Genomic DNA, 57,671 nt, shown 5'->3' with positions numbered 1-57,671 from the left:
TTACTGTTTCCCCAATGGGGCCTGCGAGGTTCAGGGCATGATCGGGGCGGTTAATGCAGCCTGCTATGATATCAGCGCGGCCTGCACCGGATTTGTATTTGCACTGAATACCGCCCATGCATTTATCAGCAGCGGCCTTTCTAAAACAGCGCTGGTGATTGGATCGGATGTACTCAGCAAACTGACCGACTGGACAGACAGGAACACATGCGTGCTGTTTGGAGATGGCGCAGGAGCTGTGGTGGTAAAGGCAGACAGCACCGGGATACTGGGAATGAATATGCATTCAGACGGTACCAAGGGCGGAGTGCTCACCTGTGGATCCAGGACCAACGGAAATTTCCTTATGGGAAAAAAGCCGGAGCTGGGATATATGACCATGGACGGCCAGGAAGTATTTAAGTTTGCTGTAAAGAAAGTACCGGAGTGCATCAGGCAGGTGCTGGATGACAGCGGTGTGGCAGCGGAACAGGTGAAATATTTTGTGATCCATCAGGCCAACTACCGGATCATAGAGTCCATTGCCAAGCGCTTAAAAGTCAGCGTGGACCGTTTCCCTGTGAATATGGAGCACTACGGCAACACCTCGGGCGCATCCGTACCCCTTCTTTTGGATGAGATAAACAGGAAGGGCATGCTGGAGGCCGGGGATAAGATCGTATTCTCAGGCTTTGGAGCAGGTCTTACCTGGGGAGCTACACTTTTAGAGTGGTAGGGTACTAGTGTTAGCAAAAAATGGTAAAAATATAATAATAAAATATAAAAATATGAAAATGTAAAAGGAGAACAACAACCATGTTAGAGAAAATGAAAGAGATCATTGCAGAACAGTTGAGCGTGGAGGCAGAAACTGTAACAGAGGCATCTTCCTTTAAAGAGGACTTAGGAGCCGACTCCCTTGACCTGTTTGAGCTTGTTATGGCCTTGGAGGATGAGTATTCTGTAGAGATCCCTGCTGAGGACTTAGAGCAGCTGACAACAGTGGGCGAGGTTATGAACTACTTAAAGGCTAAAGGCGTAGAGGCATAAAAACAGATAGATATGAAAGAAGACAACGGCGTGTGGATACTACTGAAGCACGCTGTTTCATTCATAATGGAAGCTCAGGAATGTAGAACTGGAGGTAGAACAATGAAGACGAGAATTACAGAAATGTTAGGAGTTGAATATCCTATTATTCAGGGCGGCATGGCCTGGGTAGCAGAACATAATCTGGCGGCAGCTGTATCGGAAGCAGGCGGTTTTGGGCTGATCGGCGGAGCCAATGCACCGGGAGAGGTGGTTCGTGATGAGATCCGCAAGGCAAGGGAACTGACCAAAAAGCCATTTGGGGTCAATGTAATGCTCTTAAGCCCTCATGCGGATGATGTGGCAAGGGTTGTTGTGGAGGAAGGCATCAAGGTGGTTGTCACCGGAGCCGGAAATCCTGAAAAATATATGGAAATGTGGAAGGAAGCCGGGATCAAGGTGATCACCGTGGTCGCGTCCGTTGCCCAGGCACGCCGTATGGAGAAATACGGAGCAGTGGCAGTAGTTGCAGAGGGCATGGAATCCGGCGGACACATAGGTGAGCAGACCACCATGACCCTGGTCCCCCAAGTGGTGGACGCGGTATCTATTCCCGTGATTGCGGCAGGTGGAATTGGAGACGGAAGAGGGATCGCGGCAGCCTTTATGCTGGGCGCAGAGGCTGTGCAGATGGGCACCAGGTTTGTGGTTGCCAAGGAATCCATTGTACATGAGAATTACAAGCAGCGCATCATCAAGGCAAAGGACATTGACTCAACCGTTACGGGGCGCAGCCATGGACATCCTGTAAGGGGACTGAGAAACCAGATGACAAGGGAGTACATCAAGCTGGAGCAGGAAGGCAAGTCCTTTGAGGAGCTGGAGTACCTGACACTGGGCAAGCTTAGGGAGGCAGTACAGGAAGGTGACGTTATAAACGGAACCGTGATGGCAGGACAGATCGCGGGTATGATCTCCAAGGAGCAGACCTGCAAGGAAATGATCGATGAGATGATGGCGGAGGCAGCCAAGCTTCTGCAAAGGGATTAGTCAATAACAGCAGCGTTTACAATAAAGGAGTAAGAGGATGAGCAGAATCGCATTTATTTTCCCGGGACAGGGAGCACAGACCTGCGGCATGGGCAAGGATTTTTATGAGCAGACAGAGACTGGCAAAAGGGTGTTTGACAAAGCATCGGAGCTTCTGGGCTTTTCCATGCCGCAGCTGTGTTTTGAACAGAATGACAGACTGGATATCACGGAATATACCCAGGCGGCCATGGTTACCACCAGCATTGCCATGATGGAAGTGCTGGAGGAAAGAGGGATCAAGCCGGATGTTGCTGCCGGACTGAGCCTGGGAGAATATTGTGCGCTGGCCGCCTCCGGTGTGATGAGCGCGGAAGACGCCATCCGCACCGTGCGCCAGAGAGGGATCCTGATGCAGGAAGCCGTTCCCGTGGGGGAAGGCGCCATGGCAGCGATCCTGGCACTGGACGCGTCCGCCATTGAGGCGGTCACAGGAGCCATGGAGGGCGTGTGGATCGCCAATTACAACTGCCCGGGCCAGATCGTGATCTCCGGCAAAAAGGCAGCCGTGGAGGAGGCATGTGAAGAGCTGAAAGCAGCGGGAGCAAAGCGTGCCCTTATGCTGAATGTCAGCGGCCCCTTCCATTCGGGTATGCTGGCGGAGGCCGGCGGGAAGCTGGCTAAGGTACTGGAGGGAGTGGAGATCCATGCACCCCGGATCCCTTATGTAGCAAATGTAAACGCAGAGTTTGTGACAACGGCAGAGCCGGTAAAGGAACTGCTCACCAGGCAGGTATCATCCTCTGTCAGATGGCAGCAGAGCGTGGAAGCCATGATCGCTGACGGGGTGGATACATTTATCGAGATCGGACCGGGCAGAACGCTGGCCGGATTCATGAAAAAGATCAGCAGGGAAGTAAGAACCCTGAACGTGGAAAAGCTGGAAGATATAGACAAGGTAGTGGAAGCATTGCAATAAACGGAAGCTTTACAATAAGCGAAAGCATTACAATAAAAGGAGGACCAAGATGCTGGAAGGAAAGATTGCACTTGTAACAGGCGCCAGCCGCGGCATAGGACGCCAGGTAGCCCTGACCCTGGGAGCAAAGGGTGCTACGGTAATTGTAAATTATAATGGCTCTGCCGCAAAGGCGGAGGAAGTGGTAAAAGAGATTGAGGCCGCAGGAGGCAAGGCAGAGGCGCTGCAGTGTAATGTTTCCGACTTTGAGGCCTGCGGACAGATGCTGGCGGACATTGTGTCCAGGCACGGACGTCTGGATATCCTGGTAAACAATGCCGGGATCACCAGGGATAACCTGCTGATGAAGATGTCCGAGGAGGATTTTGACGCGGTCGTCAACACCAATTTAAAGGGTGTGTTCAACTGCATCAAGCATATTGCCCGCCAGATGCTAAAACAGAAGTCCGGAAGGATCATCAATATGTCTTCTGTTTCCGGTGTTCTGGGCAACGCGGGCCAGGCCAATTACTGTGCGGCCAAGGCAGGGGTGATCGGCATCACCAAATCCGCTGCAAGGGAGCTTGCAAGCAGGGGAATCACGGTGAATGCCGTGGCTCCCGGTTTTATCGTCACCGAGATGACGGATGTGTTAAGTGACAGTGTAAAGGAAGCAGCCACTGAGAAGATCCCCATGAAGAAATTTGGGGAGACACAGGATATTGCTAATGCAGTAGCATTCCTGGCTTCCGATGAGGCAAAGTATATAACCGGCCAGGTTCTCTGTGTAGACGGCGGCATGGCAATGTAGAGCAGAACAGGAGTGTGAGCGTATGAAAACAAGAGTAGTAGTTACCGGTATGGGCGCCATTACCCCCATTGGCAATGACGTGGAAAGTTTTTGGCAGGGACTGAAGGATAAGACCGTGGGAATTGCCCCTATCACATATTTTGACACAACCGATTATAAATGTAAGCTGGCGGCTGAAGTAAAGGGATTTAATGCCAAGGATTACATGGACGCCAAGGCCGCGCGCCGTATGGAGGCATTTTCCCAGTTTGCGGTGGCCGCTTCCAAGGAAGCCCTGGAGCATTCCGGAATTGATATGGAAAAGGAAGATCCATACCGCGTGGGCGTGTGTGTGGGTTCCGGGATCGGATCCCTCCAGGCCATGGAAAAGGATGTACAGAAGCTGCTGGAAAAGGGACCCAGCCGTGTGAACCCTCTTCTGGTGCCTCTTATGATCAGCAATATGGCGGCCGGCAATGTTGCCATCCAGTTTGGATTAAAGGGAAAGTGCTTTAACGTGGTCACAGCCTGTGCCACAGGCACCCATTCCATCGGCGAGGCATTCCGCTCCATCCAGTACGGCGAGGCCGATGTGATGGTGGCAGGCGGCGCCGAGGCCAGCATTACCCCCATTGGTATTGCCGGATTCACCTCTCTGACCGCTCTCAATACAACGGATGATCCAAAGCGCGCGTCCATCCCGTTTGACGAGGACCGCAACGGTTTTGTTATGGGCGAGGGCGCAGGTGTTGTGGTTCTGGAATCCTTAGACCACGCAAAGGCCCGGGGGGCCAATATCCTGGCCGAGGTAGTGGGTTACGGTGCAACCTGTGACGCATACCACATCACCTCCCCGGCAGAGGACGGAAGCGGTGCGGCCCGCGCCATGGAGAATGCCATTAAGGACGCAGGAATTCAGCCTGAAGATATTGACTATGTCAACGCCCATGGAACCAGCACTCATCACAATGACCTGTTTGAGACAAAGGCTATCAAGCTGGCACTGGGAGACCATGCCGGAAAAGTAAAGATAAACTCCACAAAATCCATGGTGGGCCATCTTCTGGGCGCAGCAGGCGGCGTGGAATTCATTACCTGCGTCAAGTCCATCGAGGACGGATACGTACATGCAACCGTTGGCCTGGAAAAACCGGGAGAAGGGTGCGACCTGGATTATACGGCGGGAGACGGCGTTGCCATGGATGTGGATGTTGCCATCAGCAATTCCCTGGGCTTTGGCGGACACAATGCCAGCCTGATCGTCAGGAAATTCAGCGAATAATAGGAGGAGAAATGCTATGAATATAGATGAAATCATTCAGCTGATCCAGGCGGTGTCTGAGAATAAGCTGACCAGCTTTGAGCTGGAAGAAGGCAATATGAAGCTTTCCCTGAAATGTAAAAAGGAGCAGCCGCAGATCCTTACGGTTTCTGCTCCCTCCATGGATCAGGCGTCAGTCCGGATGATCAACACGGCAATGGCAGCAGGAACCGGCGTTTGCCCGGTGCCGGCTCAGGAAGCGCCCGCCCTGGCGGCTGGGGTGGACATCGGCTCTGATAAGGTGATCACTTCTCCTCTTGTGGGAACCTTTTATGCCTCCTCCTCACCGGATGCGGACGCGTTTGTAAAAGTGGGCGATACGGTGAAGAAAGGCCAGGTTCTTGGTATTATAGAGGCCATGAAGCTGATGAACGAAATTGAAAGCGAGTATGACGGCGTGGTGGAAGCCATCCTTGCAAACAACGAGGAAGTGGTGGAGTACGGCCAGCCGCTGTTCAGGATTAAATGATCAGGAGGAAACAGTTATGTTAATGGGAGTAAAAGAAATCCAGGAGATCATACCTCACAGACATCCGTTTCTTTTGATCGACTGTATTGAGGAACTGGAACCGGGCGTACGCGCGGTTGGATATAAATGTGTGACCTATGACGAGTCATTTTTTAAGGGCCATTTTCCCCAGGAACCGGTCATGCCGGGGGTGCTGCTGGTGGAGGCCCTGGCTCAGACCGGCGCGGTGGCGATCCTGTCCCAGGAAGGATTTAAGGGAAAGGTGGCTTACTTTGGCGGCATTGACAAGGCCAAGTTTAAGCGCAAGGTGGTGCCTGGGGACAAGGTGAAGCTGGAGTGCGAGATCATTAAGCAGAAGGGTCCTGTAGGCATAGGAAAAGCCACTGCGACTGTGGACGGCAAGCTGGCTGTAAGCGCAGAACTTACCTTTATGGTTGGACAGTAAAGATTAAAAAGTTTGGGAATCGAGGGAGAATACCGATGTTTAATAAGATTTTGATCGCCAATAGAGGTGAGATCGCAGTGCGCATCATCCGGGCCTGCCGTGAGATGGGGATCCGGACCGTGGCGGTATATTCTGAGGCGGACAGGGACTGTCTCCATACATTGCTGGCAGATGAGGCCATCTGTATCGGACCGGCTGTCTCAGGCCAGAGCTATCTGAACATGGAGAGGATCCTGGCAGCAACCGTGGCCATGAAAGCGGATGCCATTCATCCGGGGTTTGGCTTTCTTTCGGAGAATGCCAGGTTTGCCAAGCTGTGCGCTGAGTGCAACATCACCTTTATCGGACCCTCGGCTGAAATCATAAGCAAGATGGGAAACAAGTCGGAAGCCCGTAAAACCATGATGGAGGCGGGGGTTCCGGTGGTGCCTGGCAGCAAAGAGCCGGTACACGCAGCAGAGGACGGCCTTGCCATGGCAAAGGACATCGGCTTCCCGGTTATGATCAAGGCATCCTCGGGCGGGGGTGGAAAAGGCATGCGTATTTCCCGCAGCGCAGAGGATTTCACAGAGCTTTTTAACGCGGCCCAGATGGAGTCTGTTAAGGGGTTTTCCGATGACACCATGTATATTGAGAAATACATTGAAAAGCCAAGGCATGTGGAGTTCCAGATCATGGCGGATAAACACGGCAATGTGGTCCATCTGGGAGAGCGTGACTGCTCCATCCAAAGGCGCCATCAGAAGGTGCTGGAGGAAGCTCCCTGCGATGTCATCTCAGCAGATCTGAGAGGCCGGATGGGGGAGACCGCTGTCCGCGCCGCCAAGGCGGTTGGATATGAAAATGCCGGCACCATTGAATTTCTCCTGGATAAGGACAGGAATTTTTATTTTATGGAAATGAACACCAGGATCCAGGTGGAGCATCCTGTGACTGAGATGGTCACAGGCATGGACCTGATCAAGGAGCAGATCCGTGTGGCGGCAGGTGAGCTCTTAAGTGTGAGCCAGAAGGATGTGACCATCACAGGCCATGCCATTGAGTGCCGTATCAATGCTGAGAATCCGTCTAAGAATTTTATGCCCTGTCCCGGCCTGATCACCAATGTCCATATACCGGGCGGTAACGGTGTCAGGGTGGATACCCATATCTACAGTGACTACAAGGTTCCGGCCAATTACGATTCCATGCTGATGAAGCTGATCGTATATGATAAAGACCGGGAGTCCGCCATTGCCAAGATGCGCAGCGCCCTGGGCGAGGTGGTCATTGAAGGCATAGAGACAAATATTAATTTCCAGTATGAGATTCTGGAAAATGAAGCATTCCAGGAAGGGGATACGGATACAAGCTTTATTGAAAAGCACTTCCCGGACTATGTGAAATAATGAAGGAACTCTAAGATCTGAGCGCAATCAGAAAGGAAATGCCTATGTTGCGGAATATGTTTAAAAAGACATATACAAAGATAGATACGAAATACAAGCAGACAGGCGGTCCCGGCGAGGAGCCGGTGATCCCTGAGGGTTTGTGGCGCAAGTGCAATAAATGCGGTCAGCCGATTTACGTGGAGGATGTAAAGAATAATTATTACGTATGTCCCAAGTGCAGCGGCTATTTCCGTGTCCATGCATACCGCAGGATTGAGATGCTTGTGGACGAAGGGACGTTTGAGGAGTGGAACAAGGAGATGCCCTTTTCCAATCCCCTGGAGTTCCCGGGGTACGAGAAGAAGGTTCTGGCAGCCAGGGAAAAGAGCAGGCTGAATGAAGCCATTGTTACCGGAAAAGGCCTGATCGATGGAAATCCGGCTGTGATCGGTGTGTGTGACGCACGCTTTATCATGAGCAGCATGGGCCATGTGGTGGGTGAGAAAATAACCGATGCGGTGGAGCGCGCAACCAAAGAGAAGCTGCCTGTTATCATCTTTGCATGTTCAGGCGGAGCCAGGATGCAGGAAGGGATTGTGTCCCTGATGCAGATGGCCAAGACTTCGGCTGCCTTAAAGCGGCATCACGATGCGGGACAGCTCTTTATCAGCGTGCTTACGGATCCCACCACGGGCGGGGTGACTGCCAGCTTTGCCATGCTGGGCGACATCATCCTGGCAGAGCCTCATGCTCTGATTGGATTTGCCGGGCCAAGGGTAATTGAGCAGACCATTGGACAGAAGCTTCCCGAAGGGTTCCAGCGCTCTGAGTTTTTGTTAGACCATGGATTTGTTGATAAGATCGTGGAGCGGGAGGACCAGAAGAGGGTGATCGGACAGATCCTCTACATGCACCGCAGCCACAAGATGAATATCCAGATTCCTGTGGACCGGAACCATGTTGGCGTGGATAAGTCCATGGAAAACAGTGGCGACAGTGGAAAAACAGCCTGGGATACAGTTCTGCTTTCAAGAAAGTCGGACCGTCCAGTGGCAGCGGATTATATCAATGCCATATTTGACGAGTTTATAGAATTCCACGGTGACCGCTATTTTGGCGATGACGGTGCGGTCATGGGCGGGATCGCCATGTTCCACGGTATGCCTGTAACGGTGATCGGTCAGCAGAAGGGCAAGAACACCAAGGAGAATCTGAAGCGGAATTTCGGCATGCCGTCTCCGGACGGGTACCGGAAAGCGCTGCGTCTGATGAAACAGGCGGAGACCTTCGGACGCCCCATTATCTGTTTTGTGGATACGCCAGGAGCATTTTGCGGACTGGAAGCAGAGGAGCGGGGACAGGGCGAGGCCATTGCCCGGAACCTGTTTGAGATGTCGGATCTGAAGGTGCCGGTCCTCTCTGTTGTCATTGGAGAGGGGGGAAGCGGCGGAGCGCTTGCAATGGCCGTGGCCGATGAGGTGTGGATGCTGGAAAATGCCATTTATTCCATCCTTTCACCGGAAGGTTTTGCCTCCATCCTTTATAAGGACAGCAAGAAGGCGCCGGATGCAGCCAAGGTCATGAAGGTGACTGCCCAGGATCTTAAGAAACTGGGGCTGATTGAGAGGATCGTACCAGAGGAAGAGCCTGTCTGTGCAGATAATCTTTACCGTGTTGCCGAGTTTATGGACAGCGCCATGGCAGAGTTCTTTGAAAGTTACCTTGCCATGTCGGGGGAAGAGTTAGCAGAACACAGGTATCAGAGATTTAGGAGAATGTAATGAGTGAATTAAAGCCGTTGGTAATCGGGGATTTAGTAGCCCCAAAGCCTGTTATTCAGGGGGGAATGGGAGTAGGGATCAGTCTGCACAACCTGGCAGGAGCAGTTGCAAAAGCCGGGGGTGTGGGGATCATTTCCTCAGCCCAGATTGGATTTAGGGAACCTGATTTTACTACTAATTTTGTGGAAGCCAATGTAAGGGCAATCCGCCGGGAGATGAAGCTGGCAAGGGAGATCGCGCCCCAGGGTGTCATTGGCTTTAATATCATGGTTGCAACCAAACATTATGACATGTGGGTCAAGGAGGCTGTGAAGGCAGGGGCTGATATCATTATCTCCGGAGCGGGACTTCCGGTATCCCTTCCGGAACACGTGGAGTCGGCTTATGCTGAGATGGAACAAAGCGGCCGGCCTATGCCGGAGCGCCGCATCAAACTGGCCCCCATTGTCTCGTCCGCCAAGTCGGCCATGGTCATCTGTAAGATGTGGGACAGGAAATGCCATGTGGCTCCGGACCTGGTGGTGGTGGAAGGACCTCTGGCAGGCGGTCATCTGGGCTTTTCCCTGGACCAGCTTACCGGATATGGGGCGGACACCGCCGATGTACCAGCCACCTATGACAGGGATGCCTATGATGAGGAAGTAAAGGCAGTGATCAAGGTGGTAAGGGAGTATGAGGCCAAATACAACCGCCATATTCCTGTGGTGACGGCAGGGGGTATCTATACCCATGAGGATGTGATGCACCAGTTTGAGCTGGGCGCCGAAGGAGTCCAGGTGGGCACCAGGTTTGTGACCACTGAGGAATGTGATGCCTCAGATGCCTACAAACAGGCGTATATCCAGGCAAAGAAGGAAGATATTGTCATTACCAAGAGCCCGGTGGGAATGCCGGGAAGGGCGATTATGAACCCCTTCCTGAGACGGATCAAGGACGGAGACCGCCCGGCCATCAAATCCTGCTTCCAGTGTCTGGAGCACTGTGATATCAGGACCATTCCATACTGTATCACCATGGCCCTTGTAAATGCAGCTGAGGGGGACACGGAACATGCCCTGCTGTTCTGCGGCAGCAATGCCTACAGGGCGGAAACCATTGATACGGTGGAAAACGTGATGAGAGACCTGGTGGAGGGCCAGGCAGGGGAACCATAGGGTTGTCCACGCAGTATCCCCAAGCTATTCACAAAGTTATCCCCAAGTTATCCACATTATCCACAATTCATTTGAATAATACCCGCTGAACAGCGGAAATGAATCTGTCATTTTTATTACGGTTCTCTTGCACTTTCCTTCAACCCATTGACCATTGGACTGGAATATTTTAATCTAGTAGGGGGAATATGAAAGACGCAAAGGGTGGTAATAATGGAAGTAAAAATGATAGAAGGCGCGCAAGTCAAAAAGAAGACGGAATATCTGATCGGAGATGTGGCTCAGATGGTGGGCCTTAGCAGAGATGCCCTGCGCTTCTATGAAAAGAAGGGTGTTATCAATGCCAGAAAAAAGGATAACGGATACAGATATTACTCGGAAGAGGACATATATAAGCTGATGTATATCCTGTACCAGAGAAAGATGAATACCAGCCTGGAAGAGATCGAGGGGCTTATGAGCGGCAGGCGCTCCATGGAATCCAGAAGAAGCCATTTGCGGGAGCGGATGGCCGAGGAGGAGCGCAATGTTCGGATGCACCAGCAGATCATCACCAGGCTGAAATTGGTGGAAAAGGACATGACACGTATCGAGGAATGCCTAAACCGGTATTCCCTGAGGAAGTTTCCGTCCGCCTATATTATGGGAAACTGTGAAAACCTTCAGGAGGGGCTTAAGGAATGGTTCCGTCTCTCCTCCACCGTTGCAGGTCTGGACATGACATATTTTTATAATATGCTTACCTATACGGGCAGAGGGCTGGCCGTACAGGGAACCCGGCTTCTTCTCTACAAAGGGCTGGAGCCGGACCTGGGTGAAGGGTTTAACGCTGGGAGATATCCCATGACAGAGGAAAAACTGTGCTTGTACACGGTGCTGGAGTCTGGCACGCCCCTTCCCAGCTTTGAGATGATACAGCGCATGGTGCAGTGGGGTCATAAGCACGGGATTGAGACAGAAGGCCTGGTGTATGCCAATGACATGACCTCGTTTTTTGCCGAAGAAGGGGCGGTCTATTGCCTGGAGGTGTATATGCCGGCAAGAAGGATCCTGTCCCAGATATAGATGATTATGTGATGACCTGAAGAGACTGACCCAGCGTATAAAAACCGCCGCCCCAGCCAGGGACCGGATATGATCCGGATCCGCTGACTGGGGCGGCGGTTTTATTTATGATCAAACTGCTGTACCGTATTCTTTCTTGTCTTTTCCATCATCCTTTTCCACTCCGAAGTTTTGGATAAAGTCGATTAAAAAGGAGGACACAGTTACGGTGATCAGGGAATACACAATGCGCTTTGCCGGAATATAGGATAAGGAAAAAACCAGTACCGTTACATCCGTAAGCAGATAAGCCCTTGATATGCGGCAGCCGGTGATCTTGGAGATAACCAGGGCCAAGGCATCATCACCTGCACAGGAGGCGCCCTGACGGACCACAAGGCCGCAGCCTGTTCCGATAAAACATCCTCCCACCAGGGCCGCGGTCAGCGGATATTCAGCCAGGCTTGGAAGGACAGGGGGAAATAGTTCCCACAGCCGGAAGAATCCGGCCATACAAATGGTTGCGAAAATGGATGTCTTAAGGAATTCCTTTCCCAGGTACTTAAATCCCAGGGCGTAGCTTAAGGTATCCAATAGGGGGGACAGTATGGAAGATGACATGCCCAGCCAGAAATTGAACAACAGGATCAATCCCAGGATACCTCCCTCCGTAATATCTGCCTGTCGGTGAACATTGTAGATTCCGAAGGTGGTAATGGCTGTTCCGAGAACAATGGCTAACACAGTCCTTGGGGGAAATGTTACCCGGATATCGCGGACAGTACGGCAAGCCAGCTTCTTCAGCTGCTTCATAATAAAACTTCCTTTCTTAAAAATAATGTAACTGTTCAGAACGGTTATAAAATAATATCAGTTACTGTAGTACTACGACAGGCGGTTTCGGAAGCCATATGGCCTCCGAAGCCGCCCTGTTTCATATTATACCTTATGTACCCCGGGGTAAGTCAAGGGAATTCCTTATCTTTATATACTCTTAATACTTTTTTAATCCAGTTTTTCGTCTCCGGAGTCCACGATCCTTCCCTTGCTGTCGGTTTTGTAGTACACGTCATCGGAGTCCTTGATGTTCTTTTTGTTCTTCATCAGCTTGCCTGCGGTGCTCACCAGGTAAGTCTCATCCTTATAGGTCACGGGCTGGTATTTGCTGCCTTCCTCGGCCTCGATCCTTCTGCCCTTAATAAAGATGGAGTCGCCGTCAACGCCGTCAACGCCTGCGCCCTTCTTGCTGCCTGCCTTTGAAAAGCTGTAGTAATATTTGTCCCCGTCAATCTCAATGGTGGCAGTGCCGGTCTTTACAGCGCCCTCCTTGGGTGAGTCACCAAAGTAGTATACGTATACGCCTTCCTCATCCTCGTCCGGAAGCTGGTCCACGCTTTCTATTTCCTCCGCTGACCGGATGGTTTTTCCGTTTTCCTCAAACTCGATCCTGTAAAGCCCGTGGAGCATTTTTCCGTACTGGTCAAAGCCATAGGACTGGCCGTTGATCTTTTTGATCTGGGCAGTCACCAGGTCGCCGCTGGAATCCGCGTAATACCACTGCATCTCGCCTTCCTCATAGCCCTCGGGGTCAACATCCTCATCAGGGATTGCCTTGAACCATCCGGTGGACATCCAGCACTGTTCCTCTGTGTTGTAGAACTTGCTTACGGCAGAGGAGCCGGAAGCGGTTCCGGGATCATTGTACCATTCAAAGTGGGCCGCGCCGTTTTCATCAAAACGGTATTTGCGCCCGTTGATCTTTTTGGAATCCGTGTCCCTTGTCTTCTTTCCGTTGGTTGCAAAGTAGAACCAGTATCCATCGCCTTCACGCTCTGTATCCTCATCGTTTTCAGCCGTGATGTACTTCCATCCCGTGGCCATACGGCCATCGCCGTTGTCAGAACAGTAGTACAGGCCGCTTTTCCATGCGTCCTCATCCGTGAGCATTTCTCCGTTCTCATCGATCCATCCAAAGAGCATTCGGCCCTGGTCGTCAAAGGCGTACCTGCCCTGTCCCGAGGCATTGGGCAGGGTGACAAATTTTACACTGTCGCTGCTGCCTGATTTCTTCACCGCTTTGCCGTTGGACTGGAAATAATACCAGTAGGAGTCAGGTTCATCCCCGCCCCCATCCTCATTTTCAATGGAGCGCCACTGGCTGGAGACCATGGCCCCGGCCGAATTCACATAGTAATAATTGTCGTCCTTTTCCACCAGCTGGCTTTTGGCCATAACGCCATCGGAATCCAGATAGAACCAGTTGTTGCCTGATTTTGCAAATACATCCGTTGCCTTGCTTCCATCTGAGCGATAGTAGACCCACTCTCCGTTTTCCTCAGCCCATCCGGTGGCTGCAAAGGATACAAGAGCGCTTCCCAGTGTAAGTCCTAAAGCTGCGCAGGGTATAATAAACCATTTTGTACATTTTCTCATCATCATTTCTCCTTTCGGTCATTCAGGGGGTGGTGCGCAGGGCCTGGCCGTTGGCCGTAAAACCCTGCTGCACCTGCGTCATATCTGACATGGGCTAGAATATACTATGGAGCCGCTCCAAGGTCAATAGATGTCAGGTAACCGTAATGAACCGTAATATTTGCTGTAAGATCACGTAAACTTTCTTACAAAAAATACAGATTTTGGATATTTAGGATAATGACCGCAGAATAAGGGCTGGGATCTGGAATTTAGGAAGAATATGGATAGAAAGATGGAAATAGAATGTAATAAAATGTGTCAGGCAGGTATTTTATAAAATGCTTAATTATCTTTGGGCAGGTATGATGATCATCGGTATCCTCTGGGGGGCGTTCCACGGCCAGCTTCCGGCAGTGACCGAAGGCGCCCTGCAGTCTTCAAAGGAGGCGGTGACCCTTTGCATCACTATGCTGGGGGTCATGTCCCTTTGGACCGGAGTTCTGGAGATCGGACACCGCTCCGGCCTTGTTGACCAGCTGGCCGGGAGGATGTCCCCGTTACTCACCTTCCTGTTTCCCCGCCTTTCCCCCCAGGGTGAGGCCAGGAAACAGATCGCGGTCAACATGATCGCCAACATACTGGGATTAGGATGGGCAGCCACTCCGGCCGGGATCAAGGCCATGGAGGAACTGAAAAAGGTGGAGGAAGATCGGGGAGAGTACGGGGGCGGGACTGCCAGCAACGAGATGTGCACATTCCTGATCATAAACATTTCATCCCTGCAGCTGATCCCTATGAATATGATCGCCTACAGAAGCCAGTACGGCAGCGTGAATCCCACCGCCATTGTGGGGCCGGCGCTTGTGGCCACGTTTTTATCCACAGTAGTGGCAGTGATATTCTGCAAGGTGATGGACAGAAAGCGCAGTCCGTGACAACTGAATGTATCATCCTATTCCTCCCGTGCCCCCTCCCTTCCCGGAGGGCTGCCTTGCAAAGCCGGAACAAGGTGTGCTATAATGTGGGCACATATAAAAGCAGCCCGAAAAGGAGATAGGCGATGAAACAGTATGTCAGAGGGGAAACACCTGTGGAAGAGGCAATATCCCTTATTGTGCAGTCCCTGCCATATCCGAAGGGGACGGAGACGGTTTCGCTGCTTCAGGGACTGGGACGTGTTCTGGCAGTCCCGGTGAAAGCCCGGATCCCCCAGCCGCCCTTTACCAGAAGCCCTCTTGACGGCTATGCCCTGAGGGCTTCCGACATACGGGGAGCGTCCGGAGAGCGTCCGGTAAAGCTTCCCGTGAGCCAGTACCTGCCGGCGGGAAGCGGCCGGGTGCGGCCCCTGCCAGCCGGTATGGCAGACCGGATCATGACAGGCGCCCCGGTGCCGGAAGGAGCGGACTGTGTCGTCCGCCAGGAGGATACGGACCAGGGCGATGAGGAGGTGTGTTTTTATGCATGTGTGGACCGGGGAAGCAACCTCTGTTATGAAGGGGAGGATATTTCCGCTGGGGATTGCCTCATCGAGGCCGGGACAAGGATAGCCTTTGCCCACATCGGGGTCATGTCAGGACAGGGAATGGAATGGGTAGAGGTATATGAAAAGCCCAGGGTGGCGGTGATGTCCACGGGGGACGAGCTGTCTGCACCGGGAATTCCCCTGGGGCCGGGGAAGATCTATGATTCCAACAGCATGATGCTGGCCGCCCGTCTGATGGAACTGGGGATCCGGGCCGAAATATATCCTGCGGCGGCGGATGATCCCCAGGTCCTGGCAGACCGGGTGGACCAGCTGCTCTCCCGATACTCCCTGGTCATCACAACAGGCGGGGTGTCGGTGGGGAAAAAGGATTTTATGCCCGGCGTGGCAGAGATGGTCTGTACCCGCCTGCTTTTTCAGGGGATTGATGCAAAGCCCGGCAGCCCTGTGCTGGGAGCGGTGAGAGGGGACAGCGTGCTTCTGGCATTATCGGGAAATCCCTTTGCCAGTCTGGCAACCTTTGAACTTCTGGCCCTTCCTGCTCTTGCGCGCCTTTCGGGGGATATACGGTGGAGGGCCGTAAAGGTACGGGCCAAGATGAAAGGAAACTTTAAGAAATCCTCAAATACACGAAGGTTCATACGTGCTAGAATAGAAGGCGGATACGTATCAATACCTGAAAAGGGGCATTCGTCCGGCGGGATCGGCAGCCTGTCGGGGTGCAACTGTATGATTGATGTCCCGGGGGGCAGCGGCCCTCTCTCAGAGGGGGATGTGGTTACGGTCTGGTTATTCTGAAAGAGGTGGAAAAATGAAAAGATGGAGCAGGATGACAGCTGCCAAAGCGGCAGTTGTACTGGCAGGCATACTGGCAGCGGGTCTGCCCGTAAATGTCATGGCAGCACAGGCATGGAGCCTGGAGAACGGGCAGTACGTGGATGCGTCCGGAGCGCCCGTGGCAGGCGCCCTGGCAAAAGGGATCACGGTGACAAAGTATCAGAACAGGGCCAATGGGGAAGATGGGATCGACTGGGAGAAGGTGGCTGCGGACGGAGTTTCCTTTGCAATGATCCGCGTGGGGTATTATAAGGATAAGGACCCGTATTTCGACAGGAATGTGACGGAGGCAGCGGCCAATGGGGTCAAGGCAGGGGTGTTTTTCTATACACAGGCGCTGGATGTGCAGACTGCCGAGGATGAGGCAAATTTTGTCCTCAAGGTGATAAAGGATTTTCCTATCTCCTATCCTATTGCCTATGACGTGGAATCACAGCATCTTCTGGACAATAATCTGTCAAGACAGCAGATCACGGATAATGTAAATGCGTTCTGTAAAACGATTGCGGACGCAGGTTACCACCCGGTGGTCTATGCCAACAATGAGTGGCTGACAAAAAACATGGACACCAGCCAAATCCCCTATGATATCTGGTATGCCAGGTACGGAACCGTTAACAGCTATCCCAACCGAACCATATGGCAGTGTACGGATACGGGGTCCGTGGACGGGATCAACGGAAATGTGACCATAGAGCTGGCTTTTGCCGACTACAATGCCATGATACCGGCTGACGGATGGAAGCATGTGGACGGCAGGTGGTATTATATGAAGGATTACAGAAAACAGACAGGGTGGGTGCAGGTGGACGGTCTGTGGTATTATCTAGACCCCAACGGCTGTATGATCCATGACACCACCATGGATATTGACGGTGTATCTTATACCTTTGACGGGAATGGAGCCATGGTGCAGTAGGTTATAAGCCATGGTGCGTCAGGTTATTTTGCGGCGCCCTTCCAGAATAATACTTGACAAAACCAGGGTCCGGTCATATAATCCTACTAAACCTAGCGTTTAAGTATGAATATAAAAGAAAGGCCCTTATATATCTGAGCGTAATAAAAATGCTCCGAAGGGGATGGTGGGAATGTATGTCCAAGATCTACAAAGGTGTCATGGAACTGGTAGGCAATACCCCGTTGGTGGAGGTTGTAAACATTGAACAGCAGGAAAAGCTGAAGGCAACCCTGCTTGTAAAGCTGGAATATCTGAACCCGGCGGGCAGTGTCAAGGACCGGGTGGGAAAGGCCATGATCGAGGATGCGGAGCAGAGGGGAATCTTAAAGCCTGGTTCCGTGATCATTGAGCCCACGTCCGGTAATACGGGGATCGGTCTTGCATCCATTGCAGCGGCAAAGGGGTACAGGATGATACTGACCATGCCCGATACCATGAGCATTGAGCGCCGCAATATCCTGAAAGCCTACGGGGCGGAGATCGTGCTGACTCCCGGAGAACTGGGTATGACAGGAGCGATTGAGAAAGCGGAGGAGCTGGCAAAGGAGATTCCGGGCAGCTTTATCCCCGGACAGTTTGTGAATCCCGTGAATCCCAAGGCCCATATGGAGACAACCGGACCTGAGATCTGGAGAGATACCCAGGGGAAGGTGGACCTGTTTGTGGCCAGTGTGGGCACAGGCGGCACCATCACCGGAACAGGAACTTATCTGAAACGAAAGAATCCGGATCTGAAAGTGATTGCAGTGGAGCCGGCTGCTTCAGCAGTACTTTCAGGAAGGGCGGCCGGCCCTCACAAGATCCAAGGCATTGGCGCCGGATTTGTGCCTGAGGTCCTGGACACCGGCATTTATGATGAGATTATCACAGTTGACAATGATGTGCCCTTTGCAACATCCAAGATGCTGGCGCGCACAGAGGGGCTGCTCACAGGCATATCCTCAGGCGCTGTCTTATATGCTGCCATCCAGGCCGCCAAGCGGCCGGAGAATGAGGGAAAGACCATTGTGGCCCTGCTTCCGGACAGCGGTGACAGGTATTATTCCACGCCCCTGTTTGTGGAGTGACGATAAAATGGAACATATATTTATAGTTAACATCAATGGACTGAGAGACGGATCCATATACCAGACCTGGTTTGATCAGATGTCAAAGGAGCGCCGGAATAAAATCGTCAGCCACAAGATGGAGGGCGACCGGCTGCGCTCCCTGGGCGCAGGCATTGTGCTGGGGGCCATCTTAAAGCAGTACGGCCTTGATCCGGTGAAAACACAGCTGGAATATGGGGACAATGGAAAGGCATCCGTGACCGGCCGGCCGGATATCCATTTTAACCTGACCCATTCAGGGGACTTTGCGGCCGGGGTCTGCGGTGTGGGTCCGGTGGGGATCGATGTGGAGACCGTGGGAGTCATGAAGGAGAAGACGGCGCGGCGTTTTTTTCATGGAGGGGAGTACCGCTATCTGGAGAAGATAGAGGATGAGGAGTCCCGGCGGGAGGCATTTTTCCGCTTATGGGTCCTAAAGGAAAGCTTTATGAAGGTAACCGGGCTGGGGATGAGGCTGCCCTTAAATGCCTTTGAGATCCGCCTGGACGGCAGGGAGATAGAGGTGGACCAGACCGTGGATGACAGGCATTATTATTTTAAGGAGTTTGCCCTGGAAAACAGCCGGATGGCAGTGTGCAGCGCGGACCTCTCCCCGGCATCCTGGGAGCCGGCCTGGATTCCCCTTTTGTAAAAATAGCAGGTCATGAAACGGTCATGAAACCTTCCGGCAGGGAATACCATTATATTAAAGAAGCGAACCGGAGATACCTGTATGAGGTTCATTATTTTCCTGTCCGAGGCCATGGTGCCGCTGATGATATTTTACATTGTGGGGTTCGGACTGCTGTCAGGGCGTCCGGTGCTGGACGATTTCATAGACGGTGCAAAAGACGGCATGAAGACAGTGGCGGGCATACTGCCCACCCTGGTGGGGCTTATGGTTTCCGTAGGTGTGCTGAGGGCATCCGGTTTTCTGGATTTCCTTGGGAAAATGCTTATGGCCCCTGCGGCCCTGATCCATCTTCCTCCGCAAATCGTACCTGTCATACTGGTGCGCCTGGTTTCCAACTCCGCGGCAACAGGATTGGTGCTGGATATTTTTAAGGAATTCGGTACGGATTCCAGTATTGGCCTGATTGCTTCCATTCTTATGAGCAGTACGGAGACCGTCCTCTATTGCATGAGTGTGTATTTCGGTTCCGTGGGGATCAGAAAGACCAGATATACGCTGGCAGGCGGCCTCATAGCCACCGCGGCCGGGGTAGCGGTGAGCGTGGTCCTGGCAGGAGCCGTCTCCGGCTAAAAAAACATTGCAAAATCAAGGGTTATTGACTATAATAGCCATAGAAAAGAGGGAATCCGCTGTATATGCGCCCTGTATAGGCATGGTAAGAGCCAGGGGGATTATGTACAGCGGGTTTGTGTTGTTCAGGAAAGGGACCATAGATGGAACAGTATCAGAGACTGCGCGGGCAGTATCCGCGGTTTATTTACAAAGGATATGATATAGAGGAAGATAGCTGTGAGTTAAGGATCACATACAGGTTTGAGATCGAGGGGCTGTCCTCCTTTGCACCCACCTGGAGATTTCCCAAAAGGAATGGGGATACTGCTGTATGGGCGCAGGACGGGCTTATACGGGATATGGTGTTTTCATTGGGTATGGTAGAGCTTATCAGTTATTGGAAGATTGCCTGCCCGCCTCAGGTGATGGTGGAGGCAGGTGTATTAAACCAGGATCAGGTAAGTTGGTGGAAGGACCTTTATTATAACGGACTGGGCGAGTTCTTTTATGTAAATCAGATCACAGAAGCGGATCCTGACACCTTTATGGATATTGTATCCAATGTGCAGGAAGAGGCATCGCTGAAATCAGCGCAGGTTCATGGGGAATTGCCCCGGGATTTCCGGGAACAGGCCCGGTCCCACCGGAGGAAGGGGGTGCTGGTTCCCATCGGAGGCGGGAAGGATTCGGCTGTGACCCTGGAACTTCTGCGCAGTGCGGGAGAACCTCTTTATGGGTACATTATCAATCCCAGAGGAGCCACCATCCACACCACCCGGTCGGCCGGACTTGAGGAGGATCGCATCATCAGTGTCAGGCGCACCCTGGATCCCGGTATGCTGGAGCTTAACAGGCAGGGATATCTCAATGGCCATACGCCCTTCTCCGCGCTGGTGGCATTTTCCAGCATTCTGGCAGCCAGGATGTACGGCCTGGACTGGGTGGCGCTTTCCAATGAATCCAGTGCCAATGAGAGTACGGTCCAGGGGAGCACGGTAAACCACCAGTACTCCAAAAGTTTTAAGTTTGAAGAGGATTTCCACAGATATGAGATGAGGTATCTGCCGGGCAGCGCCTATTATTTCAGTATGCTGCGCCCGTTAAGCGAATTCCAGATCGCAAGGTATTTTGCAGGGCAGAAGCAGTATCATGGTATATTCAGGAGCTGCAATGCGGGAAGCAGGACGGACAGCTGGTGTGGCCGCTGCCCCAAGTGCCTGTTCGTATATCTGATCCTTTCACCCTTCCTATCCTCTCAGGAGGTAAGGGAGATATTTGGAAAAGATATGTTGGAGGATGGATCCATGAAGACCACCCTGGAGCAGCTGGTTGGCATTCAGGAGGAGAAGCCCTTTGAGTGTGTGGGCAGCCGGGCGGAGATCAATACGGCCATTGTGATGACCATTGACAGGATGGAAAGGGACGGGGAAGACCTTCCGCTGCTCCTTTCCTATTATAAAGGGACCGGCCTGTATGACCGGTATAAGGAGGAGGGAGACCAGTATTCCTCCTATTATGACGGGGAAAACCTGGTGCCTGAACCCTGGCTCAGCCTGGTAAAGGAACAATGCGTATCAGGACCTGTAACCGCGTAAGGAGAATGGACATGATAGAGAAGATAAAACCATGGATTCAGGGGAAGCGCGTACTGCTTCTGGGATTTGGAAGGGAAGGACAGTCCACGTACCACGTTCTCAGACAGGTCCGGGGCTATGAGAAGCTGGATATTGCGGATGTGTCATCCCCTGCATCCAGGCCGGATGAGGATGGATTGTGGATAACAGGACCGGATTACCAGAAATGCCTGGATAACTATGATGTGGTGTTTAAAAGCCCGGGTATTGTGCTGGAAAAGCCGGCGGAGGAATACAAGTGCAGGATCCTCTCCCAGACAGAGGTGTTTTTCCAGCTTTTCCGTGACCAGATCATAGGAATTACAGGCACCAAAGGAAAGAGTACGGTTACCACACTGCTGTATCACATATTAAAAAATGCAGGCATGGATACCATGATCCTGGGCAATATAGGCATACCTGCCCTGGACCACATGGAGGAAGTGACAAAGGATACCAGGATCGTGTTTGAACTGTCCTGCCATCAGCTGGAGTATATGACCGTGTCCCCGCATATTGGGATTCTGGTAAATATCCACGAGGAGCACCTGGACCACTACGGCACCATGGAAAAATACGTGGAGAGCAAACACCGCATTTTTAAGAACCAGACAGGATCGGATATGCTGATCTGTAATGTACAGTGCCTTCCGCAGGAAGGAACCTGTCCCTCCAGGCTGATTAGGGCCGGGGTGGATGCACCGGATGCCCAGCTATGTGTTTCAGAAGAAAAAGGCGAGACCTGGATCAGGTACGATGCCCAGTCTTACAGGATACCCGTGGACCAGATCAAGCTTCTGGGACAGCACAACTATTTTGATATCGGGGTGGTCTATGCCGTGTGCCGGATCCTGGGCATGGATGAGGAACTGTTTACCCAGGGCCTTAAAACCTATGAGCCGCTGCCCCACAGGCTTCAGTATTTGGGAGAGCGGGATGGGGTCAAATATTATGACGATTCCATTTCCACCATCTGTGATACCACGATCCAGGCGTTAAAGACCCTGAAGGATACGGATACGGTATTGATCGGAGGAATGGACCGGGGGATTGATTACCGGGAGCTGATCGAGTACCTGTCCCAGTGTCAGGTGAGGCATATTATCCTGATGGAGGCGACCGGCAAGAGGATCTACCAGGAGATATACAGATATTACCCTGATTTTGAAAACAGGTCCAGGCTGATCCTGGCTGAGCATCTGGAGGACGGAGTCAGACGGGCCAGGGAGATAACAAGGCCGGGCTGTAGCTGTGTGCTTTCGCCGGCCGCCGCCAGCTATGGGATATTCAAGAATTTTGAGGAGAGGGGAGAAACATTTGCCCGTCTTGTCTTTAGATCATAATTTAATCGTATTTGAATTACAAAGGACACAGAAAAATCACAACCTGTTAAGAATTTTATAAGGATTTAGGGGGTTGTTTTAACACTTAAAATACTGTACAATCAGTAAGAAGCTTTTGAAGCAGAAAGTGAAAGGGAGAAACGTGGGAACTTACGAGACGCTGAATGAAGTTTTGGTGAGCCTGTTCCGCGATGTCAATGATATAGAGCAGAAGGCAATTATCACCTCGGAATTTGAGGATATTACCAATAACGATATGCATGTGATAGAGGCTATTGGCATTGACGCGCCTAAAAACATGTCCAGCATTGCCAGAGTATTATCTGTGACAGTGGGTACACTGACCATATCCATGAACAGTTTGGTAAAAAAGGGCTATGTGGTCAGACAGCGCAGTAGTGAAGACCGGAGGGTCGTATATATTTCCCTATCAGAAAAAGGAGTTAAGGCATACTATCATCACAAGAAGTTTCATGAACAGATGATAGATGGAGTTGTGAAAGAACTGACGGAAGAAGAACTGGAAGCCCTTGTAAAGGCGCTGACAAAGCTGAACTCCTGGTTTAGAAGCTTTGAAAAGGACTAAAGGAGGCAATTACATTTATGAAAAGATGGTTAATAGGTGCAATGGCAGTGATGATGGCAGTATCCCTGGCAGCCTGCACGCCTACTACTGAAAAACAGAAGAAACAGACCACACAGGCGGCAAAGGATACTCAGGAGATCGTTCCCCAGTCCACCGGCGGGGCAAGCGATAAGGTGCCGGATCCCAATGTGATGCCGGTAGCAGTTGTTTCCATATACCATGGAGGGGACTCTGACAGCCTGGTACAGGATATGGATTCCCTTGACACAGAGGGGCTGGATGCCCAGCTTTTGGTAGACAAGCTGATAGAATACGGCGTACTCACACAGGGTACCAAGGTTCTGAGCTTTGATATCCAGGGCAAAGAAGAGGATTCAGTGGGAACCCTGGACCTAAATCAGGCGGAGAGCGCCGAGGGCGTATCGGATGAGATGTTCCTCACCGAGATCGGCAATACCTTTACTGAGAACTTTGAACTGGGAAAGCTGAAGCTTAAGGTAAACGGCGGAAATTACCAGGGCAGCAGCATTAAGCAGGGGGACAACGACTTCCTGAGCTATCGCACGGATTATGATTCAGTTGAATAGATAAAAGTGGTGTATGAGACCGCTTCATGGCAGAGGGTGCCGTGGAGCGGTCTTATTATTTAAAAAAAAGCTTTGGTGAAATTTAAACCATCCGGTTCCTGCCATTTCCCGCAGCAGACCCCCAGATGTTGACGGAGCTTTGGCTGAGATTAAATATTATGTTAAAACATATGGGATTAAGGGGACCGCCATGGAGACGGAATGGTCCATGCCTCCAAAAGACTAAAGCATATGAGAAAGATTCTTACCCCTTGATCCTGATGCGTCATCAGAACCGTATCTCAAGATAAAGTACAAAAAAGGACAGCCCTTGTAAGAAAGGACAGCCCTTTATTTTATGCTTATAATTTGGCCATGGCAGCCTCATCCGCAACAACAATTACATCATTATGTAACTGAAGGACAGAAGCCGGAACATCAGGTGTAACCGGTCCGCAGAGAACATCATGAAGGATCTGAGCCTTATCAGCGCCGCTTACCACAAGAAGGATCTTCTTTGCCTTCATAATGGTTCCAATGCCCATGGTGTATGCCTGCTTGGGAACATCATCCACAGATGCAAAGAAACGCTTGTTGGCCTCGATGGTACTCTCGGTCAGATCCACGCAGTGGGTGGTCTTTGCAAAATCCCCGGCCGGTTCATTAAATCCGATATGGCCGTTATGCCCCAGGCCCAGCAGCTGCAGATCAATACCACCGTAAGCTTCGATCACTTTCTCATAGCGGGCACATTCCTTCTCGCTGTCCGGCTCAGTTCCGTCCGGAACATTGGTGTTGTCCATATTGATGTTGATGTGCTTGAAAAGGTTGTTGTACATGAAATAGTAATAGCTCTGGTCATTATCCTTTGTCAGACCCCTGTACTCATCCAGGTTCACGCTCTTTGTCTCGGAGAAATCCAGATCGCCTCTGTTATACCACTCAATCAGCTGCTTATAGGTGCCGATAGGGGTAGAACCGGTTGCCAGTCCCAGCACGCAGTCAGGCTTTAAGATAACCTGAGCGGAGATAATGTTGGCAGCCTTGCGGCTTAAATCATTGTAATCCTTTGCTTTGTAGATTCTCATAATAATTGCCACCTTTCCATACACTAATAGTAGTTGCAGATGTGTCGTTACAGCCGAACCATCTATTCTGAAAAAAATTTTTATGAAACTTTAAACATAGGATAACATTTTCCTAACATACTTTCAAGGGGTAATTGCATAAAATATTTATAAAAGCAGATAGGCCGTGTTCAGGGCAGCTGCAGACTATGGGTGCGAGGAGTGAAAATATGACCAATTATCGAAGATTGATATCTTATATCTATGCCTACGAAGGCGATGTCAAAGGCAAAAATATAGGATTTGCCAAACTTGAGTCACGGAACGGACAGTGCAAGCTCAGCGTAAATGTAAAAAAGGTCTACGTGGGAAGCAGTGACCTGAGTGTATATCTGCTGGCTTCAGGCAGGGAGATCCCGCTGGGAAGTATTTTTATCAGGGGCGGTTCAGGGGAATTCCGTGCCGTGGTCTCAGTGGAAAATGCCGCGGATTCGGGATGCAGCCTGGACCAGTGCTACGGGCTGACCATCCACGAAAAGAATGACTCGTGGCGGGCGTACACTACCATATGGGAGGATGCCGTAGCCCATGCCGCTGAGGTGGAGCTGGCTGATGTAACATCAGGAAAACTGGGGAATTCTGAGACGCAGATACATAAAAAAGTGGAGGAGCTGGAAAAGGAGATCAATGACAAGGTACTGTCATCCTCAGGCGAACCGGCTCTGCCAAATACTGTCCCCCTTCAGGACATGGACCAGGAAACCGTAAAGGTTCAGGGAGAAAATGCTTCTAACGGAACAAGACTGCCTGATGGGGAACCGGTTTCTGATAGGGGAACCCTGCCTGTCTGGGGAGAAGCAGCGTCTGAGAGCAAAACCCGGGAAAATGAGGCTCAGCCGGAGCTGGATGCTTGTTTGGAAAACAGTGCCCAGCCAAGCGCAGAAGCATCCGCAGGAACAGGAACAGGCACAGATGCAACCTTAGCCGGTGAAATGAATGGGCGGCCGGATATGGAATATGTGTCCGGGGATTCAGAGCACACGGAGATAGAATATCAGCCAGAGGGTTCAGGGCAGATGGACGCAGAATATCAGTCTGGAGATTCATGGCAGGCTGAAAACATGCAGCCGGAGGAAATGCAGCCGGAGGCCGGTGGACCAGCCTGCCCTCAGGACGGAGAATGGAATGGGAATCAGATGACGTCCGACTACGGTATGCAGCCGGAAGGGGAGATGCAGCCGGAATATGGGATGCAGCCGGGGCCAGAAATGCCGTGTGAGTACGGGGAACAGCCGGCGGCAGAGGCGCAACCTGGATATAGGATGGGGCCGGAGCCGGAAATGCAGCCGGAATATGAAATGCAGCCCGGGTCAGAACAGACATCTGAATACGAGATGCAGCCGGAAGAATCCGCCCCATGCCGGTGTGGTTCCCAACAGGAAGATCATCCGCGGTCAGAGTATGAAAACCAGATGAACCGTACAAATAATTCCCAGGCCATGCTGCATTCCACAGAGGCATTGCGTGCAGATACAGACAATGGGGAATGCGCAGAATCAGAGGAGTATCCTGATGGGAAGACGATGCCGGATATGGGGAGACAGCCGGTCCGCCAGTTTGGCCCTGATTCAAATTCGCCTTTTATGGGAAACCGTCCCCATCCTGTTGTCTTACCAGATGCCATCATGCGGCAGCAAAGAGAGATGCGGAATGGATTGAACCGTTATCCCCGTGCCAATATGCCCAATGGAACCGACATACCGGCCGGCGCAAATACACCAGCCGGCACAAATATGCCGGATCATATCAATATGCCCTCCGGTCTGGATACTGTACCCGGGACAGATATCCCGGCGGCAGCAAACCCGCAGCCCAGAAGGCCTATGCCCTACAGGAATAATCCAAGGTATCAGAGAGGCGGATTCCCTGGAATGGGTATGCGTACAGACACATCTGTCCAGGCACAGCCGACCGCGCAGCCGACTGATCAGACCCAGCGGCTTATCCAGCCGCAGCCGGCCGATCAGACCCAGCAGTCTGACCAGACCCGTCCGTCTTCGCAGGCTCAGCCAGCTGATCAGACCCGGCAGCCTGCTCAGACTCAGCCATCTGCCCAGGCCCAGACGGACATGAGATCCCGTCCGGCTGCCCACAACAGAGCGTTTACCCGTCCCAGACCAGCTCCAAAGACAGATCCCGTCTCATCAGAGGGGGATGTGACGGAGGAAAAGCCACTTGTGATCGACTCCGCCAGGGAGGAAATGCTGTTAGGAAATCCACAGGAACTGGAGCGTCTGGAACAGGAAGAGCAGGAGAACCTTGGACCGCGCCAGCTATGGGAAGATTTCCGCAAGCGGTATCCTAAAATACAGGCATTTGACAGTATGAATGGATGCGAAATCCTCACCATCAAGCCCCAGGATATCGGGCTTTTGCCCAGGGAAAACTGGAATTATGGCAATAACAGCTTCCTGCTCCACGGTTATTACAATTACCGTTACCTGATACTGGCCCGCATTGGAGATGAATCCCAGGGCCGTACACGGTATATCCTGGGCGTGCCCGGCCATTATTACAGCAATGAAAAATATATGGCATCCATGTTTGGGTTCCCCCACTTCGTGCTGTCAAAAAAACAGCCGTCACAGGACGGCCGCTTTGGCTACTGGTATACGGATGTGAGAATGCAGAATCAGGACTAATGTGTGTTTGAAAATTCATTTCCGCCATCTGCCCTAAGGAATCCGACAGAGGTATCATTAGGATAAAGCCGCGCTCCATGTTGCACGGATTTGGTCCCGCTCCATTTGGCCCCGCTTCAGCCGGCATAGTCCGCTGCGCCTTCCTCAATGGAGCTAAGTCTCACGCAAAGAGTGACGCACAGATGTCAGAAAGCAATGTTCAAACACGCGCTAATAGTCAATCCCGCGCAGGGATACCTGGCCCACATAGGGACGGACCAAATCCGCAAAGCCCAGCATTTCTTCTTTTGTAAAGTCAGAATATATGCCAGGAACAAGAACCTGGCCGGATTCAGTAAAGCACTGCAGGTAGTACCCGGGACACCCTTTGATCCACGGCCCGATCTTGCGGAAATCTTCCGCTGTGTGAAGGCCGCGGACCACGGTTGTCCTGAACTCGTATGGAGTATTGCCGGACAGAAGAAAAGCGATACTCTCGTCAACTAATTCCATATTAAGTCCGGGCGCACCTGCGACCTCCCCGTAATGGTCCCGGGAAGCCTTGATATCCATGGCAACATAATCTAAAAGACCCTTTTGGCATAAATCTTTCAGCAGTTCCGGTTTATATCCGTTGGTGTCCAGCTTCACGGCCAGACCCAATTCACGGACTTTTCTGATAAAATCTTCCAGGTCCGGCTGCAGGGTAGGCTCCCCGCCGGTGATACAGACCCCTTCCAATACCCCCTTGCGTTTATGTAAAAATTTAAAAACCTCTTCCTCTGTATAATCGTCATCCGCCCCGTTATCCAGCAAGTCGCTGTTATGGCAGAAGGGGCAGCGGAAGTTACATCCCCCTGTAAATATGGTACAAGCCACATGTCCGGGAAAATCCAGCAATGTGGTTTTTTGCAGTCCGCTTATTTTCATGATTCATTCAACCTGTGCCTTTTCAATTTTTGATTTATTATATATAATGAGAAAAGTATAGCACAACCAGAGTGTAAAAAAAAGAGGAAGCAATTATATGAAGACCAGAACTCCAGGAAGTAGGCCTGAGGGAGCCGCAGTTATTATCCGGGAAACCGCACAGGATATACAAAGAGATACACAGAAGGACATGCAAATGGCCATACAGAAAAATACGCAGACGGAAGTATGCCGGAATACAATGCCGGACTGCCCCATGGATCCCGGATCGGATGCCCTGACCCAGAAGCAGAAGGGGGAGGAGACCAGGCGAAGAAAATGGGAAAAGAGGATGGAGCAAAAACGTCTTGCATCCATGGCTGAGGAGGAAGGGAACAGACAGAGGCGTGAGGCGGATGAAAAGTTTATGAAAGAGGCCATAAGGCAGGCGCACAGGGCAGGAAATTTGGGGGATGTGCCGATCGGATGCGTCATAGTCCGCGAGGGAAAGATTATAGCCAGAGGATATAACCGGCGTAATGCGGACAAAAGTGTCTTGTCCCATGCCGAGATAACCTCCATTAGAAAGGCATGTAAACAGATGGGTGACTGGCGCCTTGAGGACTGTACCATGTACGTTACCCTTGAGCCCTGTCCCATGTGTGCCGGCGCAATTGTGCAGGCCCGTATCCCAAGGGTAGTAATAGGCTGTATGAATCCCAAGGCCGGGTGCGCGGGTTCTGTCCTTGACATGCTCCACGAGACTGGATTTAACCACCAGGTAGACACGGAGATTGGGATTTTGGAAGAAGAATGTTCCAGGCTCTTGAAGGATTTTTTTAGGAAACTTAGGAAATAGAATTATTGACGTATGGCTCATGGCCGGTAATCACACACCGGTTGTGAGCTTTTGTTTTGCCATTTGTGCACAAGCTACAAAATACCCTGACCGAATTGGAATCCATGGATGATGAAAATAGGGAGGAATCATTCTATGATTAGGTAAGAGAAAGAAAGTGGGAGTCTCAATCGGAGGGAAAGATGAAGGATAAGGATTGGAAGAGGTTGATTGCCCTTTTGTTTGGCGGGTGGGTGGTAATCTGGATATACCGTTCCATGCTTACACCTGTATATGCCGAAATACAGGAGACCATAGGTATGCAGTCCAATGCAGCCATGGGGATGATTGCCAGTCTCTATTTCCTGGGATATACGCTGATGCAGATACCTTCCGGCTATCTGGTGCGCAGATGGGGACAAAAACAGGTGATCCTTCCAGGATTCCTCATTCTGGCAGCAGGAACAGTGATCACAACATCGGTGAGAAGTTTGGAGGGGATGTATGCCGGAAGCGTGGCTGCGGGAATTGGCTGTGGAACGTTTTATGGATCTGCATTTTCACTGACTGCTGAATTTGTACCTTCGGAAAAGAAGGGACTGTCGGCTGCTATGGTTAACAGCGGATGTTCTGTAGGCTTGATCACAGGGCTTCTTGGCTCCACCCTGCTGGTTAAAAGGTGGGGAATGCCGTGGCAGTTCATGGGAGCGGCAGCAGCGGTGCTGTCAATGGGAATGGCTTTGCTGTTTCTGCTATTCCTGCATGATGATCCAAAACAGGAGGTTCAGGCAGACGGAGGCAGGCCATGCGGGACAGAGAAAAATAATCCTGTTATGTGGAAGCCCCTATTAGCATGCAGTTTTCTGTATTTTGCCACTTGCTATGTATATTACCTTATCATCACATGGCTTCCTGATTATCTGGAATCAGAGAGGGGATTGAGCGGAGGTGTTCTCGGCATTGTATCTGCACTGATCTGTATCACAGCCGTACCCGGAGGATTGTATTTTGCAGTACTCTCAGACCGCTGGTCCGGTAAAAAGCAGAAGATCGTAGTATTTCTGGAGTTCATCTCAGTGATGCTTGTGTGTGCATCCATGCTGGCACCCAATATGACTGTGCTGGCAGTCATGCTCCTTTTATACGGATTTTTTGGTAAGATCTCTGTTGATCCGGTGCTGATCTCGTGCATAACGGATTTCTCAGACAGCAAAAATCTGGCATTAACTTTAAGTATATTCAATTGCTGCGGAATGTCCGGTTCCGTTATAGCCCCCATTCTTACAGGGAGAATAAAAGACATAAGCGGAAGCGGGAGCGGAGGATTTTTTATCGGTGCAGGGCTGCTGGCAGTATCAACCGCAGGTTATATGTATATGAACAGGGCAGTAAAAAATAAATTCGAGGAGGAAAAGTAAATGAGTTATATCAATCAGGTGACAGGGTACAGAAAGGATTTGTTAATAAATCGGTCCGTATTAAAGAGAGGTATGTATGCAGTGATAGAGCCGGATGGTCTGGTAAAGAATACAATACCAGGTTTTGAAAAGTGCGAGATGACGATTCTCGGATCGCCCAAACTGGGAGCTTCCTTTGTGGACTACCTTGTATCGATAGGGGAAGGCGGAAGGAACCTGGCCGGATTCGGAGGAGAGGGAGTGGAAACATTTTTCTTTCTCTTTGAGGGAAAAGTCAGGGTGTGGAATGAGGATAAGGAAGAGGTCATAGGAAACGGTGGATACATTTTCTCTCCATCAGGAAAAATGCTGTGCTTTGAAAATGAAGGGGGCGAGGCAAGGGGATTTCTGTACAAGCGAAAATATGAACCGCTGGAGGGGTATGAGGCTTATACGGTCATCGCAAATATCAATGATGTGGAATGGACGGATTATGAGGGAATGACAGATGTGGGAATCAAGGATTTTCTTCCCTCGGCATCTGACCTGGGATTTGATATGAATTTTCATATTCTGTCCTTTAAACCGGGAGCCAGCCATGGCTATGTGGAGACTCATGTCCAGGAGCACGGCGCGTTGATATATTCGGGAGAGGGAATGTACAATCTGGATAATGACTGGATACCGGTAAAAAAAGGGGATTACATTTTTATGGGGGCTTACTGTCTTCAGGCCGCCTATGGGGTGGGAAGAGATGAGGAATTTGCCTATCTGTATTCCAAAGACTGCAACCGGGATGCTGCCCTGTAAGCCATGACAGGAAAAGATATGGGCATTGATTAAAAGGAGGTACGCAATGAGGGTAAAACCGGAAAAATTAAAGCAGCTGATGATGAATAAATTTATAGGCGCGGGAATGAAGGAGGATCATGCCGCGATCATGGCAGATATTCTGGTATGGTCGGACTACAAAGGAATCCATTCCCATGGTGCGGTCAGGGTGGAGTATTATACGGAGCGGATTGCTAAGGGCGGCATGAATGTTGATCCCAAGTTTGAATTCCAACGGACCGGCCCTTGTACCGCGGTTTTTGAAGGAGATAACGGCTGTGGTTATGTAGCTGCGTCCCTGGCCATGGAACACGCCATTGAAATGGCTAAAGAGTATGGCGTGGGAATTGTCGGAATCAGAAACATATCCCACAGCGGGAGTATTGGCTACTACTCTGAAATGGCTGCCGCAGAGGGTCTGGTTTCTATCAATATGTGTCAATCCGATCCCATGGTAGTGCCTTATGGAGGCACTGAACCCTTTTACGGCACAAATCCCATTGCTTTTGGCGCCCCTACTGCAGATGAACGGATGGTTATCTTTGATATGGCCACCACGGTGCAGGCCTGGGGAAAGATCCTTGTGGCCCGTTCCAGAAAAGAGCCGATTCCCGATACCTGGGCGGTGGACGAAAATGGAAACCCCACCACTGATTCCACCAGGGTAAATGCGCTTGTGCCCATTGCCGGGCCCAAGGGATACGGCCTTATGATGATGGTGGATGTATTGTCCGGTATTATGCTGGGGGTTCCCTTCGGCAGGCATGTCAGTTCCATGTATGAGGATCTCTCAAAGGGGCGATGCCTGGGGCACATACATATTGTTATAGACCCGGCCAGGTTTGTACCAGTGGAACAGTTTAAAAAGGACATGTCCCAGGTGCTGGACGAACTGGCACAGATAAAACCAGCCAGCGGGTTTGCTAAGGTATATTATCCTGGAGAGCGGGGGATGCTGCGCAGGCAGAAATATGAGGAGGACGGCGGAATAGAGATCGTGGACGATATTTACCGTTATCTTACAAGCGATGACCTTCACTATAACCATTATGACCACAAAAACAAGTTTGCGGAATAGGGGAGAAGAGACATGATAAAGTCAGTGATAAAAAAGGGCAGTTATCAGGACTCGGTGGTCCTGATGCTGCTAACCAACCGGATCGCGGCAATGGAAGGGGTAAACAGGGTTTCTATCATGATGGCAACTCCTGCCAATAAGGAGATGTATGATGTAAATGGCCTTGCCACCCCGGAACTTGCATCAGCAGGACCTAATGATATGGCAATTGTTGCCGATGTGGAGTCAGAGGGCATTATGGACAAGATTACACAGGAGACAGAATGCTTTCTTAACAGCCAGTCAACTGCAGGAACATCCGGAGAAAAAACGTCCGCAGATTATTGGGATCAGGCATTAAAATTAATGCCGGATGCTGACCTGGCTGTGATCTCTGTTCCCGGCATGTATGCAGCGGAGGAGGCAAGCCGGGCGCTGGATGAAGGAATGAATGTGTTTATATTTAGTGATAATGTGCCTTTGGAGGACGAAATACAGCTGAAATCCAAGGCACACCACATGGGGCTCCTTGTAATGGGGCCGGATTGTGGAACCGCCGTGCTGGGAGGCATACCTGTGGCATTTGCCAACCGTATTAAGCGAGGAAACATAGGGATCGCCGGAGCATCGGGGACCGGTATCCAGGAACTGCTTTCCATCATCAGCCGGAGTCAGGAAGGAATATCCCATGCCATTGGGACAGGAGGCCGTGATTTGAAGGAGGAGGTAGGCGGTGTGACCATGCTGGATGCCATCCGTTTTCTGGAGCAAGATGAGCAGACAAAGGTACTGGTTGTCATATCCAAACCACCCGCCCCCTCGGTGCGTAAAGCTATCATCCATTGTTTGTCCAAAATACCTAAACCGGTTGTCACCCTGTTTTTGGGTGAGGAACCTAATATGGTTGAGGATGGGGAACAGAACATTTATCAGGCATATACATTGGAGGAAGCTGCTCTTACAGCGGTCAGCCTGCTCCGGGCCGGACAGGGCGCGGATTTTCAGACTGTTCGTGGAGCTCCTGTAACTGTTGGACCGGACATCGAACCGTTTCTGCCACAAGAAGAGATGAGGATCAAGGGATATTATTCCGGAGGCACTCTGGCAGAGGAGGCTGCCATTCTTTTGTCCAGAGGGCTTGGGCTGGTTCAAAAAGGGCATGGAAGGGGACACAAACTGGATTGCTGCGGCCACGAGATATTTGATCTGGGGGATGATATTTTTACCAGAGGCACCCCCCATCCTATGATTGTCCCTGAAAAAAGGTTAGAATGGATTTGGTCGGCTCTGGAGGATGAAAAGACAGGAGTCGTTCTCTTTGACGTGGTTCTTGGTTTTGGGGCATGCAGTGATATGGCGGGAGCCCTGAGCCAATGTATCAGGGAAATCAAGGAGAGATGCAGAAAGCAGGGAAGGAGGCTGTACTTTGTAGCAGACTTGTGCGGGACACCGGAGGATATTCAGGGGTATAGTGCACAGAAGGTACAGCTGGAAAAAGATGGGGTCATTGTGTGCGAAAGTAACCGGCAGGCAGTCCTTACGGCCCTGGCGTTGATTGGCCGCCCATGGATACCGGAGGCGAAAAAAGAGCCGGATTCCAGACATCAGGCAGTGGTCATGAAAAAAGCAGAGGAATCCGGGTTTGCGGTATCAAAGCAGATGGCAGGGCTTTTCTCAGGCCATCCGTCCGTTATCAATATAGGGCTAAAAGGTTTCGGAGAGGTTCTGTCACAGGCAGGATGTTCCACATTACAGTTTAACTGGAGACCGCCTGCAGGCGGGAATCGGCATCTGATTAAAGCGGTCAATTTTCTCAGCCGGCAGAAAAGGGTGAAGCAGGGAAATCAGGAGGTAATCAGGCGCGTTATATCAAGCTCCCCTGTACTGATGGACGTGACGCCAGCGATGGAATCCATTCCGGAACTTAATACAGGAATGACGCTGCTGCATGCAGGCCCGCCTATCCAGTGGGAAAATATGCCGAGCCCCATGCAGGGGTCCTGTATCGGTGCGGTATTATTTGAGGGATGGGCAAAGGACCAGTCAGCGGCAAGAGAAATGCTTGAGCAGGGAAGTATCCGGTTTATCCCCTGCCACCACGTAAATGCGGTGGGACCTATGGGAGGGATCACCTCCCCACATATGCCTGTATTTGCAGTCAAATGCCAGCCTTACGGTAATATGGCCTATTGTACCATGAACGAGGGAATTGGACGTGTGCTTCGGTTTGGGGCGTACTCGGAGGAAGTAATAGAGCGTCTGAATTGGATGAGGGATGTTCTGGGTCCAACCCTAAAGCAGGCACTTAAAGCCATGGAGGGAGGACTTGCAGTGAATCCTCTTATAGCAAAGGCAATTGCCATGGGAGATGAATTCCATCAGCGCAATATTGCCGCATCCCTGGCATTTCTAAAGGAAGTAGGGCCTATCATCACTTCCCTGGATATAGACCGGGAGAAGGCTGCACAGGTCATAAAGTTTCTTTCTGACACGGACCAGTTTTTCCTGAATATTATGATGGCTTCGGCCAAGGCGGTTATGGACAGCGCAAGGACTATCACGGAAGGAACTGTAGTAACCGCTATGTGCAGAAACGGAGAAAATTTTGGCATACGCATCAGCGGTATGGGGAATCAGTGGTTCACTGCACCGGTGAACATTCCCCAGGGTCTTTATTTTACCGGATTTACCGGAAAAGATGCCAGTCCTGACATGGGAGACAGCGCTATCACCGAAACATTTGGTGTGGGTGGAATGGCAATGGTGGCAGCTCCGGCCGTTACCCGTTTTGTGGGAACCGGGGGCTTTGAAGATGCGGTGAGGACAAGCAATCAGATGGCGGAGATATGTCTGGGTCATAACCCTAATTTTCCTATACCCACCTGGAACTTCCAGGGAACCTGCCTGGGGATTGATGCGTGCAGGGTGGTGGAAAAAGGAATAACACCGGTGATCAATACGGGGATTGCCCACCGCATCGCGGGAAACGGACAGATTGGTGCGGGTACGGTACGGCCTCCCATGGAATGCTTTGAAAAGGCAGTGATGGCATATATGGAAAAGCTGGCTTACGGACAGGGTGGATATGGAGAAGTAGATAAACAGGCCGGACAGGATGGGCATGGAAAGTAAAATACAGCCAGCGTTTGATATCAGTGCGGTCCATGTATCACGCAGCTTTTTGACACTGCCGGATACAAATGACTATGAGGTACACAGCGTATATTCCAGCGGATTTAACTTGAGAGCAGGCAGATACCTGTGCTTTGTCGGGAACAAGAACAATGAGCAGCTTCCTTTTGGTGTGATTTTGCCCTTATATGACTATCAAGCGCTTTTGGCATCCGGATTGGAAAGAGGGAACGCTATGGCGTGGGACAAAAGCAGCAGGTGCCTGATTTCTTCCAATGGACTTATCAGACTGGGACAGGGAATTGTATATGACAGCAGGGTGGTGTCCTGTAACTTATCCCATTCCGGAATTAGGACGGCGGTATCTATACTGGAGCCTTATGGGATATGCTCAGACAATGCCCGAACTGACTTTACCCTCCCCCTGTTCCGGGCGATCCGGGACAGGAACAGAAACCGAATCCGGGAAGGGGTACGGTATTACCTGGGCAGGGGAAGGGGACTGACTCCCTCTGGCGATGACATGCTTTTGGGCATGCTGTTCATAAACATGGCATGCGGTAAGGGAGAATGTGTCCTTCAGGAGGAGGTGGCCGCTCAGCTGCGGGAAGGGATTACCACGGATATCAGCCTTTCAAACCTGCATGCTGCCCTGGAGGGGCTTTACTGCGGTTCGCTGCTCCGGTTTTTGGATGCGGTCCGCTGTAACCACAGAGAGGACATGCACAGAGCCGCGCTGGCTATCCATCAATTTGGTCATAGTTCTGGGGATGATATGCTGTTTGGAATACTTTTCCAGTTAAAACAAATGGATTTATCACTATAATAGAAGTTTATGATTGACCATTGTGCCTGCTTTCACGGATATGGGGGCCTGAGCGTATGACATTAAAATGCTTATTAGAAAATAACAGCCTGAAAGATCTGGTGGTTATGAACCGTAATGCGGATCTGGAACGCACGGTTTCAACCATAGAGTCCACGGAAACACCGGACATTATCTCCTTTGTTCCTGTGAATTGTTTTATCATTACCACTGCCATGATCTATAAAAATCATCAGGAGGATCTTTGCGATTTAATATTAAGGCTGAATGTGCTTCCCTGCGCAGGTCTGGGAATTAAGCTGGGGCGTTTTATTGATAAGCTGGATCCCCGGGTGATCGAAATCGCTGACAGTGTTGGATTCCCTCTGGTTCGTATACCCATGAACAGGACCCTGGGAGATGTCTATCACCGGTTTCTGGCTTTAATATGGGATAATGAAAACAAGGATCTGCTGAACGCGCTGAACATTCAGAAAAAATTCTATAACCTGGTTCTCCACGGCGCATCGCTGAAACGTCTGCTGAATGTACTGGGTTCCACGATTGAAAAGCACGTATTGATTGTGGATATGTTCGGCGAGATTTGTGGCACGAGCAACACCAGCCGTTTGGAAGAACAGACTGCCCTGCAGGTTATGAGACAGGTTAACAAGGAAGACAATGAATATTGGCAGCATACGCTTACCCAACTGGGAAAGAAGATGCAGATCGTTGTATATCCCATCCGGTCAATTAACAGAAACACGCATCACCTGGTTATATTTAATGATGAAAATACCTCAGCCATCTCAGCCTTTGTCATGGAGGAGGTACTGCTCATATTCGGAATCCATTTTTATAAAAACCTTTACGTTTACTATAATGAAATGCAGTTCAGGGACAGCTTTTTAAAGATTATGGTGGATGTAAATGAAAACAAGTGCTGGTCTGCCAGGCAGATTCTGGCTATAGGACAGGAACATGGACTGAAGCCCAGCGCGTTTTACCGGGTCATCATTGCCAGGTTTATACACGCGGAGACACAGAAATTCCAGGCAACCCAATTCATGCGCCGGGAAGAGCGCTACATACTGGTCTACAATTATCTGAAAAGGAAAGTAGAGGAACCATTTTCAGGAGATATCATTGTACTTCCGGATATTGACAGTTGGAGGTATGTGCTGGTCCTGCAGAATAATGGGAGGAATCTGGATAAACGTTTGAAGGAGATCAATGATGTACTGGAGGACATTTTCCATGAACAGATGTTTTTTGCGTACGGAAACAGCGCTTATGATATCGGTTCCGTTGTCAATTCCTACTGGGAGGCAGTGGAGAGCCTGAACAACATGTCTGCAAAACAGGATACTATGATCCTTCATTATCAGCCCAAAAATATTTTGGAACTTCTGAAGGGAATATCCAGCCGTCAGATCGATGATGTCTGTAAACGTATGTTAAAGGAACTGGCCTTTCCTGAGGACGAGATGAATGTGGAGTTGAAGCGGACCCTAAAGGCATATCTGGACTGTCACTGCAGTATTATGGAGACAGCCAACCGTCTTTACCTGCATAGGAATACGGTGCGTTACCGGATAAAAAAATGTGAGGAGATATTGGACAATGACCTAAGCGACTGGGAGTACTGTTTCCAGCTTCAGTTGTGTTTGATTTTGTCGGATATGTAAAGGAGAATAACAGAAGAATAAAGCGGCTTGGACCATTGTTGATTATCATGGTCTGGTGCTGCTTTTTTGTTGGATTTGTTCGTGAATCTGCAGGATAGTTCTTCTTGATGTGCATAATGTACAAAACAAAAACCAGATTTGTTCTTTGAATATATAGGATGCATATGGGAAATGAAATATACTTTTCAGTAAGAACAATACAGTGGAGTGATTCAATTTGCCCTTAAGACAAGGAGGAAACAATGGTAAGAGGAGATAACATTATCCTGAAATACGTGGAGGATCCGGCAATTGCCCTGCCTCAGGAGAAAACGGAGCTGGACCACGAGATTTATATGCAGAGGCTGAGCCGCACCATACAGGCAATGGACAGACGAAGCTACGATTATCTTGTGTTTTACACAGACAGGGAGCATTTTAGTAACTTTCAATATCTGACCGGATTTGAACCAAGGTTTGAGGAAGGTATCCTGGTATTGAAAAGGGACGGCAGCGCATCGATTCTGTTGGGAAATGAATGCTTTTGTATGGCTGCATACAGCCGCATCAAAGCAAAAGGAATCCTGTTCCAGGCCCTTTCTCTTCCCAATCAGCCCGTAGATCAATTAAGGGATCTTCAGGATATTTTCAGGGATGAAGGAATAAAAGAGGGGTGCAGGGTTGGACTGGTTGGCTGGAAACTGATGTACCCGTGGTATGGGACGGAGAAGGATTTTGAAATACCCCATTATATTGTAAAGGCAGCGGAAGGGATCGTGGGGGAGGGCATGATCTCCAATGCCACGGATCTGCTGATCCATCCCGGGTATGGGATTCGCAACAGCCACACGGCCCAGGAGATTGTTGGCCTTGAGTATGGTGCGGCATATGCATCGGACGCGGTTAAGAATATTGTAAATGGTGTTAGGACGGGAATTTCAGAAATTGAACTGTCCAGAAAAATGGGCAGCGGAGGGCTGGAGATATCCTGTTTCCCTATGCTCTCCACGGGCAACAGGACAAAGTTAGGTCTTGTGAGCCCGTCTTCAAAAAAAATATGTATGGGAGAACCGATCAACTGTTCCCAGGGGCTCAGAGGCGGACTCACATGCCGCACTGGTTATGTGGCCTATTCTAAAGAGGACCTTCCAAAGGGGCAGCAGGACTACATAGAAAAGCTGGGCGGACCTTATTTTGCAACGGTTGTAAACTGGTTTGAGCATATGAAAATAGGTGCCGGGTCCGGTGATATCTTTGAAATGGTGCAGTCCACATTTCCAAAGGAGGTTTATGGATGGGTATTAAACCCGGGACATTTTATTTCCACGGAAGAGTGGAGCGCCTCCCCCTTTTACAAAGGATCGGATATAACAATAAAAAGCGGGATGTGCATCCAGATGGATATTATACCATCCGTGGAAGGATATGCGGGTGCCAATTGTGAGGATGGAATCGCGGTTGCGGATAAAGCTCTCAGAGAGGAGATCCATCAGAAGTTTCCGGAAGCTTTTGGAAGGATGATGGAAAGAAGGCGGCTTATGACAGAGGAAATCGGAATCAAATTGCCTGAGGAAATCCTTCCTCTTTCCAATCTAACAGGACTTTACAGACCATTTATGTTAAATAAGAATCTTGCTTTCGCGGTGAAAGCATAACAATTAAAAATACAAAGGAGGACGAATATGAAAAGAAGGTTTTTAGCAACATTACTGGCGGGAAGCATGATCATTTCATCATTGACAGGATGTCAAAAGACGGCCGACCAGACAAAAGGGGATACCACATCGGCTGCATCGAAAGCAGTAAAAGGAGAAGATATATCAAGCCCGGAGCAGGCGGCACAGGAGGCAGAATACAAGGATGAACTTCATATCGGTTATAAGATCGAGCCCGCAACTCTTGATACCATGCTTATATCAGATGCGCCCGCCAGAGTGGTGTCGTACGGAAGTATCTACGAAGCCCTGGTTACCATGGATGAAGAGTTCAAGGTAAGGGAAGAACTCTGCGAGTCCTATGAGGTGAGCGCTGACGCAAAGGAATATACTTGGAAGCTGCGCAAGGGTGTAAAATTCCACAATGGGGAAGAAATGAAGGCGGATGATGTTGTTGCATCCATGAACCGTTGGGTGGAACACTACGGAAATGCCAAAGCTATGGTAGGGGATTCACAGTTTGAAAAGGTGGATGATTATACTGTGAAGATCACCCTGGACGAGCCCGCAGCCTTTTTAAATGAACTTATAGCAACTCAGACACAGGGATCTGTCATAATGCCTAAATCCGTTCTGGATGACCCTGATCCTGAGACAGGTGCGGTTAAGTCATATGTGGGCACAGGACCATATAAATTTGGAGAGTGGAAAGAAGGAAGCTACATACGTCTGGACCGCTTTGATGACTACCAGCCATATGGCACAGAGGGAGAGACAAGCGGTTGGTACGGATATAAATCCCAACTTACTAAGACGGTTTACTTTGATATTGTAACAGATGTATCAACCAGAACGACCGGCATTCAGACAGGCGAATTTGACGTGGTCACGGAGATGAGTTCCGATGACTATCAGATGTTCCAGTCCACAGAAGGTTTACAGACATGGAAGGAACTGAATGGAGAATGGGTCATTGTCTACAACAAGGCAAGCGGTCTGACACAAGATGTAAATATCAGGCAAGCTGTAAATGCAATTGCAGATCCCACAGAAATTCTTACAGCAGCCCACGGCAGTTCTGAGTTCTTCCGGGTGGAGGTAAGCTTTATGCCGGAGGAGACAGCCAATTGGTTTACGGATGCAGGCAAGGAAAATGCCCATAGAGTGGACGCGGATCTGGCAAAGGAATATCTGGCAAAGGCCAACTATAATGGTGAGCCCTTCCGTATCCTGTGTGCATCTAATGATATTAATCTTACCAACGCAGCTGTTGCATTAAAGGCAGAGCTGGAGTCCATTGGAATGACCGTGGAAATGGTAACCCCTGACTGGACAAGCTATTCAACCTACCGTTCCGATCCGTCCAAGTATGATGTGTTTTTTGCTGCCCTTATGCCGGTTGCAGTTCCGTCTCTTCAGCTGTTCCTAAGTCCTACCTGGGCAGGATTTACCAATGACCAAAAGATTTTTGACATGGTTGCCCAGATGAACCAGACCTCATCATTGGAGGATGGACAGAAAATATGGGATGAACTGCAAACCTATTGTTGGAATGAAAGTCTGCCTGCAACAAAGCTGGGAAGTGTATTCCTGTATAATGTGTACAATGAAAAGGTAGACAATTTCGTCTTTTTCTGCAGCGGACCGATCATCGGAAACATGGCGGTCAGAAAATAACTGAACATGAAATGGAGGGCAAGAAATGCTTAAATATATTGTAAAAAAGGCGGTATCTGTCCTGACGGTCCTGTTTATCGTGTCTTTTGTTACCTTTTTTATCATACATCTGACACCGGGAGATCCGGCCAGAATCATGCTTGGAGCAGATGCCCCCCAGGAAGCGGTAGAAGCCCTGCGGGAACAGATGGGACTTAACCGGACACTACCCGTACAATATCTGGAATGGCTGAATGATGTGCTCCATGGGGATCTTGGAACCTCCATTTTTATGGAAGGAAGCATGTCCTATATTATTGGACTGCGTATGAAGCCCACAATCGTCCTTACCTTATGTGCATTGGGCATAGCCGTCATCATTGCGATCCCCACAGGAATCATGGCTGCCAGGGGCAGAGGCAGGGCGGTAGATCAGGGAATGATGATGGTTTCGATGATAGGTGTGAGTATACCGGGATTCCTGTTAGGGCTGCTGCTGGTACTTCTCTTTGCCGTGAAGCTGGGATTACTCCCGGCTTCCGGCTACAAAGAACTAAAGGATGCAGGATTAGTGACCTATGTAAAGTATCTGATACTGCCGTCCATATCACTGGGAATGATGCACGCTGCTTTATTAAGCAGGATGACGCGGTCCGCGGTGCTGGAGGTATTGAATAAAGATTATATCAAAATGGCAAAAGCAAAGGGTGTGCATTCGTTTTCCCTGATGTTCAGACATGCCCTTCGGAATGCGCTTTTGCCCATTATCACCGTGATCGCCCAGAGTTTTGTGTCTCTAATCGCCGGCGCCCTGGTGACGGAAACCATATTTAATATACCGGGAATCGGAAAGCTGATCATTGATTCTATTGGGCGGCGGGACTACGAGGTGGTTCAGGCCATGGTCCTTTTAGTTGCAGTGATCAATGTCCTGATCATGTTTGCTCTGGACCTGATATATGGTGTCATCGACCCGCGGATCAGAACTGAAAAATAAGAAAGGAGGGATGAAAGATGACGGACTTAAAACAGATAAAAGAACAGATGCGCAGGGAGCACAGAAGATTAAAATTCAGAAAGTTCCTGCATAACAGGGCTGTATTAATTGGGACCGCAGTGACGGTGATCATGATTATCCTGGCTTTAACAGCGCATGTAATCTCTCCTTATGATCCTCAGGCGATCGATGTAACAAGACGGCTTACCCCTCCCTGCCGGGAATATATATTTGGTACAGATACCTTTGGGCGGGATATTCTCAGCAGGATCCTGTACGGTACATCCATCTCCATGAAGGTTGGCATAACGGTCAGCGCCACCTCCTTTGCAGCAGGTCTGTTTATGGGGCTATATTCCGGCTATTATCCGGCTGTAGGAGCGGTCCTTATGAGGATCTGTGACGGGCTGAAGGCAATTCCGTCCCTGATTTTTGCCATTGCACTTGTGGGTATAATGGGAGCCGGGATGAATAATGTGATCATCACATTGAGCATTATATCTATTCCGGACATTGCAAGGGTGGCCAGGTCCATCACACTTCAGGTAAAGGAGCAGACTTATATTGAAGCACTGCGGGCATCAGGAGCTAATGATGGGCGTATTATCTGGATGAATATTATGCCCAATGTTATATCTACAGTCCTGGTCCAGGTATCATTTATATTTGCAACAGCAGTCATCTCAGAAGCATCCTTAAGTTTTCTCGGGGTAGGCATACCTGTTCCGGAGCCAAGCTGGGGAAATATCATCAATGAGGGGAAGAGCGTAATTTTTCATGCCTGGTGGATGATTGTATATCCAGGTATCTTTATCGCTGTTTCCGTGCTGGGGCTTAACCTGTTGGGAGAGGGTCTCAGGGACTTCTTTGATCCCTTGACAAATTAGGAGGTGGGGAAATGTCAGAACATGCAGAACTGTTAAAAGTTGAGAATCTGGCCACCTCATTTAAGACTGAGCGGGGGACCATGAAGGCGGTGGACGGAATCACCTTTCATGTAAACAGGAATGAGATCCTGGGAATCGTGGGGGAGTCAGGGTGCGGTAAAAGTGTAACGGTACAATCCGTAATGCGGCTGTACGATGAAAAGTATCTGGCTAAAATTGAAGGAGAAATTATATTTGAGGACAGGAATCTTCTTGAACTTACAGAAAGGCAGATGGAAAAGATCAGAGGTTATGCTATTTCCATGGTATTTCAGGATGCACTCAGTGCCTTAAATCCGGTGATGAGGATCGGTGATCAGATCATAGAGGGGATACTCTTGCATCATAAGGGAATGTCCAAACAGGAGGCGTCCGGGAAGGCACTTCAGATTTTAAAACAGGTGGGGATACCAGCATATAAAGAACGGTTTTATCAATATCCCCATGAACTTTCAGGAGGGATGAGACAAAGGGTTATGATCGCCATTGCCCTTGTATGCCAGCCACGCATCCTGATCGCAGATGAACCAACCACGGCCCTTGATGTAACTATACAGGCCCAGATCATGAATCTGATCGTAAATCTTAAAAATCAGCTTGGAATGAGTGTGATCCTGATCACCCATGACCTGGCGGTTGTTGCGGAAACATGTGACAGGGTGATAGTTATGTATCTTGGGCAGATTGTGGAGGAGGCGGATGTGAAGGAACTGTTTCTCCAGCCTGCCCATCCCTACACAAAGGGAATGATGGCATCCATACCAGCTTTGTCGGAGGAAAAACCGGAGCGCCTGTACGTCATAAAAGGCATGGTTCCTCTGTTAAGCCAGATACCTAAGGGATGCAGGTTTGCACCCCGGTGCGAGTTTGCCACGGACCGGTGCAGGAATGAAATGCCGGAACTGACCGTACTGAATAGCAGGCATAAAGTCAGGTGCTTTATGGCAAAGAGGGATGGTGATGGAACCAAATGACGGAACAAAAAAATGAGATACCTTTATTGGAAACAGACCATTTAAAAAAATATTTCCCCGTGGAAAAAAAGGTGAATGGACAAAAGGCGGAAGTGAAGGCGGTAAATGACGTGTCCATTCAAATCAGGCGGAATGAGGTATACGGCCTGGTGGGGGAAACCGGGTGCGGCAAAAGTACGCTGGGACGTTCCTTACTGCGTCTGATGGAACCGACATCCGGAACCATTATGTATAATGGCAAGGACATTACTCATATTCCTCAGCAAGAATTCAGGACCTACAGGCAGAGGCTGCAGATGATTTTCCAGGATCCATACACATCGCTGAATCCCAGAAAGAGCATTGGAAAGATTTTAGAGGAGGTTTTGGCAATACAGGGCATCCGGGATATAAAACAGAGAATGGATGCGGCCCTGGAGATCCTTGGAAAAGTTGGACTTAGGCCCGAGCATTATTACCGCTATCCCCATGAATTTTCAGGGGGCCAAAGGCAGCGCGTAGGCATTGCCAGGGCTCTGATCCTTAACCCGGAATTTATTGTATGTGATGAACCGGTGTCAGCACTGGACGTATCCATCCAGTCCCAGATCATCAACCTGCTTTTGGATCTAAAGGAGAGCCGGGAACTGGCATATCTGTTTATTGCCCATGATATCAGCGTTGTCAGGTATATATCCACAAGAATCGGTGTTATGTACCTGGGATATCTGTTTGAGGAGGCTGAGACAGAGGAACTGTTTCATCACCCCATGCATCCGTATACAATGGCACTTTTGTCTTCGGTGCCAACCATAGACTTTGAAAAGGAAGAGAAAACACGGGAACTGATACAGGGGGAGCTTCCCTCACCCCTTAATCCTCCTGCAGGTTGTGTGTTCCATACCAGATGTCCTTATGCAAAGGATATCTGCAAAGAGGAGTGTCCGGATATGAGGACGGTCCAGTCAGGGCACAGGGTTATGTGCCATCTTTATGATTAAAAGGGATGGAAAATGGAGAGGAGAACAAGGTCATGACCAATGATTTGGAACGAATGGCATCTTATGTAGAAAAACACAGAAAATTAATACTAGATACAGAGCGCTTTATATGGAAACACCCTGAGATTGGATATAAGGAGTGGCAGACCACTCAGTACCTGGTGGAGCAGTTTGAGGCACTGGGGTATAAAGTCACAAAGCCAAAAGATATAACAGGGTTTATCGCAGACCTGGATACTGGAAAGCCTGGGCCTAAGTTTGCTATTTTGGGAGAATTGGATTCCCTGATGTGTGAGACACATCCCGAAGCCGACAGGGAAACAAAAGCAGTACACGCATGCGGTCATCACTGCCAGACAACAGCCTTGCTAGGATGTGCCGCCGCATTATCAGAACCGGGAGCGCTGGAAGGCATGTGTGGCTCTATACGGTTCATAGCAGTACCTGCGGAAGAGACCATAGATATGGAGTTTCGGGCGGATCTGATGAAAAAGGGGATTATACACTATAATGCAGGAAAAATAGAATATCTGTACAGGGGATATTTTGATGATGTGGATATTGCCGCCATGGTGCATGTAATGGTGGACGACCATCATCTATTCCATCTATTTAAGGGTGGAAATGGCTGTATCAATAAACATTTTGAGTTTCAGGGAGTAGCTGCTCATGCCGGCGTGGGCCCTTGGGATGGAGTAAATGCCCTTTATGAGGCAAATATAGCCATGACTGCCTGCAATGCCCTGAGGGAGACTTTTATTGACACGGAGACCATGCGTTTTCATCCCATCCTGACCCAGGCGGGTCTTGCAGCCAATGCCATACCTGATGTGGCCAAAATGGACGCGTATACGAGAGCGGCCAGTTTTGAACAGATGAAATCCCTGAATGAAAAAATCAACAGGGCACTTGCAGCATCAGCGGCAGCACTGGGAGGAAATGTCCTAATCGAGGACAAGCCGGGTAACATGCCTCTTCACTGTGACAGAAGCCTGTATGCGGAATGTGAGGATATTATTGCCCGATTGTTTGGTGAACATGAGATTGAGCACCTTGAATGGTCCTATGGAAGTACGGACATGGGGGATATCTCCAGTCTTATTCCGGCCATCCATCCCGAGGCTGCAGGAGCGGTGGGCAAGCCGCACGGCCAGGACTACTGCATATCGGACCCGGAAAAGGCTTGTATTAATCCGGCTAAGCTTCTGGTCTGCCTTGCTTACAGGCTGTTGTCAGAAGATGCAGCTGTGGCAAAAAGGGTTATACGGGACTATAGGCCGGTGTTTGCCAGCAGGGCGGAATATTTTAAAGCGATTAATGATATCGAACTTTCCGCTCAGGCGGTAGATTACCTAGAAAATGGTGATGTTGTGCTGCATTACAAAAAGAACCAGGAGGAATAATGATATGAAACAGATACTGTTAGCCGGTGAATCGTGGATAGTTCATATGACACATGTAAAGGGATATGATTCCTTTACAACATCCCGTTATGAGACAGGTGAAAAATGGATCAGGCAGGCATTTGAGCGTGCCGGATATGAGGTTACCTATATGCCGAGTCATGTGGCGGCCAATGAATTTCCTTTTACAATAGAGGAACTGAAACAATTTGATGTAGTTGTGTTGTCTGATATTGGAGCCAATACACTTTTATTGCCGGATGCCGTGTTCTATGGGGGAGACAGGCGGCCTAACCGTTGTCAGCTGATCAGGGATTATGTGCTTGGGGGCGGGGGACTTCTGATGATTGGCGGCTATCTTACCTTCAGCGGTATAGATGCAAAGGGAAAATGGGGTATGAGTCCTGTTCAGGATGTGCTGCCGGTTAAAGTGATGGATACGGATGACCGATGTGAGCATCCGGAGGGCGTGGCTCCGGTAACGGTTGCCGCCCATGAGATTGTTGACGGAATTGGCCATGAGTGGCCTTTGGTGCTGGGGTATAATAAGACGGTTCCCTTTGAGGATGCCATAGTACCGGTTAAGGTGGGGGATGATCCGTTTATAGCAATTGTCGAACGCGGAATGGGAAGAACAGCTGTATTTACCACGGATTGCGCCCCCCATTGGGCTCCTGCTGCATTCCTGGAATGGGAGGGGTATGATAGGATTTGGAAAAACCTTGTGGATTGGATTACCAAAAGCTGAGGACAAAACTATGTTTAAGATAGGTATATTAGGTCCTGGAAAGATTGCACATAAAATGGCCGAAACTGTCCGTCAGATGGAGGACACAGTAATATGGGCCGTGGGTTCACGGTCCCTGGAACGGTCCAGGCAGTTTGCCCAGGCATATGGCATTGCCAGAGCTTATGGCTCCTATGAAGCCCTTGTGGCAGATAAAGATATTGACATGATATACATTGCCACGCCACACTCCTGCCATTTTGAAAATATGAAGCTTTGTATTGCATACGGAAAGCATATCCTTTGTGAAAAAGCATTTACTCTGAATGCTTCTCAGGCAAAGGAGATACTTTATCTTGCAAAAGAGGCGGGAGTTATGTGTGCGGAGGCTATTTGGACCAGATACCTTCCATCCAGACAGATGATCCGTGAGGCGATTGATTCAGGCATGATCGGAAGACCGGTATCCCTTACCGCGAATCTGGGGTATGTATTGACATCTGTGGATCGTGTAATGGACCCTGCCTTGGGAGGTGGAGCGCTTCTGGATGTGGGGGTTTATACGATTAATTTTGCACTCATGGCTTTTGGCGAGGATTATGATACGATCATATCCAAGGCAATATTTAACCGTCAGGGCGCAGACGTTTCGGATGGGATCACTATTACATGGGAGGATGGTAAAATTGCAGTCCTGCATGCCAGCGCTCTGGCAATAACAGACAGAAATGGGATTATTTACGGAAGCCAGGGGTATCTGGTGTCTCATAATATTAACAACTGCGGGCAGATCGATATATATGACCTGAACCGGAAGCTTGTTGAAACCCGCAAGGTCCCGCAGCAGATCACAGGATTTGAGTACCAGGTGGAAGCCTGCCACAGGGCGATTGTACAGGGCCGGCTGGAGTGCCCTGAGATGCCCCATAAGAGTATCATTGAGGTGATGGAGATTATGGATGAGATCAGGCGCCAGTGGCGTTACCGGTATCCCTGTGAACAGTAAAAGGTAGTAAAAGCAGGCAAGGGCGGGCAAACAAGCGCCCCTTGACAAAACCACGCCCGCAAGTTATACTTAACAAGCGGTTACACGCAGTGTGTAGAATCAGCGTGTAACACCCAACCAAGTCATAAAGTTTCCACGCAGCCGGGGAGATAGCGGTGCCCTGTACCTGCAATCCGCTCCAGCAGGGGTGATACCTTGCCTCGGGCAACCCGTTGCGGAGCTGCCTTGTGTAAGTGGCGTTGACGTTTGGGTCTTACGCAACGGGAATCTGTGAACCGTGTCAGGGCAGGAATGCAGCAGCACTAAGCGGAACCTCCCGTGTGCCGTGAGGCAGCCTGGACCGAGTTAACTGCATGAGTAACGTCCGTGGCGATTGCACAAAGCAAGGTGCGTGGAATTTAAAAATGGGATATAAATCTGGAGATGACAATTGTTGCCGGCAGATTTATATCCCATTTATTTTAAAAAAAATAAGATCATTTATGAAATAAACTCAAGAAAATCGTAGGAATATTTATACTTGCCCATAGATACCCTTTGCGTTATAATTACAAAATGGGTATAATAGAACCATTGACAAGTAGGAAAAAGTCTGATATGGAGGAAGTGCAGTATGAGAAGAATAGGAATGCTGACCAGCGGGGGAGATTGCCAGGCACTGAATGCTACCATGAGAGGCGTAGCAAAATCCTTATACAACTTATTTGATGATGTGGAGATCATTGGATTTGAAGACGGATACAAGGGACTGATGTATGCAGACTATCAAATTATGAAATCTTCAGACTTTTCAGGTATTTTGACCCAGGGTGGAACGATTCTTGGAACCTCACGTCAGCCGTTCAAGCAAATGCGCATTCCCGATGAAAATGGTTTGGATAAAGTGGAATCCATGAAACATACCTATAAAAAGCTGAAACTGGATTGCCTGGTGGTACTTGGCGGCAATGGAAGCCAGAAGACAGCCAACCTGCTGAGCCAGGAAGGCCTTAATGTGGTATCCCTGCCTAAAACCATTGACAATGACCTCTGGGGAACGGATATGACCTTTGGATTCCAGAGCGCTGTGGATGTTGCGACCAATGCAATCGACTGTATACACACCACTGCCGCGTCCCATGGACGTGTGTTTATTGTGGAGGTTATGGGGCATAAAGTGGGATGGCTCACATTGTATGCAGGACTTGCAGGCGGCGCAGACATCATTTTATTGCCGGAGATTCCATACGATATCAATACGGTGTGTGATGCTCTGATGAAGCGCTCCAAAGCAGGCAAGCGTTTCTCCATCCTTGCAGTGGCTGAGGGAGCCATTTCCAAGGAAGACTCGGTCATGACCAAGAAGGAATTAAAGGAAAAGAAAAAAAGCGGCATGGTATATCCGTCAGTGGCATATGAGATCGGTGCCAGGATCCAGGAAGTTACAGGCAGCGAGGTGAGGGTGACGGTACCGGGACACATGCAGAGGGGCGGAGAGCCCTGCTCTTATGACCGCGTTCTGGCCACAAGGCTGGGAGCCGCTGCGGCCAGGCTGATTGCAGATAAAGAATACGGCTACATGGTAGCTGTTAAAAACAATGAGATAACCAAAGTACCGCTGTCCGAGGTAGCCGGAAAGTTAAAGACAGTGGATCCGGAATGTTCCATGATCCGGGAAGCCAAGATGGTGGGAATCAGCTTTGGTGATGAATGATATAAATAACAAGGAGTAACTAAAATGTCATATACGGCGTTATACCGCAAGTGGCGTCCTGTTTCGTTTGAAGATGTAAAGGGACAGGACCCCATTGTGCAGACCCTGAAAAACCAAATAACGTCGGAGCGCATCGGCCACGCCTACCTGTTCTGCGGGACAAGAGGTACGGGCAAGACCAGTATTGCCAAGATATTTGCAAGAGCCGTAAACTGTGAACACCCGGTGGATGGAAGTCCATGTAATGAATGTCCCACATGTAAGGCCATTCAGACAGGTTCATCCATGAATGTGGTGGAGATTGACGCTGCCTCCAACAATGGTGTGGAGAACATCCGTGATATCCGGGACCAGGTTCAGTATCCTCCCACCGAGGGACGGTACAGGGTCTATATCATTGATGAGGTGCACATGCTGTCGATCGGTGCCTTCAACGCGTTGCTTAAGACATTGGAGGAACCGCCCTCCTATGTAATATTTATACTGGCCACAACCGAGGTGCACAAGATCCCCATCACGATCCTTTCACGGTGCCAGCGTTATGATTTTAAACGCATTTCCCTGGATACCATAGCGGACCGGCTGAGGGAACTGACCCAGGCAGAACAGATTGAGGTGGAAGACAAGGCCTTGATGTATATTGCCAAGGCGGCGGATGGATCCCTGCGTGACGGCCTGAGTCTTCTGGACCAGTGTGTGGCGTTTCATTACGGCAAGGTGCTGACCTATGACAACGCTCTGGAAGTTCTGGGGGCAGTGGATGCCGGCGTGTTCAGCCAGATGTTTGGAGCCGTTGTGGATGGAAGGACAAAAGACTGCATCTGTGCCCTGGAGGAAATCGTGATTCAGGGGCGGGAATTGGGACAGTTTGTAACTGATTTTATATGGTATATGAGAAATCTCCTTCTCATCCAAAGCGCAGATGATGCAGAAGGTCTGCTGGACATGTCGGAGGAGAATTTAAAACAGCTGAAGGCAGACGGGGAAAAGGCGGATGGACCAACCCTGATGCGTTATATCCGGGTATTTTCAGAGTTGTCCAACCAACTGCGCTATGCCACGCAGAAGCGGGTTCTGGTAGAGGTTGCGCTGATAAAACTTACCCGTCCGGCCATGGAACCTAATCTGGATTCCATCCTTCAGCGCCTGGGCGATCTGGAGATGCTGATGGAGGACCTGGAGGCAGGACGAATGACCATACAGGCAGCAGCTCCGGCATACGCTGCTGCGGGAACTGCCGGACAGGCGGCCCGTCCTGCGGCAGCTTCCGCAGAGCCGGAAATACCGGCAGAGCGGGTAAGTCTTCCAAAGGCACAGCTGGAGGATCTGAAGCTGGTCCGCAATGAATGGGCCAGAATTGTCCGCAGCATGGGCGGAGGAGCAAAGTCCTATCTCAGGGATACCGTGGTGGAACCCGGAGGCGAAGGATGCCTTACCATAGTGTTTATGGATCCCATGAACTATGATATGGGCAAACGTCCAACGGTCATCGGTGAACTGGAACGGTACGTTGAGACCAATTACGGCAAATCCATTTACTTCAAGACCCGTCTGGCGGGCAGAGGTGAACGGCTGAACACGATCTATGTTACTGAGGAAGAATTGGAAGATAAGATTCATATGGATATTACATATGAAGATTAGAAGTTATATCAGAAGAATATAATAAAAAGGAAGATAACAGGAGGAACACACCATGGCAAAACGTGGCGGATTTCCAGGCGGAATGCCTGGCAATATGAACAATCTTATGAAGCAGGCACAGCGTATGCAGCGCCAGATGGAAGAAGCAACCAAGGAATTGGAGACCAAGGAATACACGGCTGCATCCGGTGGCGGGGCAGTGAGTGTTACAGTGTCAGGTAAGAAAGAGGTCGTATCCGTAAAATTATCCGAGGAAGTAGTGGACCCGGATGATATTGAGATGCTGGAGGATTTGATCGTGGCGGCAACCAATGAAGCGTTTCGTCAGATGGAGGCAGAGAGCAGCGAAGCCATGTCCAAGCTTACAGGCGGACTTGGCGGAGCATTGGGTGGAGGTCTTCCTTTCTAATGGATTATTACAGCAGTCAGATTACCAAGTTAATAGAAGAGCTGTCAAAACTTCCGGGAGTTGGCGCCAAATCAGCCCAGCGCCTGGCATTTCACATCATTAATATGCCGAAGGAGCAGGTGGAGGAGCTGGCGGGAGCCATGACAGGAGCCAGGAATAATGTGCGCTACTGCAAAGAGTGCTTTACCCTTACAGACAAGGAGCTTTGTCCGATCTGCAGCAGCGATAAGAGAAACCATAAAACCATTATGGTGGTTGAGAATACCAGGGATCTGGCTGCCTATGAAAAAACCGGCAAGTATGAAGGTGTATACCACGTACTTCACGGCGCCATCTCCCCTATGCTGGGAATTGGCCCGAATGACATTAAACTTAAGGAATTGATGCAGCGCCTTCAGTCTGAGGTGGAGGAAGTCATCATTGCAACCAATTCCAGCCTGGAAGGTGAGACCACAGCCATGTACATCAGCAAGCTGATCAAGCCTACCGGGATTAAGGTTACCAGGATCGCCAGCGGTGTACCGGTTGGCGGCGACCTGGAATACATAGATGAAGTAACGCTTCTTCGGGCATTGGAAGGCAGAACAGAGATATAGTACAGACTGACAGACAGGTAATTCCATACCGGGGCAATAGGGAGATGCAAAAGATGGATAAATACGAGTTTAACATTAAAGTTGAGCAGATTAAGAAGATGGTAAACAAAGGCGACTATGAGACAGCCATGAAAATTGCGGATACCATTGACTGGCGGAGGGTGCGCAATGTCAATATCCTGTCCATGGTGGCAACCATATATGAGAAGAATCAGGAGTACCAGGAAGCCAAGGATATCCTGCTGCTTGCATTTGAGCGTGCGCCTATTGGCAAGCGCCTGCTGTTTAAACTGGCGGAGCTGGCCATAAAAGAGGGCAGCACCGGTGAAGCGGAAGACTATTACAGGGAATTCTGCGACCTGGCGCCTGATGATCCCAGGCAGTATATCCTGAGGTATATGATATTGGGAGCCAAAGGCGCTCCTGTGGAGCAGCTGATCCACACCCTGGAACAGTACTGCAACATTGAATTAGATGAAAAATGGCTGTACGAGCTGGCTGAACTGTATGCTGAGGCCGGCATGGGAGAGCTTTGTATCATGGCCTGTGACAAGATCATGCTTATGTTTGGCCTGGGTAAATATGTGGAAAAGGCAATGGAGCTTAAGATACAGTTTGCCCCTCTTACCAAATACCAGATGGATTTGGTGGAAAACAGGGACAAGTATGAGGCAAAACTCCGGGCAGTGGAAAAAGAATACCGGATGGGTGCCCCTGTGGAGGAATACAGTGACACGCCGGCAGCCGGTTCCCGCAGGGATCATTATGGGGCTCAGTCTGCCTCCTATGCAAGGGAGGCAGCAGTGACCAGGGAACCCGGCTATGAAGAGGAAGGGGATTATGCTCAGGAGTCAGGTTATGCCGGGGAATCCGATTATGATCAGGGATCAGACTACGGCCGGGATACGGACTACGTCCAGGAATCCGATTATGCCCAGGAACCGGGCTATGTCCGTGAATCCGATTATCTCCAGGAACCAGGCTATGCCCAGGAGTCTGAGTACCCACGTGCAACAGAAAATTCCCGTCAAGGCAGCTATGACAATGGCCATGAGGGAGAATTTGGCTCGGGAGGCGGATATGGGGAAGAGTCGGTATATACCGAAGAACCGGAATACGCAGAAGAACCGGAATACGTAGAGGAACAAGAATACGCAGAAGAACAGGAATATGCAGAGGAGCCGGAATATACCGAAGAATCAGCATATGCCCCGGGATCCGGCTATGGTCATGGGCGGTATTCCCAAGAATACTCCGAATATTCCCGTGACGGATATTCCCAGTATGCCGATGACCGCCTTATGGAGGAGGATCCGCCCCGCACTCAGGTTACTATAGAACCGGAAGATGGGGAGGAAGAGATGGCGGCAACAGAGGAAATGTTGGAAAAACCATATGGAGATGGGGCGGCAGAGGAGTCCTTTGAGGAGCGTTTACAGGAGTCCGGCGCAGGACAGAAGGAGTCTGCAGGCGATCAGTGGATGTCGGATGAAGCCCTGAAGGCCCGTATTCATGAAGCAGAGGTTCAGGCCAACCTGGCCATGGAAATGTCCAGAATCTCCGGCAGCGGTTTTAAGCAGGAGGTAGAGGCTGCTCAGACCCGCGTACTTTCAGATATCCGTGATATAAAAAAGGGAGCAGTCCGCGAGGCCAGACATCTTATGATAGAAGCTGAGACGCCTCAGCAGGGGCTTGAGAAGGCCATTGAAGCATTAAAGGAGATCCACAGGGAGACAGGTGCGAAGAACCAGGCAGCTAAGATAACAGGAGAGCGGCTTAACAGCAAGGGTGTCTTCAACTTATCTGACAAACTGACCGGAAAGGATCTTATGATCGAACAGGCGGGGGATATGACTGAGGCCATACTTCAGGAATTAAACCAGCTTATGGCAAGGGATGAGACCGGCATGAATGTGGTGCTGATCGACACTGCAGAACGTCTGGCCGCCCTTCACAGAGTGTATCCGGGTCTGGCAAAACGCTTTGAATACATTGGGAAAAGCCGGCCCCCAAAGGAAAATGAGTATGAAGCGCCCAAAGAAGATAAACGACCGGTAAGGCAGGTCCAGGTCCACAGGCAGGAGATGCCAAAGGAAAAGAAGGAAGAGCCGGTGCGGGCCATGCCTCAGGAACCGTTAAAACGTCCGGCGCAGGAGGAGATGCAGCCTGTTGCCCAGACTATAAAAGAGCAGGTTCCGGCAAGAGAAGAAAAGAAACAGCCGGTAATGAAGGCCGTGGAACCGGCAAAAAAACCGGCCAGGAAAGAAGTTCCTGTTACACCTGCACTTGTAAAGAAGTTGGTTGAGCCGGAATTTACAGACAATGAAGAACTGCCGATGGATGAAATGGAAGAAGAGGAGATGGACATTGACGAATTCGCCAAATATGCATGCGAGTATGCCAGTGACATTGACTGCAGTATATCCGGCAAAAGCATGCTGGCCCTCTATGAGAGGATCGAAATCATGGAGGAGGACGGAATCGCCCTTACCAAGGAAAGTGCAGAAGACCTGATTGAGGAAGCTGCCGACAAGGCAGAGAATCCTTCGTTCTTTAAGCGAATAACGGGAATCTTTTCATCCAAGTATGACAAAGATGGTCTTCTTATATTAAAAGAGGAGCATTTTATATGAAATCCATAGGTTTGATAGCACTTGATTTAGATGGGACCCTGCTGGACAGCCGGAAACGTCTGTCCCCCCGTAATAAGGAGGCACTGATCAAATGTGCCCGTATGGGAATTCAGATCGTGCCAACAACTGGAAGGGCAGTGGATGGTATTATGGAGGAGATACGTATGCTTCCCGGTGTAAATTATGCCATTACCGCCAATGGTGGTACGGTGGCGGACCTGGAAAATGCCAGGTGCCTGCTCCGCCGTACCCTGACTAATGAAAAGACGCTGGAGATTCTGAGTATTGCAGATAAGTACAATGCCATGTATGATCCTTATATTAACGGCAGAGGAATTACCCAGCCTGAGTTCATTGACCACATGGAAAATTATGGAGTTTCACCCACCATTCAGAAAATGGTCAGGGCCACCAGAGATGTTGTGCCCAATGTGATCCGCTATGTAAAAGAATGCGGCAGTGATGCAGAGAAGGTGAACATCTATCTGGGAGATCTGGAAGAAAGAAAGACCCTGAGAGAGGATCTTGGATCTGTGGAAGGAATTGTCATCAGCTCTTCTCTCTATAATAACCTGGAGATCAATGCCCATGGGGCAACAAAGGGAAATGCCCTTATGTGGTTAGCGGACTACCTGTCCATAGATAGAAAAGCGACCATGGCTTTTGGCGATGGGGAGAACGATATCTCCATGATCGAGGCAGCCGGAGTGGGAGTTGCCATGGGGAACGGCCTTGAGGCTGTAAAAGCCGCAGCGGATGAGATCACCCTTACCAATGATGAGGATGGTGTGGCGGCAGCCATAGAACGCCTGATAATTAACTGAAATTGAGACTGAAAGAAGCTGAGACATGATAATAGAGAACTGGCTGTCCGTGGGGGCAGGAGTATTTTTGATAGGCATGGTTCTGTATGGGCACTACAGGGGATTTTTAAAGCAGTGTGTATCCCTGGGTGCCCTTGTGCTCACCATTGTCATTGTGAAGATCGCTACGCCGTACATGACAGGTTTTATAAAAGATAACCCATCCATCCGGCAGGGGGCGGCTGATGCCATACTCAGCATCGCTGGCTGGGAGGAGCCTTCCATGGAAGATACAGGACTTCCCTCCGCTCAGAGGATGTCCATTGAGCGGTTGAATCTGCCTCAGTCTGTTAAGGATGTACTGCTGGAAAATAACAACAGCGAGATTTATAAAATATTGGGCGTAGACCAGTTTGTGGAGTATGTGAGTATGTACCTGGCGGATATGCTTATCAATGCAATTGCTTCCATCCTGTTATTTATAGCTGTCTTTGTATTGATCCATATGGTGGTACGATGGCTGGATCTTATTGCCCGCCTTCCTATACTGTACGGACTGAACCATATAGCGGGAGCGCTGTTGGGATTTGCCCAGGGGCTGGTACTGCTATGGGTGGCGGGATTTGTGCTCAGCCTGTTTTCGGCAACGCCTGTTGGGAAGATGTTGGAGGAACAGGTCTATGCCAGTACCTGGCTTACGTTTTTGTACCGGTATAATCTGATCAACCTTATACTGGGAGGTATTGTCCGGGGGATTTTTTAGGTTGGGCTGTATGAATAGAGCATTCATTTATATAGGATGCGGCTGGTCTCTGTGAAATGACCGGGTATGGATTGAAATAATTGTTCCTATATTATATTGAATTAACACAAATGGCTGGGAAAAGTTGGAGAAGACTTGACTCAGCCATTTTTATGCCAACCACTAAATATAGAAGAATTATGAAAAAACGGGCATATTTTGTAGTTGTGAAAAAGAATTAAAAATTGTATAAAAAAATGGCACAAATTCCCTTGACAAGTTGAGCCAGTAGTGTTATATTAAAGTTCCACCGCGAAAACAGCGGGGGGCGGCTCCGAAAAAGAGTTGGAAAAAGTTGTTGACAGAATATGGAAACTATGATAAACTAAAAAAGTTGCCGTTGAAAAACAACAACAAAGAAACTAAAAAAAGTTGTTGACAAACGCAAGCAGCTGTGATAAGATATAAAAGTTGCTGCTGAACAAGACAACAACAAACGAACCTTGATAATTGAAGATTAAATAGTATGTAAAACCCTGAAAATTCTAAAAACAAAAGGTCTGGTTTAGACCTTTGGATTTGAGAAAATTCGGAACAAAACCAAGTAATGAAGGTTAAAGATAACTATAGCCAAGCTAAGTAGTCTAAGACCAAGAATCAACTTTTAATTTGAGAGTTTGATCCTGGCTCAGGATGAACGCTGGCGGCGTGCCTAACACATGCAAGTCGAACGAAGCAATCAGAATGAAATTTTCGGATGGATTTCTGGTTGACTGAGTGGCGGACGGGTGAGTAACGCGTGGATAACCTGCCTCACACTGGGGGATAACAGTTAGAAATGGCTGCTAATACCGCATAAGCGCACAGTACCGCATGGTACGGTGTAGAAAAACGTCCGGTAGGTGTGAGATGGATCCGCGTCTGATTAGTAGTTGG

General features: G+C 49.8%; 50 protein-coding genes, 1 rRNA gene and 1 other RNA gene (1 of these 52 running past the window's edge). 48 read left to right on the top strand and 4 right to left on the bottom strand.

Annotated elements, in window-relative coordinates; all coding sequences use genetic code 11:
• The 12 genes from HMPREF9469_RS28090 to HMPREF9469_RS28035 form a co-directional block, all read left to right on the top strand.
• Positions 1 to 715 carry the 3' portion of a beta-ketoacyl-ACP synthase III gene (locus HMPREF9469_RS28090; protein WP_007870513.1) on the top strand. Its footprint begins 248 nt before the window's first position, so only the last 715 of its 963 coding nucleotides appear in the window; its start codon lies off the left edge, out of view; its stop codon occupies positions 713 to 715.
• Between the two features lie 80 nt (positions 716 to 795).
• Complete coding sequence (acpP, locus tag HMPREF9469_RS28085) at positions 796 to 1,029, top strand: acyl carrier protein (RefSeq protein WP_007870511.1); 234 nt, start codon at positions 796 to 798, stop codon at positions 1,027 to 1,029.
• A 66-nt stretch (positions 1,030 to 1,095) separates the two neighbouring features.
• Positions 1,096 to 2,058, top strand: coding sequence for an enoyl-[acyl-carrier-protein] reductase FabK (fabK, locus tag HMPREF9469_RS28080; RefSeq protein WP_082174007.1), 963 nt, complete (start codon positions 1,096 to 1,098; stop codon positions 2,056 to 2,058).
• 37 nt (positions 2,059 to 2,095) lie between these two features.
• The gene (gene fabD, locus HMPREF9469_RS28075; protein ID WP_007870506.1) at positions 2,096 to 3,016 is read left to right on the top strand and encodes an ACP S-malonyltransferase; all 921 of its coding nucleotides are present in this window, start codon (positions 2,096 to 2,098) and stop codon (positions 3,014 to 3,016) included.
• Positions 3,017 to 3,065: 49 nt separating this feature from the next.
• On the top strand, positions 3,066 to 3,806 hold the full coding sequence (gene fabG, locus HMPREF9469_RS28070; RefSeq protein WP_007870502.1) for a 3-oxoacyl-[acyl-carrier-protein] reductase: 741 nt from the start codon (positions 3,066 to 3,068) through the stop codon (positions 3,804 to 3,806).
• Positions 3,807 to 3,828: 22 nt separating this feature from the next.
• Positions 3,829 to 5,067 (top strand): beta-ketoacyl-ACP synthase II, encoded by a 1,239-nt coding sequence (fabF, locus tag HMPREF9469_RS28065; RefSeq protein WP_007870500.1) that lies wholly within the window; start codon positions 3,829 to 3,831, stop codon positions 5,065 to 5,067.
• 16 nt (positions 5,068 to 5,083) lie between these two features.
• On the top strand, positions 5,084 to 5,575 hold the full coding sequence (gene accB / locus HMPREF9469_RS28060) for an acetyl-CoA carboxylase biotin carboxyl carrier protein (RefSeq protein ID WP_007870498.1): 492 nt from the start codon (positions 5,084 to 5,086) through the stop codon (positions 5,573 to 5,575).
• A gap of 16 nt (positions 5,576 to 5,591) precedes the next feature.
• Positions 5,592 to 6,020, top strand: coding sequence for a 3-hydroxyacyl-ACP dehydratase FabZ (fabZ, locus tag HMPREF9469_RS28055; RefSeq protein ID WP_007870495.1), 429 nt, complete (start codon positions 5,592 to 5,594; stop codon positions 6,018 to 6,020).
• Positions 6,021 to 6,055: 35 nt separating this feature from the next.
• The gene (locus HMPREF9469_RS28050; RefSeq protein WP_007870493.1) at positions 6,056 to 7,408 is read left to right on the top strand and encodes an acetyl-CoA carboxylase biotin carboxylase subunit; all 1,353 of its coding nucleotides are present in this window, start codon (positions 6,056 to 6,058) and stop codon (positions 7,406 to 7,408) included.
• A gap of 44 nt (positions 7,409 to 7,452) precedes the next feature.
• A complete protein-coding gene (locus HMPREF9469_RS28045; protein ID WP_007870491.1) occupies positions 7,453 to 9,171 on the top strand; it encodes an acetyl-CoA carboxylase carboxyl transferase subunit in 1,719 nt (572 codons plus the stop codon).
• Positions 9,171 to 10,325, top strand: coding sequence for an NAD(P)H-dependent flavin oxidoreductase (locus HMPREF9469_RS28040; protein ID WP_007870488.1), 1,155 nt, complete (start codon positions 9,171 to 9,173; stop codon positions 10,323 to 10,325). Before HMPREF9469_RS28045 ends, HMPREF9469_RS28040 begins: the two co-directional genes overlap by 1 nt.
• A 213-nt stretch (positions 10,326 to 10,538) precedes the next feature.
• Positions 10,539 to 11,390: a MerR family transcriptional regulator gene (locus HMPREF9469_RS28035; protein WP_007870486.1), complete on the top strand. Its 852-nt coding sequence runs from the start codon at positions 10,539 to 10,541 to the stop codon at positions 11,388 to 11,390.
• A gap of 111 nt (positions 11,391 to 11,501) precedes the next feature.
• Here HMPREF9469_RS28035 and HMPREF9469_RS28030 read toward each other — a convergent pair whose 3' ends face one another.
• On the bottom strand, positions 11,502 to 12,182 hold the full coding sequence (locus HMPREF9469_RS28030; protein ID WP_007870483.1) for a YitT family protein: 681 nt from the start codon (positions 12,180 to 12,182) through the stop codon (positions 11,502 to 11,504).
• A 192-nt stretch (positions 12,183 to 12,374) separates the two neighbouring features.
• Positions 12,375 to 13,802: a PspC-like choline-binding domain-containing protein gene (locus HMPREF9469_RS28025; RefSeq protein WP_040417605.1), complete on the bottom strand. Its 1,428-nt coding sequence runs from the start codon at positions 13,800 to 13,802 to the stop codon at positions 12,375 to 12,377.
• Between the two features lie 320 nt (positions 13,803 to 14,122).
• On the opposite strand from HMPREF9469_RS28025, the gene HMPREF9469_RS28020 reads away from it, so the two are divergent.
• The 10 genes from HMPREF9469_RS28020 to HMPREF9469_RS27975 all read left to right on the top strand — a co-directional run bounded on the left by HMPREF9469_RS28020 (position 14,123) and on the right by HMPREF9469_RS27975 (position 23,528).
• Positions 14,123 to 14,719, top strand: coding sequence for a hypothetical protein (locus HMPREF9469_RS28020; RefSeq protein WP_007870477.1), 597 nt, complete (start codon positions 14,123 to 14,125; stop codon positions 14,717 to 14,719).
• A gap of 125 nt (positions 14,720 to 14,844) precedes the next feature.
• Positions 14,845 to 16,065 (top strand): molybdopterin molybdotransferase MoeA, encoded by a 1,221-nt coding sequence (locus tag HMPREF9469_RS28015; protein ID WP_007870474.1) that lies wholly within the window; start codon positions 14,845 to 14,847, stop codon positions 16,063 to 16,065.
• 13 nt (positions 16,066 to 16,078) lie between these two features.
• Positions 16,079 to 17,023 carry a glycoside hydrolase family 25 protein gene (locus tag HMPREF9469_RS28010; protein ID WP_007870471.1) on the top strand — a complete coding sequence of 315 codons (945 nt, stop codon included), beginning with the start codon at positions 16,079 to 16,081 and terminating at the stop codon, positions 17,021 to 17,023.
• 176 nt (positions 17,024 to 17,199) lie between these two features.
• Positions 17,200 to 18,132 (top strand): cysteine synthase A, encoded by a 933-nt coding sequence (cysK, locus tag HMPREF9469_RS28005; RefSeq protein ID WP_007870470.1) that lies wholly within the window; start codon positions 17,200 to 17,202, stop codon positions 18,130 to 18,132.
• Positions 18,133 to 18,139: 7 nt separating this feature from the next.
• On the top strand, positions 18,140 to 18,805 hold the full coding sequence (locus HMPREF9469_RS28000; RefSeq protein WP_007870469.1) for a 4'-phosphopantetheinyl transferase family protein: 666 nt from the start codon (positions 18,140 to 18,142) through the stop codon (positions 18,803 to 18,805).
• An 81-nt stretch (positions 18,806 to 18,886) separates the two neighbouring features.
• Complete coding sequence (locus tag HMPREF9469_RS27995; protein ID WP_007870466.1) at positions 18,887 to 19,417, top strand: spore maturation protein; 531 nt, start codon at positions 18,887 to 18,889, stop codon at positions 19,415 to 19,417.
• 143 nt (positions 19,418 to 19,560) lie between these two features.
• Positions 19,561 to 20,994 carry a MurL-like N-terminal domain-containing gene (locus HMPREF9469_RS27990; RefSeq protein ID WP_007870464.1) on the top strand — a complete coding sequence of 478 codons (1,434 nt, stop codon included), beginning with the start codon at positions 19,561 to 19,563 and terminating at the stop codon, positions 20,992 to 20,994.
• A gap of 11 nt (positions 20,995 to 21,005) precedes the next feature.
• Positions 21,006 to 22,355: a UDP-N-acetylmuramoyl-L-alanine--D-glutamate ligase gene (gene murD / locus HMPREF9469_RS27985; protein WP_007870462.1), complete on the top strand. Its 1,350-nt coding sequence runs from the start codon at positions 21,006 to 21,008 to the stop codon at positions 22,353 to 22,355.
• A gap of 127 nt (positions 22,356 to 22,482) precedes the next feature.
• Positions 22,483 to 22,941, top strand: a complete 459-nt coding sequence (locus HMPREF9469_RS27980; protein WP_045091717.1) for a MarR family winged helix-turn-helix transcriptional regulator — start codon at positions 22,483 to 22,485, stop codon at positions 22,939 to 22,941.
• A 17-nt stretch (positions 22,942 to 22,958) separates the two neighbouring features.
• Positions 22,959 to 23,528 carry a GerMN domain-containing protein gene (locus HMPREF9469_RS27975; protein WP_007870458.1) on the top strand — a complete coding sequence of 190 codons (570 nt, stop codon included), beginning with the start codon at positions 22,959 to 22,961 and terminating at the stop codon, positions 23,526 to 23,528.
• Positions 23,529 to 23,869: 341 nt separating this feature from the next.
• Here HMPREF9469_RS27975 and nagB read toward each other — a convergent pair whose 3' ends face one another.
• A complete protein-coding gene (gene nagB, locus HMPREF9469_RS27970) occupies positions 23,870 to 24,595 on the bottom strand; it encodes a glucosamine-6-phosphate deaminase (protein ID WP_007870455.1) in 726 nt (241 codons plus the stop codon).
• A 209-nt stretch (positions 24,596 to 24,804) separates the two neighbouring features.
• Here nagB and HMPREF9469_RS27965 point away from each other — a divergent pair, with 209 nt between their 5' ends.
• Positions 24,805 to 27,276 carry a DUF6128 domain-containing protein gene (locus HMPREF9469_RS27965; protein WP_007870452.1) on the top strand — a complete coding sequence of 824 codons (2,472 nt, stop codon included), beginning with the start codon at positions 24,805 to 24,807 and terminating at the stop codon, positions 27,274 to 27,276.
• Between the two features lie 210 nt (positions 27,277 to 27,486).
• Here HMPREF9469_RS27965 and HMPREF9469_RS27960 read toward each other — a convergent pair whose 3' ends face one another.
• Positions 27,487 to 28,185, bottom strand: coding sequence for an anaerobic ribonucleoside-triphosphate reductase activating protein (locus HMPREF9469_RS27960; protein WP_007870450.1), 699 nt, complete (start codon positions 28,183 to 28,185; stop codon positions 27,487 to 27,489).
• 241 nt (positions 28,186 to 28,426) lie between these two features.
• On the opposite strand from HMPREF9469_RS27960, the gene tadA reads away from it, so the two are divergent.
• The 25 genes from tadA to HMPREF9469_RS27840 form a co-directional block, all read left to right on the top strand.
• Positions 28,427 to 29,023, top strand: a complete 597-nt coding sequence (gene tadA / locus HMPREF9469_RS27955; protein WP_040417626.1) for a tRNA adenosine(34) deaminase TadA — start codon at positions 28,427 to 28,429, stop codon at positions 29,021 to 29,023.
• Positions 29,024 to 29,205: 182 nt separating this feature from the next.
• Entirely contained in the window at positions 29,206 to 30,420 is a 1,215-nt protein-coding gene (locus HMPREF9469_RS27950; RefSeq protein WP_007870445.1) for an MFS transporter, read from the top strand.
• Positions 30,421 to 31,209, top strand: coding sequence for a (S)-ureidoglycine aminohydrolase (gene allE / locus HMPREF9469_RS27945; protein ID WP_007870443.1), 789 nt, complete (start codon positions 30,421 to 30,423; stop codon positions 31,207 to 31,209).
• 46 nt (positions 31,210 to 31,255) lie between these two features.
• Positions 31,256 to 32,308 carry an ureidoglycolate dehydrogenase gene (gene allD / locus HMPREF9469_RS27940; protein WP_007870440.1) on the top strand — a complete coding sequence of 351 codons (1,053 nt, stop codon included), beginning with the start codon at positions 31,256 to 31,258 and terminating at the stop codon, positions 32,306 to 32,308.
• 12 nt (positions 32,309 to 32,320) lie between these two features.
• Positions 32,321 to 35,419 carry a bifunctional FdrA/YlbE family protein gene (locus tag HMPREF9469_RS31670; protein WP_007870437.1) on the top strand — a complete coding sequence of 1,033 codons (3,099 nt, stop codon included), beginning with the start codon at positions 32,321 to 32,323 and terminating at the stop codon, positions 35,417 to 35,419.
• Positions 35,409 to 36,245, top strand: a complete 837-nt coding sequence (locus tag HMPREF9469_RS27930; RefSeq protein WP_007870426.1) for an oxamate carbamoyltransferase subunit AllH family protein — start codon at positions 35,409 to 35,411, stop codon at positions 36,243 to 36,245. The genes HMPREF9469_RS31670 and HMPREF9469_RS27930 overlap by 11 nt, the downstream gene beginning before the upstream one ends.
• Positions 36,246 to 36,301: 56 nt before the next feature.
• Complete coding sequence (locus HMPREF9469_RS27925; protein WP_007870425.1) at positions 36,302 to 37,912, top strand: PucR family transcriptional regulator; 1,611 nt, start codon at positions 36,302 to 36,304, stop codon at positions 37,910 to 37,912.
• A gap of 242 nt (positions 37,913 to 38,154) precedes the next feature.
• Positions 38,155 to 39,546: a M24 family metallopeptidase gene (locus HMPREF9469_RS27920; RefSeq protein ID WP_007870424.1), complete on the top strand. Its 1,392-nt coding sequence runs from the start codon at positions 38,155 to 38,157 to the stop codon at positions 39,544 to 39,546.
• A gap of 27 nt (positions 39,547 to 39,573) precedes the next feature.
• Positions 39,574 to 41,223, top strand: a complete 1,650-nt coding sequence (locus HMPREF9469_RS27915; RefSeq protein ID WP_007870423.1) for an ABC transporter substrate-binding protein — start codon at positions 39,574 to 39,576, stop codon at positions 41,221 to 41,223.
• 25 nt (positions 41,224 to 41,248) lie between these two features.
• On the top strand, positions 41,249 to 42,199 hold the full coding sequence (locus HMPREF9469_RS27910; protein WP_007870422.1) for an ABC transporter permease: 951 nt from the start codon (positions 41,249 to 41,251) through the stop codon (positions 42,197 to 42,199).
• 17 nt (positions 42,200 to 42,216) lie between these two features.
• The gene (locus HMPREF9469_RS27905) at positions 42,217 to 43,086 is read left to right on the top strand and encodes an ABC transporter permease (protein WP_007870421.1); all 870 of its coding nucleotides are present in this window, start codon (positions 42,217 to 42,219) and stop codon (positions 43,084 to 43,086) included.
• An 11-nt stretch (positions 43,087 to 43,097) separates the two neighbouring features.
• Positions 43,098 to 44,099 carry an ABC transporter ATP-binding protein gene (locus HMPREF9469_RS27900; RefSeq protein ID WP_007870420.1) on the top strand — a complete coding sequence of 334 codons (1,002 nt, stop codon included), beginning with the start codon at positions 43,098 to 43,100 and terminating at the stop codon, positions 44,097 to 44,099.
• On the top strand, positions 44,096 to 45,079 hold the full coding sequence (locus HMPREF9469_RS27895) for an ABC transporter ATP-binding protein (RefSeq protein ID WP_007870408.1): 984 nt from the start codon (positions 44,096 to 44,098) through the stop codon (positions 45,077 to 45,079). Before HMPREF9469_RS27900 ends, HMPREF9469_RS27895 begins: the two co-directional genes overlap by 4 nt.
• A 32-nt stretch (positions 45,080 to 45,111) precedes the next feature.
• Complete coding sequence (locus HMPREF9469_RS27890) at positions 45,112 to 46,482, top strand: amidohydrolase (RefSeq protein WP_007870405.1); 1,371 nt, start codon at positions 45,112 to 45,114, stop codon at positions 46,480 to 46,482.
• A 4-nt stretch (positions 46,483 to 46,486) separates the two neighbouring features.
• Positions 46,487 to 47,230: a glutamine amidotransferase gene (locus tag HMPREF9469_RS27885; RefSeq protein ID WP_007870403.1), complete on the top strand. Its 744-nt coding sequence runs from the start codon at positions 46,487 to 46,489 to the stop codon at positions 47,228 to 47,230.
• A gap of 10 nt (positions 47,231 to 47,240) precedes the next feature.
• Positions 47,241 to 48,215: a Gfo/Idh/MocA family protein gene (locus HMPREF9469_RS27880; protein ID WP_007870401.1), complete on the top strand. Its 975-nt coding sequence runs from the start codon at positions 47,241 to 47,243 to the stop codon at positions 48,213 to 48,215.
• Between the two features lie 133 nt (positions 48,216 to 48,348).
• An RNA gene (gene ffs, locus HMPREF9469_RS31665) (signal recognition particle sRNA large type) lies at positions 48,349 to 48,610 on the top strand.
• Between the two features lie 218 nt (positions 48,611 to 48,828).
• Entirely contained in the window at positions 48,829 to 49,908 is a 1,080-nt protein-coding gene (locus HMPREF9469_RS27875; protein WP_007870398.1) for a 6-phosphofructokinase, read from the top strand.
• A gap of 24 nt (positions 49,909 to 49,932) precedes the next feature.
• Positions 49,933 to 51,552 carry a DNA polymerase III subunit gamma/tau gene (gene dnaX / locus HMPREF9469_RS27870; protein ID WP_007870396.1) on the top strand — a complete coding sequence of 540 codons (1,620 nt, stop codon included), beginning with the start codon at positions 49,933 to 49,935 and terminating at the stop codon, positions 51,550 to 51,552.
• Between the two features lie 52 nt (positions 51,553 to 51,604).
• On the top strand, positions 51,605 to 51,961 hold the full coding sequence (locus tag HMPREF9469_RS27865; RefSeq protein WP_007870393.1) for a YbaB/EbfC family nucleoid-associated protein: 357 nt from the start codon (positions 51,605 to 51,607) through the stop codon (positions 51,959 to 51,961).
• Positions 51,961 to 52,557: a recombination mediator RecR gene (gene recR / locus HMPREF9469_RS27860; RefSeq protein WP_007870391.1), complete on the top strand. Its 597-nt coding sequence runs from the start codon at positions 51,961 to 51,963 to the stop codon at positions 52,555 to 52,557. The genes HMPREF9469_RS27865 and recR overlap by 1 nt, the downstream gene beginning before the upstream one ends.
• Positions 52,558 to 52,610: 53 nt before the next feature.
• A complete protein-coding gene (locus tag HMPREF9469_RS27855) occupies positions 52,611 to 55,190 on the top strand; it encodes a tetratricopeptide repeat protein (protein WP_007870389.1) in 2,580 nt (859 codons plus the stop codon).
• A complete protein-coding gene (locus tag HMPREF9469_RS27850) occupies positions 55,187 to 56,014 on the top strand; it encodes a Cof-type HAD-IIB family hydrolase (protein ID WP_007870387.1) in 828 nt (275 codons plus the stop codon). The genes HMPREF9469_RS27855 and HMPREF9469_RS27850 overlap by 4 nt, the downstream gene beginning before the upstream one ends.
• 25 nt (positions 56,015 to 56,039) lie before the next feature.
• Positions 56,040 to 56,756 carry a CvpA family protein gene (locus tag HMPREF9469_RS27845; RefSeq protein WP_007870385.1) on the top strand — a complete coding sequence of 239 codons (717 nt, stop codon included), beginning with the start codon at positions 56,040 to 56,042 and terminating at the stop codon, positions 56,754 to 56,756.
• A 644-nt stretch (positions 56,757 to 57,400) separates the two neighbouring features.
• Positions 57,401 to 57,671 (top strand): 16S ribosomal RNA (locus HMPREF9469_RS27840); the annotation flags it as partial.

The sequence above is a fragment of the [Clostridium] citroniae WAL-17108 genome (assembly GCF_000233455.1).
In the GTDB taxonomy this organism is placed as follows: domain Bacteria; phylum Bacillota; class Clostridia; order Lachnospirales; family Lachnospiraceae; genus Enterocloster; species Enterocloster citroniae.
The sequence above is the reverse complement of the archived record's forward strand: the minus strand, read 5'-3'. Positions and strand labels throughout refer to the sequence as shown.

Coding starts and splice junctions, on each gene's coding strand:
- acpP (WP_007870511.1), top strand. CDS start 796: ATGTTAGAGAAAATGAAAGAGATCATTGCAGAACAGTTGAGCGTGGAG.
- fabK (WP_082174007.1), top strand. CDS start 1,096: ATGGAAGCTCAGGAATGTAGAACTGGAGGTAGAACAATGAAGACGAGA.
- fabD (WP_007870506.1), top strand. CDS start 2,096: ATGAGCAGAATCGCATTTATTTTCCCGGGACAGGGAGCACAGACCTGC.
- fabG (WP_007870502.1), top strand. CDS start 3,066: ATGCTGGAAGGAAAGATTGCACTTGTAACAGGCGCCAGCCGCGGCATA.
- fabF (WP_007870500.1), top strand. CDS start 3,829: ATGAAAACAAGAGTAGTAGTTACCGGTATGGGCGCCATTACCCCCATT.
- accB (WP_007870498.1), top strand. CDS start 5,084: ATGAATATAGATGAAATCATTCAGCTGATCCAGGCGGTGTCTGAGAAT.
- fabZ (WP_007870495.1), top strand. CDS start 5,592: ATGTTAATGGGAGTAAAAGAAATCCAGGAGATCATACCTCACAGACAT.
- HMPREF9469_RS28050 (WP_007870493.1), top strand. CDS start 6,056: ATGTTTAATAAGATTTTGATCGCCAATAGAGGTGAGATCGCAGTGCGC.
- HMPREF9469_RS28045 (WP_007870491.1), top strand. CDS start 7,453: ATGTTGCGGAATATGTTTAAAAAGACATATACAAAGATAGATACGAAA.
- HMPREF9469_RS28040 (WP_007870488.1), top strand. CDS start 9,171: ATGAGTGAATTAAAGCCGTTGGTAATCGGGGATTTAGTAGCCCCAAAG.
- HMPREF9469_RS28035 (WP_007870486.1), top strand. CDS start 10,539: ATGGAAGTAAAAATGATAGAAGGCGCGCAAGTCAAAAAGAAGACGGAA.
- HMPREF9469_RS28030 (WP_007870483.1), bottom strand. CDS start 12,182: ATGAAGCAGCTGAAGAAGCTGGCTTGCCGTACTGTCCGCGATATCCGG.
- HMPREF9469_RS28025 (WP_040417605.1), bottom strand. CDS start 13,802: ATGAGAAAATGTACAAAATGGTTTATTATACCCTGCGCAGCTTTAGGA.
- HMPREF9469_RS28020 (WP_007870477.1), top strand. CDS start 14,123: ATGCTTAATTATCTTTGGGCAGGTATGATGATCATCGGTATCCTCTGG.
- HMPREF9469_RS28015 (WP_007870474.1), top strand. CDS start 14,845: ATGAAACAGTATGTCAGAGGGGAAACACCTGTGGAAGAGGCAATATCC.
- HMPREF9469_RS28010 (WP_007870471.1), top strand. CDS start 16,079: ATGAAAAGATGGAGCAGGATGACAGCTGCCAAAGCGGCAGTTGTACTG.
- cysK (WP_007870470.1), top strand. CDS start 17,200: ATGTCCAAGATCTACAAAGGTGTCATGGAACTGGTAGGCAATACCCCG.
- HMPREF9469_RS28000 (WP_007870469.1), top strand. CDS start 18,140: ATGGAACATATATTTATAGTTAACATCAATGGACTGAGAGACGGATCC.
- HMPREF9469_RS27995 (WP_007870466.1), top strand. CDS start 18,887: ATGAGGTTCATTATTTTCCTGTCCGAGGCCATGGTGCCGCTGATGATA.
- HMPREF9469_RS27990 (WP_007870464.1), top strand. CDS start 19,561: ATGGAACAGTATCAGAGACTGCGCGGGCAGTATCCGCGGTTTATTTAC.
- murD (WP_007870462.1), top strand. CDS start 21,006: ATGATAGAGAAGATAAAACCATGGATTCAGGGGAAGCGCGTACTGCTT.
- HMPREF9469_RS27975 (WP_007870458.1), top strand. CDS start 22,959: ATGAAAAGATGGTTAATAGGTGCAATGGCAGTGATGATGGCAGTATCC.
- nagB (WP_007870455.1), bottom strand. CDS start 24,595: ATGAGAATCTACAAAGCAAAGGATTACAATGATTTAAGCCGCAAGGCT.
- HMPREF9469_RS27965 (WP_007870452.1), top strand. CDS start 24,805: ATGACCAATTATCGAAGATTGATATCTTATATCTATGCCTACGAAGGC.
- HMPREF9469_RS27960 (WP_007870450.1), bottom strand. CDS start 28,185: ATGAAAATAAGCGGACTGCAAAAAACCACATTGCTGGATTTTCCCGGA.
- tadA (WP_040417626.1), top strand. CDS start 28,427: ATGCCGGACTGCCCCATGGATCCCGGATCGGATGCCCTGACCCAGAAG.
- HMPREF9469_RS27950 (WP_007870445.1), top strand. CDS start 29,206: ATGAAGGATAAGGATTGGAAGAGGTTGATTGCCCTTTTGTTTGGCGGG.
- allE (WP_007870443.1), top strand. CDS start 30,421: ATGAGTTATATCAATCAGGTGACAGGGTACAGAAAGGATTTGTTAATA.
- allD (WP_007870440.1), top strand. CDS start 31,256: ATGAGGGTAAAACCGGAAAAATTAAAGCAGCTGATGATGAATAAATTT.
- HMPREF9469_RS31670 (WP_007870437.1), top strand. CDS start 32,321: ATGATAAAGTCAGTGATAAAAAAGGGCAGTTATCAGGACTCGGTGGTC.
- HMPREF9469_RS27930 (WP_007870426.1), top strand. CDS start 35,409: ATGGAAAGTAAAATACAGCCAGCGTTTGATATCAGTGCGGTCCATGTA.
- HMPREF9469_RS27925 (WP_007870425.1), top strand. CDS start 36,302: ATGACATTAAAATGCTTATTAGAAAATAACAGCCTGAAAGATCTGGTG.
- HMPREF9469_RS27920 (WP_007870424.1), top strand. CDS start 38,155: ATGGTAAGAGGAGATAACATTATCCTGAAATACGTGGAGGATCCGGCA.
- HMPREF9469_RS27915 (WP_007870423.1), top strand. CDS start 39,574: ATGAAAAGAAGGTTTTTAGCAACATTACTGGCGGGAAGCATGATCATT.
- HMPREF9469_RS27910 (WP_007870422.1), top strand. CDS start 41,249: ATGCTTAAATATATTGTAAAAAAGGCGGTATCTGTCCTGACGGTCCTG.
- HMPREF9469_RS27905 (WP_007870421.1), top strand. CDS start 42,217: ATGACGGACTTAAAACAGATAAAAGAACAGATGCGCAGGGAGCACAGA.
- HMPREF9469_RS27900 (WP_007870420.1), top strand. CDS start 43,098: ATGTCAGAACATGCAGAACTGTTAAAAGTTGAGAATCTGGCCACCTCA.
- HMPREF9469_RS27895 (WP_007870408.1), top strand. CDS start 44,096: ATGACGGAACAAAAAAATGAGATACCTTTATTGGAAACAGACCATTTA.
- HMPREF9469_RS27890 (WP_007870405.1), top strand. CDS start 45,112: ATGACCAATGATTTGGAACGAATGGCATCTTATGTAGAAAAACACAGA.
- HMPREF9469_RS27885 (WP_007870403.1), top strand. CDS start 46,487: ATGAAACAGATACTGTTAGCCGGTGAATCGTGGATAGTTCATATGACA.
- HMPREF9469_RS27880 (WP_007870401.1), top strand. CDS start 47,241: ATGTTTAAGATAGGTATATTAGGTCCTGGAAAGATTGCACATAAAATG.
- HMPREF9469_RS27875 (WP_007870398.1), top strand. CDS start 48,829: ATGAGAAGAATAGGAATGCTGACCAGCGGGGGAGATTGCCAGGCACTG.
- dnaX (WP_007870396.1), top strand. CDS start 49,933: ATGTCATATACGGCGTTATACCGCAAGTGGCGTCCTGTTTCGTTTGAA.
- HMPREF9469_RS27865 (WP_007870393.1), top strand. CDS start 51,605: ATGGCAAAACGTGGCGGATTTCCAGGCGGAATGCCTGGCAATATGAAC.
- recR (WP_007870391.1), top strand. CDS start 51,961: ATGGATTATTACAGCAGTCAGATTACCAAGTTAATAGAAGAGCTGTCA.
- HMPREF9469_RS27855 (WP_007870389.1), top strand. CDS start 52,611: ATGGATAAATACGAGTTTAACATTAAAGTTGAGCAGATTAAGAAGATG.
- HMPREF9469_RS27850 (WP_007870387.1), top strand. CDS start 55,187: ATGAAATCCATAGGTTTGATAGCACTTGATTTAGATGGGACCCTGCTG.
- HMPREF9469_RS27845 (WP_007870385.1), top strand. CDS start 56,040: ATGATAATAGAGAACTGGCTGTCCGTGGGGGCAGGAGTATTTTTGATA.